The organism is Paenibacillus sp. FSL H7-0703 (assembly GCF_038003485.1).
GTDB classification, from domain to species: Bacteria; Bacillota; Bacilli; order Paenibacillales; family Paenibacillaceae; genus Paenibacillus; species Paenibacillus polymyxa_B.
The window spans coordinates 634386-691031 of sequence record NZ_JBBOPF010000001.1 but is presented as its reverse complement, the minus strand read 5'-3'; the positions used below and the strand labels follow the sequence as shown (position 1 = coordinate 691031).

General features: G+C 43.1%; 67 protein-coding genes, 1 tRNA gene and 2 pseudogenes. 53 read left to right on the top strand and 17 right to left on the bottom strand.

Features of this window, described 5'->3' with window-relative positions:
• Window positions 1-260 precede the first annotated feature (260 nt).
• Complete coding sequence (locus MHB46_RS02660) at window positions 261-1010, bottom strand: class I SAM-dependent DNA methyltransferase (RefSeq protein ID WP_254327434.1); 750 nt, start codon at window positions 1008-1010, stop codon at window positions 261-263.
• A gap of 1437 nt (window positions 1011-2447) precedes the next feature.
• Between MHB46_RS02660 and MHB46_RS02655 the strand changes: the two genes are divergently transcribed.
• Both MHB46_RS02655 and MHB46_RS02650 read left to right on the top strand, forming a co-directional pair.
• The gene (locus MHB46_RS02655) at window positions 2448-4343 is read left to right on the top strand and encodes a carbohydrate-binding protein (RefSeq protein ID WP_341161523.1); all 1896 of its coding nucleotides are present in this window, start codon (window positions 2448-2450) and stop codon (window positions 4341-4343) included.
• A 67-nt stretch (window positions 4344-4410) separates the two neighbouring features.
• Window positions 4411-6411 carry a family 43 glycosylhydrolase gene (locus MHB46_RS02650; RefSeq protein WP_341161522.1) on the top strand — a complete coding sequence of 667 codons (2001 nt, stop codon included), beginning with the start codon at window positions 4411-4413 and terminating at the stop codon, window positions 6409-6411.
• A gap of 302 nt (window positions 6412-6713) precedes the next feature.
• Here MHB46_RS02650 and MHB46_RS02645 read toward each other — a convergent pair whose 3' ends face one another.
• Entirely contained in the window at window positions 6714-7826 is a 1113-nt protein-coding gene (locus MHB46_RS02645) for an alpha/beta fold hydrolase (protein ID WP_341161521.1), read from the bottom strand.
• 146 nt (window positions 7827-7972) lie between these two features.
• Between MHB46_RS02645 and MHB46_RS02640 the strand changes: the two genes are divergently transcribed.
• The gene (locus MHB46_RS02640; protein WP_341161520.1) at window positions 7973-8548 is read left to right on the top strand and encodes a TetR/AcrR family transcriptional regulator; all 576 of its coding nucleotides are present in this window, start codon (window positions 7973-7975) and stop codon (window positions 8546-8548) included.
• 170 nt (window positions 8549-8718) lie between these two features.
• Here MHB46_RS02640 and MHB46_RS02635 read toward each other — a convergent pair whose 3' ends face one another.
• From MHB46_RS02635 to clpP, 3 genes are read right to left on the bottom strand one after another with little or no spacing between them, the layout of a single operon-like run.
• Window positions 8719-9384 carry an MBL fold metallo-hydrolase gene (locus MHB46_RS02635; RefSeq protein ID WP_341161519.1) on the bottom strand — a complete coding sequence of 222 codons (666 nt, stop codon included), beginning with the start codon at window positions 9382-9384 and terminating at the stop codon, window positions 8719-8721.
• Window positions 9385-9432: 48 nt separating this feature from the next.
• Window positions 9433-9639, bottom strand: coding sequence for a hypothetical protein (locus MHB46_RS02630; RefSeq protein WP_341161518.1), 207 nt, complete (start codon window positions 9637-9639; stop codon window positions 9433-9435).
• 59 nt (window positions 9640-9698) lie between these two features.
• Window positions 9699-10283, bottom strand: coding sequence for an ATP-dependent Clp endopeptidase proteolytic subunit ClpP (gene clpP, locus MHB46_RS02625; RefSeq protein ID WP_341161517.1), 585 nt, complete (start codon window positions 10281-10283; stop codon window positions 9699-9701).
• Between the two features lie 199 nt (window positions 10284-10482).
• On the opposite strand from clpP, the gene MHB46_RS02620 reads away from it, so the two are divergent.
• Complete coding sequence (locus MHB46_RS02620; protein ID WP_341161516.1) at window positions 10483-11208, top strand: RNA polymerase sigma factor; 726 nt, start codon at window positions 10483-10485, stop codon at window positions 11206-11208.
• 312 nt (window positions 11209-11520) lie between these two features.
• On the opposite strand, the gene MHB46_RS02615 is transcribed toward MHB46_RS02620, so the two are convergent.
• Entirely contained in the window at window positions 11521-12051 is a 531-nt protein-coding gene (locus MHB46_RS02615; RefSeq protein WP_341161515.1) for a DUF4303 domain-containing protein, read from the bottom strand.
• A 298-nt stretch (window positions 12052-12349) separates the two neighbouring features.
• Between MHB46_RS02615 and MHB46_RS02610 the strand changes: the two genes are divergently transcribed.
• Window positions 12350-12640 carry a hypothetical protein gene (locus MHB46_RS02610; protein WP_341161514.1) on the top strand — a complete coding sequence of 97 codons (291 nt, stop codon included), beginning with the start codon at window positions 12350-12352 and terminating at the stop codon, window positions 12638-12640.
• Window positions 12641-12849: 209 nt separating this feature from the next.
• Here the strand turns inward: MHB46_RS02610 and map are convergent, their stop codons facing one another.
• Together map and MHB46_RS02600 are read right to left on the bottom strand one after the other, a co-directional pair.
• Window positions 12850-13596 carry a type I methionyl aminopeptidase gene (gene map, locus MHB46_RS02605; RefSeq protein WP_254327420.1) on the bottom strand — a complete coding sequence of 249 codons (747 nt, stop codon included), beginning with the start codon at window positions 13594-13596 and terminating at the stop codon, window positions 12850-12852.
• 26 nt (window positions 13597-13622) lie between these two features.
• Window positions 13623-14345, bottom strand: coding sequence for a TetR/AcrR family transcriptional regulator (locus MHB46_RS02600; protein WP_341161513.1), 723 nt, complete (start codon window positions 14343-14345; stop codon window positions 13623-13625).
• Window positions 14346-14746: 401 nt separating this feature from the next.
• Here MHB46_RS02600 and MHB46_RS02595 point away from each other — a divergent pair, with 401 nt between their 5' ends.
• From MHB46_RS02595 to MHB46_RS02585, 3 genes and pseudogenes are all read left to right on the top strand, one after another.
• Window positions 14747-15019 carry a CD3324 family protein gene (locus tag MHB46_RS02595; protein WP_341161512.1) on the top strand — a complete coding sequence of 91 codons (273 nt, stop codon included), beginning with the start codon at window positions 14747-14749 and terminating at the stop codon, window positions 15017-15019.
• Between the two features lie 422 nt (window positions 15020-15441).
• Window positions 15442-16446 carry an alpha/beta hydrolase gene (locus MHB46_RS02590; RefSeq protein WP_341161511.1) on the top strand — a complete coding sequence of 335 codons (1005 nt, stop codon included), beginning with the start codon at window positions 15442-15444 and terminating at the stop codon, window positions 16444-16446.
• 128 nt (window positions 16447-16574) lie between these two features.
• Window positions 16575-16754, top strand: a pseudogene (locus MHB46_RS02585) (DUF255 domain-containing protein); the annotation flags it as partial.
• Between the two features lie 40 nt (window positions 16755-16794).
• Here the strand turns inward: MHB46_RS02585 and MHB46_RS02580 are convergent.
• Complete coding sequence (locus tag MHB46_RS02580) at window positions 16795-18309, bottom strand: recombinase family protein (RefSeq protein WP_341161509.1); 1515 nt, start codon at window positions 18307-18309, stop codon at window positions 16795-16797.
• Between the two features lie 864 nt (window positions 18310-19173).
• Here MHB46_RS02580 and MHB46_RS02575 point away from each other — a divergent pair.
• From MHB46_RS02575 to MHB46_RS02560, 4 genes are all read left to right on the top strand, one after another.
• On the top strand, window positions 19174-19680 hold the full coding sequence (locus MHB46_RS02575; protein ID WP_341161508.1) for a hypothetical protein: 507 nt from the start codon (window positions 19174-19176) through the stop codon (window positions 19678-19680).
• An 82-nt stretch (window positions 19681-19762) separates the two neighbouring features.
• Window positions 19763-19844: transfer RNA gene (locus tag MHB46_RS02570), tRNA-OTHER, on the top strand.
• Between the two features lie 82 nt (window positions 19845-19926).
• A complete protein-coding gene (locus MHB46_RS02565) occupies window positions 19927-20211 on the top strand; it encodes a hypothetical protein (protein ID WP_341161507.1) in 285 nt (94 codons plus the stop codon).
• Between the two features lie 102 nt (window positions 20212-20313).
• On the top strand, window positions 20314-20742 hold the full coding sequence (locus MHB46_RS02560) for a hypothetical protein (protein ID WP_341161506.1): 429 nt from the start codon (window positions 20314-20316) through the stop codon (window positions 20740-20742).
• Window positions 20743-20839: 97 nt separating this feature from the next.
• Here MHB46_RS02560 and MHB46_RS02555 read toward each other — a convergent pair whose 3' ends face one another.
• Both MHB46_RS02555 and MHB46_RS02550 read right to left on the bottom strand, forming a co-directional pair.
• Complete coding sequence (locus MHB46_RS02555; RefSeq protein ID WP_341161505.1) at window positions 20840-21172, bottom strand: hypothetical protein; 333 nt, start codon at window positions 21170-21172, stop codon at window positions 20840-20842.
• Window positions 21173-21184: 12 nt separating this feature from the next.
• Window positions 21185-21313, bottom strand: coding sequence for a hypothetical protein (locus MHB46_RS02550; protein WP_016822398.1), 129 nt, complete (start codon window positions 21311-21313; stop codon window positions 21185-21187).
• Between the two features lie 89 nt (window positions 21314-21402).
• Between MHB46_RS02550 and MHB46_RS02545 the strand changes: the two genes are divergently transcribed.
• From MHB46_RS02545 to MHB46_RS02380, 34 genes are all read left to right on the top strand, one after another.
• Window positions 21403-21648, top strand: coding sequence for a hypothetical protein (locus MHB46_RS02545; protein WP_341161504.1), 246 nt, complete (start codon window positions 21403-21405; stop codon window positions 21646-21648).
• Between the two features lie 100 nt (window positions 21649-21748).
• Window positions 21749-22018, top strand: a complete 270-nt coding sequence (locus tag MHB46_RS02540; protein ID WP_341161503.1) for a hypothetical protein — start codon at window positions 21749-21751, stop codon at window positions 22016-22018.
• Between the two features lie 58 nt (window positions 22019-22076).
• Window positions 22077-22862 (top strand): head fiber protein, encoded by a 786-nt coding sequence (locus MHB46_RS02535; RefSeq protein ID WP_341161502.1) that lies wholly within the window; start codon window positions 22077-22079, stop codon window positions 22860-22862.
• Between the two features lie 303 nt (window positions 22863-23165).
• A complete protein-coding gene (locus MHB46_RS02530) occupies window positions 23166-23396 on the top strand; it encodes a hypothetical protein (RefSeq protein WP_341161501.1) in 231 nt (76 codons plus the stop codon).
• A 356-nt stretch (window positions 23397-23752) separates the two neighbouring features.
• Entirely contained in the window at window positions 23753-24241 is a 489-nt protein-coding gene (locus MHB46_RS02525) for a hypothetical protein (protein ID WP_341063760.1), read from the top strand.
• A complete protein-coding gene (locus MHB46_RS02520; protein ID WP_341161500.1) occupies window positions 24238-26100 on the top strand; it encodes a phage terminase large subunit family protein in 1863 nt (620 codons plus the stop codon). The genes MHB46_RS02525 and MHB46_RS02520 overlap by 4 nt, the downstream gene beginning before the upstream one ends.
• Window positions 26101-26127: 27 nt before the next feature.
• Entirely contained in the window at window positions 26128-26361 is a 234-nt protein-coding gene (locus tag MHB46_RS02515; protein WP_322175121.1) for a DUF6148 family protein, read from the top strand.
• The gene (locus MHB46_RS02510) at window positions 26358-28055 is read left to right on the top strand and encodes a phage portal protein (protein ID WP_322175117.1); all 1698 of its coding nucleotides are present in this window, start codon (window positions 26358-26360) and stop codon (window positions 28053-28055) included. The genes MHB46_RS02515 and MHB46_RS02510 overlap by 4 nt, the downstream gene beginning before the upstream one ends.
• On the top strand, window positions 28033-29262 hold the full coding sequence (locus MHB46_RS02505) for a head maturation protease, ClpP-related (RefSeq protein ID WP_341161499.1): 1230 nt from the start codon (window positions 28033-28035) through the stop codon (window positions 29260-29262). The genes MHB46_RS02510 and MHB46_RS02505 overlap by 23 nt, the downstream gene beginning before the upstream one ends.
• The gene (locus MHB46_RS02500) at window positions 29262-29654 is read left to right on the top strand and encodes a head decoration protein (RefSeq protein WP_322175113.1); all 393 of its coding nucleotides are present in this window, start codon (window positions 29262-29264) and stop codon (window positions 29652-29654) included. Before MHB46_RS02505 ends, MHB46_RS02500 begins: the two co-directional genes overlap by 1 nt.
• Window positions 29655-29670: 16 nt before the next feature.
• Entirely contained in the window at window positions 29671-30705 is a 1035-nt protein-coding gene (locus tag MHB46_RS02495; protein WP_341161498.1) for a major capsid protein, read from the top strand.
• Between the two features lie 17 nt (window positions 30706-30722).
• Window positions 30723-30881 carry a hypothetical protein gene (locus MHB46_RS02490; protein ID WP_341161497.1) on the top strand — a complete coding sequence of 53 codons (159 nt, stop codon included), beginning with the start codon at window positions 30723-30725 and terminating at the stop codon, window positions 30879-30881.
• 18 nt (window positions 30882-30899) lie between these two features.
• Window positions 30900-31313, top strand: a complete 414-nt coding sequence (locus MHB46_RS02485; protein WP_341161496.1) for a hypothetical protein — start codon at window positions 30900-30902, stop codon at window positions 31311-31313.
• Window positions 31310-31858 carry a phage tail protein gene (locus MHB46_RS02480; protein ID WP_341161495.1) on the top strand — a complete coding sequence of 183 codons (549 nt, stop codon included), beginning with the start codon at window positions 31310-31312 and terminating at the stop codon, window positions 31856-31858. Before MHB46_RS02485 ends, MHB46_RS02480 begins: the two co-directional genes overlap by 4 nt.
• On the top strand, window positions 31855-32325 hold the full coding sequence (locus MHB46_RS02475) for a hypothetical protein (protein WP_341161494.1): 471 nt from the start codon (window positions 31855-31857) through the stop codon (window positions 32323-32325). The genes MHB46_RS02480 and MHB46_RS02475 overlap by 4 nt, the downstream gene beginning before the upstream one ends.
• Window positions 32315-32671, top strand: a complete 357-nt coding sequence (locus MHB46_RS02470; protein ID WP_341161493.1) for a hypothetical protein — start codon at window positions 32315-32317, stop codon at window positions 32669-32671. The genes MHB46_RS02475 and MHB46_RS02470 overlap by 11 nt, the downstream gene beginning before the upstream one ends.
• Complete coding sequence (locus MHB46_RS02465) at window positions 32672-34120, top strand: phage tail sheath family protein (protein WP_341161492.1); 1449 nt, start codon at window positions 32672-32674, stop codon at window positions 34118-34120.
• Window positions 34121-34134: 14 nt separating this feature from the next.
• Window positions 34135-34659 (top strand): phage major tail tube protein, encoded by a 525-nt coding sequence (locus MHB46_RS02460; protein ID WP_341161491.1) that lies wholly within the window; start codon window positions 34135-34137, stop codon window positions 34657-34659.
• Window positions 34660-34704: 45 nt separating this feature from the next.
• Window positions 34705-35061, top strand: a complete 357-nt coding sequence (locus MHB46_RS02455) for a hypothetical protein (protein ID WP_341161490.1) — start codon at window positions 34705-34707, stop codon at window positions 35059-35061.
• A 189-nt stretch (window positions 35062-35250) separates the two neighbouring features.
• On the top strand, window positions 35251-36648 hold the full coding sequence (locus MHB46_RS02450; RefSeq protein WP_341161489.1) for a phage tail tape measure protein: 1398 nt from the start codon (window positions 35251-35253) through the stop codon (window positions 36646-36648).
• Between the two features lie 303 nt (window positions 36649-36951).
• Entirely contained in the window at window positions 36952-38802 is a 1851-nt protein-coding gene (locus MHB46_RS02445; protein ID WP_341161488.1) for a phage tail protein, read from the top strand.
• On the top strand, window positions 38799-39005 hold the full coding sequence (locus tag MHB46_RS02440) for a tail protein X (RefSeq protein ID WP_064963706.1): 207 nt from the start codon (window positions 38799-38801) through the stop codon (window positions 39003-39005). Before MHB46_RS02445 ends, MHB46_RS02440 begins: the two co-directional genes overlap by 4 nt.
• Window positions 39006-39007: 2 nt before the next feature.
• A complete protein-coding gene (locus MHB46_RS02435; RefSeq protein WP_341163678.1) occupies window positions 39008-40138 on the top strand; it encodes a phage late control D family protein in 1131 nt (376 codons plus the stop codon).
• A 1-nt stretch (window position 40139) separates the two neighbouring features.
• Window positions 40140-40709: a phage baseplate assembly protein V gene (locus MHB46_RS02430; RefSeq protein WP_341161487.1), complete on the top strand. Its 570-nt coding sequence runs from the start codon at window positions 40140-40142 to the stop codon at window positions 40707-40709.
• A gap of 2 nt (window positions 40710-40711) precedes the next feature.
• On the top strand, window positions 40712-41113 hold the full coding sequence (locus MHB46_RS02425; RefSeq protein ID WP_341161486.1) for a phage tail protein: 402 nt from the start codon (window positions 40712-40714) through the stop codon (window positions 41111-41113).
• The gene (locus MHB46_RS02420; RefSeq protein WP_341161485.1) at window positions 41110-41448 is read left to right on the top strand and encodes a GPW/gp25 family protein; all 339 of its coding nucleotides are present in this window, start codon (window positions 41110-41112) and stop codon (window positions 41446-41448) included. Before MHB46_RS02425 ends, MHB46_RS02420 begins: the two co-directional genes overlap by 4 nt.
• Complete coding sequence (locus MHB46_RS02415) at window positions 41445-42575, top strand: baseplate assembly protein (RefSeq protein ID WP_341161484.1); 1131 nt, start codon at window positions 41445-41447, stop codon at window positions 42573-42575. Before MHB46_RS02420 ends, MHB46_RS02415 begins: the two co-directional genes overlap by 4 nt.
• Window positions 42568-43128, top strand: coding sequence for a phage tail protein I (locus MHB46_RS02410; protein WP_341161483.1), 561 nt, complete (start codon window positions 42568-42570; stop codon window positions 43126-43128). Before MHB46_RS02415 ends, MHB46_RS02410 begins: the two co-directional genes overlap by 8 nt.
• Window positions 43129-44796 (top strand): phage tail-collar fiber domain-containing protein, encoded by a 1668-nt coding sequence (locus tag MHB46_RS02405; protein ID WP_341161482.1) that lies wholly within the window; start codon window positions 43129-43131, stop codon window positions 44794-44796.
• 20 nt (window positions 44797-44816) lie between these two features.
• On the top strand, window positions 44817-45203 hold the full coding sequence (locus MHB46_RS02400) for a hypothetical protein (RefSeq protein ID WP_341161481.1): 387 nt from the start codon (window positions 44817-44819) through the stop codon (window positions 45201-45203).
• Window positions 45204-45463: 260 nt separating this feature from the next.
• Window positions 45464-45766, top strand: coding sequence for a hemolysin XhlA family protein (locus tag MHB46_RS02395; RefSeq protein WP_341161480.1), 303 nt, complete (start codon window positions 45464-45466; stop codon window positions 45764-45766).
• Between the two features lies 1 nt (window position 45767).
• Window positions 45768-46037: a phage holin family protein gene (locus MHB46_RS02390; RefSeq protein ID WP_341161479.1), complete on the top strand. Its 270-nt coding sequence runs from the start codon at window positions 45768-45770 to the stop codon at window positions 46035-46037.
• Window positions 46034-46792 carry a M15 family metallopeptidase gene (locus tag MHB46_RS02385; RefSeq protein WP_341161478.1) on the top strand — a complete coding sequence of 253 codons (759 nt, stop codon included), beginning with the start codon at window positions 46034-46036 and terminating at the stop codon, window positions 46790-46792. The genes MHB46_RS02390 and MHB46_RS02385 overlap by 4 nt, the downstream gene beginning before the upstream one ends.
• A gap of 220 nt (window positions 46793-47012) precedes the next feature.
• Window positions 47013-47408 (top strand): hypothetical protein, encoded by a 396-nt coding sequence (locus tag MHB46_RS02380; protein WP_341161477.1) that lies wholly within the window; start codon window positions 47013-47015, stop codon window positions 47406-47408.
• Between the two features lie 153 nt (window positions 47409-47561).
• On the opposite strand, the gene MHB46_RS02375 is transcribed toward MHB46_RS02380, so the two are convergent.
• Entirely contained in the window at window positions 47562-48053 is a 492-nt protein-coding gene (locus MHB46_RS02375; RefSeq protein WP_341161476.1) for a hypothetical protein, read from the bottom strand.
• Window positions 48054-48261: 208 nt separating this feature from the next.
• Here MHB46_RS02375 and MHB46_RS02370 point away from each other — a divergent pair.
• Together MHB46_RS02370 and MHB46_RS02365 are read left to right on the top strand one after the other, a co-directional pair.
• Window positions 48262-48689, top strand: a pseudogene (locus MHB46_RS02370) (NucA/NucB deoxyribonuclease domain-containing protein).
• A 170-nt stretch (window positions 48690-48859) separates the two neighbouring features.
• Window positions 48860-49663, top strand: a complete 804-nt coding sequence (locus MHB46_RS02365; protein WP_341161475.1) for a discoidin domain-containing protein — start codon at window positions 48860-48862, stop codon at window positions 49661-49663.
• A gap of 42 nt (window positions 49664-49705) precedes the next feature.
• Here MHB46_RS02365 and MHB46_RS02360 read toward each other — a convergent pair whose 3' ends face one another.
• From MHB46_RS02360 to MHB46_RS02350, 3 genes are all read right to left on the bottom strand, one after another.
• Complete coding sequence (locus MHB46_RS02360; RefSeq protein WP_341161474.1) at window positions 49706-50566, bottom strand: ATP-dependent DNA ligase; 861 nt, start codon at window positions 50564-50566, stop codon at window positions 49706-49708.
• Between the two features lie 408 nt (window positions 50567-50974).
• Window positions 50975-51379: a type II toxin-antitoxin system HicB family antitoxin gene (locus MHB46_RS02355; RefSeq protein ID WP_341161473.1), complete on the bottom strand. Its 405-nt coding sequence runs from the start codon at window positions 51377-51379 to the stop codon at window positions 50975-50977.
• Between the two features lie 80 nt (window positions 51380-51459).
• The gene (locus tag MHB46_RS02350; RefSeq protein WP_061829289.1) at window positions 51460-51654 is read right to left on the bottom strand and encodes a type II toxin-antitoxin system HicA family toxin; all 195 of its coding nucleotides are present in this window, start codon (window positions 51652-51654) and stop codon (window positions 51460-51462) included.
• A 207-nt stretch (window positions 51655-51861) separates the two neighbouring features.
• Here MHB46_RS02350 and MHB46_RS02345 point away from each other — a divergent pair, with 207 nt between their 5' ends.
• The gene (locus MHB46_RS02345; RefSeq protein WP_341161472.1) at window positions 51862-52068 is read left to right on the top strand and encodes a hypothetical protein; all 207 of its coding nucleotides are present in this window, start codon (window positions 51862-51864) and stop codon (window positions 52066-52068) included.
• Between the two features lie 31 nt (window positions 52069-52099).
• On the opposite strand, the gene MHB46_RS02340 is transcribed toward MHB46_RS02345, so the two are convergent.
• Window positions 52100-52720, bottom strand: coding sequence for a DUF4352 domain-containing protein (locus MHB46_RS02340; RefSeq protein WP_341161471.1), 621 nt, complete (start codon window positions 52718-52720; stop codon window positions 52100-52102).
• A gap of 184 nt (window positions 52721-52904) precedes the next feature.
• Here MHB46_RS02340 and MHB46_RS02335 point away from each other — a divergent pair, with 184 nt between their 5' ends.
• Window positions 52905-53756, top strand: coding sequence for an AbiJ-NTD4 domain-containing protein (locus MHB46_RS02335; RefSeq protein WP_341161470.1), 852 nt, complete (start codon window positions 52905-52907; stop codon window positions 53754-53756).
• Window positions 53757-54420: 664 nt separating this feature from the next.
• Here MHB46_RS02335 and MHB46_RS02330 read toward each other — a convergent pair.
• A complete protein-coding gene (locus MHB46_RS02330; protein ID WP_341161469.1) occupies window positions 54421-55158 on the bottom strand; it encodes a helix-turn-helix domain-containing protein in 738 nt (245 codons plus the stop codon).
• Between the two features lie 218 nt (window positions 55159-55376).
• Between MHB46_RS02330 and MHB46_RS02325 the strand changes: the two genes are divergently transcribed.
• From MHB46_RS02325 to MHB46_RS02315, 3 genes are read left to right on the top strand one after another with little or no spacing between them, the layout of a single operon-like run.
• Window positions 55377-55610: a helix-turn-helix domain-containing protein gene (locus tag MHB46_RS02325; RefSeq protein WP_341161468.1), complete on the top strand. Its 234-nt coding sequence runs from the start codon at window positions 55377-55379 to the stop codon at window positions 55608-55610.
• A gap of 35 nt (window positions 55611-55645) precedes the next feature.
• Window positions 55646-56023 carry a hypothetical protein gene (locus MHB46_RS02320; protein ID WP_341161467.1) on the top strand — a complete coding sequence of 126 codons (378 nt, stop codon included), beginning with the start codon at window positions 55646-55648 and terminating at the stop codon, window positions 56021-56023.
• Entirely contained in the window at window positions 56007-56633 is a 627-nt protein-coding gene (locus MHB46_RS02315; RefSeq protein ID WP_341161466.1) for a BRO-N domain-containing protein, read from the top strand. Before MHB46_RS02320 ends, MHB46_RS02315 begins: the two co-directional genes overlap by 17 nt.
• The last annotated feature ends 13 nt before the right edge of the window (window positions 56634-56646 follow it).

Here is a 56646-nt window from a genome sequence, read left to right as displayed (position 1 = left end):
GCAAAAAAAGACTTGAATGTACACGCTAATTTATCGTAGTGAGTCGCCAGACGACGATAAATTCTTTACTTTATTAAAGAAGCATTCCACCAAATAACGTTTTTTTGTAAACGTCCTGATCATATTTTAGGGTGACTCGGCGATTTTTCTTTCCGGGAATCACTGAATAGCCTGTTGTTCCTTCAAAAACATGCGAATGACATGGATATCTTACGCGCGGTCGTCAAAAACTTGGGATGAACATTCCGGGATTATTGGTTTTAGGTTCCATGTTTTTTTCGACAAACAGTAATGATGGAAGGAGATAAAGGAGTGAACGGTGTTTTATCCCAGTCCGAATATTGATTTTCAATACAAAAGCCGCGGCTCGTTAATAAACGCTGAAGCGTGTCATTATCAGTAAAGCGACATGCAATTCGAGAAATTGTTTTCTCCGATCCCCAATCACGGAACGTGACCCAGTGCATGATCTGGTTACTTGAATCATACGACTGTGTCCCAGATATCTTGACTTTAATCCCATCTTTATCGATAAAATTTCCCCAGATGCTTTCCTCTTGGTTGGATAAATCGGTTCCCAAGGGGTTTCGTGTTTCAAAAACAAATATCCCATTTGATTCTAGGTGCTTGTAGACGGTTTCGAGTAAGGCTCGTTGATCCTCATCGCTCAAAAATGCCTGGAATGCATTTCCTGTCAAATAAATCATGGAAAAACGCTTTTCGGAATCGAATGTACGAGCATCAGCTTCAATAAAATCCACAGGCAAACCTTGAGCTTTAACCCGCGCATATTCAAGCATCGATGAAGAAATATCAACACCTGTTATATGTATCCCCGATTTTGATAAATGAATGGTTGTCAATCCTGTACCACATGCAAGTTCCAGAACCTCGCCTGGGTTCAATCTAGCCATATCAAGATAGAAATTGTATTTATTAGTCTCGCCGCCAAATTCAAGATCATAATTAATCGGGTCTCGATACTCTTCAAGATTATCGTGATTTATCAATATGAATCATCCCTCCACTACACTACAGATTTCTTTAAATCATCCTTCATTATACCATCCATTCTCGGTTTTGCGATATATGGAAACCATGTTGATGTTTTATAAAAAAAGGACTGACGTGCCAGCACTTTTAAAACAAAAAAGCCGCTAATTTAGCGGATCTGATGAGGCAATATCTTTTTACTGGACGAGAGCGTGTCTTTAAACCTAATTTAACATCTTGAAAATTACACTACTAAGGGATGCCATAACCCGTTTAAAAAATGCTGATTTACGTATACGTGATGTTTAGGGAGAACTTTATATTGAAGAATGATAAAGGGGGCAACGTTTAAAATGGGAAAAAATAATGGATGTTAGTTTAACTTTTGAGTCAAAAGATGAAGGTACAATTATAGTAGGGACAAACAAAGGATTAGATCATTTAACCTACCCAGAAATAAAAAAATTATAGGTGATAAAATTCTTATTAAAAATGCAGATCAAGATGAGACAGTATTAAGCGTTAGCTCTGTTCAAATTTCAACTTCAATGGCTGAAAGGAAAAATATTGGAATATGCGTTGGTAAGTTAGCATCTCCTGATCTAGTTCAAGTGGGGGCAAGTATTTAAAGTTTGGAACATTAATTAATATCTGTTTAAAGGAGGAATAAAATGAATATAGTAAAAAAAAATTGAAGATGGAAAATGTTCAATAGATGAGTTAGAAAATTTGCTAGAAGAAAAGAACCCTATAGTTTTATATCATGCAACTAGTCGCATAAAATGAAATGAATATAAGCTTCGCAACAGCCTGGAATTATTAGCATACTCCACAAGTTGCAAAGCTGTCGCACTTGTTCCAAAGTGGCGTTTATGGTATTATATTCCTGGATATCATTTCCCCGACTGCGTAGCCTAAAACTCGCTTCCACGCTTACTAACGACATAATATTCCTTTGTAATTATGTAAAAGCTTTCAAGTTCAACTCTAAAGTTAAAGTTTTCAATCGGTACGTGAAATGATAAAGAAGGGAGGGGAATTTGGGGATTGACATTTGAGCACAAACAGCTCGAATGCACCATCTTGCATGAAGACGACTGTTATGGCTTGCCATCGGTGAATTAAGGCGCTGATATCCAAAAGAATGCCTGGAACCCGTGCAACGCAGTTTGCTGTATGTACCGTAACCAAGGTAATTATAAAAAGCCATTAACTGAAATTTATTGGGCGAAAATAAAATGATGAACTAATTCGGTTTGATTCGAATTCCCACCCAAAAATGAAAGCGGTTACAAATTTAGGAGGGAGGCTATAACATCTGCTGAAAATGTTACAAGTCCGAGTTTCGGAGCACTAACCTTCAAATAGGATACAAAATTACTAATTAAATCTATGCATAGGCAATTTGTAAACTTTTAATAGACATGATATATAGAAATGGAGGTAATATGTTTATGATTAAAAAATTTTCGGTGTTTTTATTAGCTTTTACATTATTGCTGAGTTGTTTACCAATGGTACCTGTACATGCTGCTAACAATGCAATTGCAAAGCTTCCAGGGAATTCAAATCCTCTTATGGACCATAAATTGGGGGCGGATCCCTATGCGTTGGTCTATGATGGAAGGGTTTATATCTATATGTCGAGTGATGCATATGTATATAACAGTAATGGAACGGTGAAAGAGAATGATTTTAGTGAACTAAATAAAATATTCGTCATATCTTCTGCTGACATGGTGAACTGGACAGACCACGGTGCAATTCCGGTCGCAGGATACAATAACAAAAATAATGGAAAAGGTATTGCAAAATGGGCATCACTCTCATGGGCACCGGCCGTTGCACATAAAAAAATAAATGGTAAGGATAAATTCTTCCTTTATTTTGCAAATGGTGCCTCAGGTATTGGTGTACTAACTGCAGACACTCCGATAGGACCATGGACAGACCCACTCGGAAAGGCTCTTGTTACACACGGTACAACTGGAATGTCTGGAGTTACATGGCTTTTTGACCCGGCAGTATTGGTAGATGATGATGGTACAGGATATCTGTATGTTGGTGGAGGTATACCCAATACTTCGGACCCAGCTTCAATTGCAAATCCTAAAACAGCCAGAGTTTTAAAACTGGGCGCTGATATGACCAGTATTATTGGAAGTGCAGTAACCATTGATGCTCCTTACATGTTTGAAGACTCAGGAATTCATAAGTATAACGGCAAATATTATTACTCTTATTGTATCAATTTCTCCGGTACACACCCGTCAAATTACCCAGCAGGTGAAATAGGCTACATGGTGAGCAGCAGTCCTATGGGACCCTTTACTTATACTGGACATTTCCTGAAAAATCCACAAGCATTTTTCGGAGTTGGTGGAAATAACCATCATTCGGTGTTTAACTTTAATAACCAATGGTATGTAGTGTACCATTCCCAAACTGTCAGCAAGGCTCTGTTGGGAGAAGGGAAAGGATATCGTTCTCCTAATATTAACAAGCTTATCCATAATACAAATGTAACGATACAAGAGGTTCAGGGAAATATGGCAGGCGTGCCTCAGATAGCCAATCTTAATCCATACAATAGGATTGAGGCTGAAACAATCGGGTGGAATGCAGGGGTTACAACCGAGGCGAGTCAAGCATCAGGCGGACCGACAAATAATCTTAATGTGACAAACGTACACAATGGAGATTGGATCGCTGTAGGAAATGCCGACTTTGGTAGCGGTGGAGCCAAGACGTTTAAAGCAAACATAGCATCCAATGCAGGCGGTAAAATAGAAATACGTCTGGACAGTGCAACGGGTCCTCTGGTTGGAACTCTTAATGTCAGTTCTACTGGAGGAACACAGACCTGGAAGGAAGTCGAAACCACTGTAAGCAATGCAACAGGAGTCCACAAGGTTTTCTTAGTGTTTACCGGAACAGGGACTGGTAACTTATTTAATATTGATTACTGGCAGTTTACACCCAATACTACTGGAACAAGGGTTGAAGCTGAGGATATGACTCTCGGTGGTACTTACGCTGGGAAGATCAGTTCTCCTTTCAATGGGGTGGCTTTATACGCCAATGATAATTATAGTGCATACACTCAGTATTTTGCCAACTCTACTCATAGTATTTCAGTCAGGGGTGCTTCGAATAACTCCAGTACCGCCAGAGTAGACTTACAAATAGGAGGAACCACAGTTGGTTCCTTTTATTTTACTGGAACTACGCCGACGGTCCAAACCTTGTCTAATATCACCCATGTAACCGGAAATCAAGAGGTCAGACTGATCGTAACCACCGATAACGGGACTTGGGATGCCTATGTGGATTATTTACAATTTAATTAACTAAAACTAAAAGCTTTTAAACCTATCAAAGATTAGGGGCGATTCTAATATGTATAGGAGGATAAGTGTGCTTTTATTAGTTTTACCATTATTCATGAGTATGATGTCCAATACTTCTGTATTTGCAGCTACTACTTTTACAAATCCGTTTATAAATGCTGATTCTCCAGACAACGATGTTATCAGGGTAGGTAATACTTTTTATATGACTAGCACGACCATGCACATGAATCATGGAGTTCCGATCATGAAATCTTATGATCTCGTCAATTGGGAAATCGTAAATTATGTTTATGATACGTATGCCAACAATGACGCACAAAATCTTAAAAACGGGCAGAACGAATATGGAAAAGGCTCGTGGGCAAGCAGCCTTAGATATTATAACGGCATCTACTATGTGTCCTTTGGCTCCAATTCTACCGGCAAAACATACATCTATCAAACCAGCAATATAGAAACTGGTCCATGGACATCATCAGTGCTTGGCAACTATTATCATGACGCATCGCTGCTGTTTGATAATGGACGTGTATTCTTGGTTTATGGCAGTGATAATATCAGCATTATTGAGCTTACTGCAGATGCAAAGGCTATCAAGCCAGGGGGACTTAATCAGGTGATTATTTCCGCTGCCAGTAATATTGCCGGTTCTAGCTTCATAGTCAAGGCTGAAGGCGCGCACATACAAAAGATCAAGGGAATGTACTATATATTTCTTATATGCTGGCCATCGGGAGGCAACCGCACACAATTAACCTATCGTGCAAGTAGCTTGACAGGACCCTATACAGGTCAGGTGTCATTGAATGATTCAGGTATTGCACAGGGGGGAATTGTTGATACTCCTTCTGGCTCCTGGTATGCTATGCTGTTTAAAGACAGCGGAGCAATTGGACGTATGCCGTATCTTGTTCCGGTTACATGGTCAAATAATTGGCCGGTATTCGGTGTTAACGGTAAGGTTCCTCTTACGATGGATGTTCCTGTTGAAGGTTATCCCGAAAAGAAGGTCTATGCGTCTGATGAGTTTTCATCTTCTCAAGCCTCCAGTCAGCTTATTGCAAACGGTGGATTTGAAAATGCCACCATAAGCCCGTGGACCAATAATAACACTGCAATTGTTGCAGCAACCACTACAGACTATTACATCGGCTCAAAAAGCTTGTTTGTCAGCGGTAGACAACAAACAGCTGCTGGTCCAAAACAAGTAATTACCGGAAAAGTAACAGCAGGCGGAATGTATAATTTTTCTGCAAAGGTTAAATACACTGAAGGTCGTGCCACTAAGCAATTTAATTTTGGTATTCAGAATGGTCCAAGTTACACAGGTATATCGATTCTTGGGTCCACCACGCTAACCAAGGGCCAATGGGGCACAATTCAAGGAACATATACACTTCCGGCAGGTGCCGACCTCTCACAAACGTTTATTTTCATTGAGACACCCTACAGTTCAACCCCAGACCCAACAAATGATTTGATGAATTTCTATGTGGACGATGTTTCGTTTACAGGAACCTCGTCTTCTGAAGCGACTCTTAAAAAGGAGTGGCAATGGAACCACAATCCTGACAATATTCATTGGTCCCTTACACAGCGTCCTGGATTTATGAGAATGACTACAGGGAAAGTGAGTAAAAGTATTCTGGATGCCAGAAATACGCTTACCCAAAGGACATTTGGACCGAAAAGTACAGGAATCATTGCAATGGAAACAAGCGGGATGAAGGACGGAGACTATTCCGGTCTTGCAGCTTTTCAGGCTAATTATGGATTTGTAGGCATAAAGATGATCGGGACCTCCAAATCCATTGTTATGGTGAATGCCAGCTCTGGAGCAATGACTGAAGTGGCCAGTGTCCCTTTCACCCAGAACAGAGTATATCTTAAGCTTATATGTGATTTTACAAATCAGATGGATAAAGCATATTTCTACTACAGTCTTGACGGCACAAATTGGACGGCTATAGGCAACACACTTCAGATGTCATATACAATCCCTCACTTTATGGGATACCGTTTTGCTTTGTTCAATTATGCTACTAAATCAACGGGTGGTTCTTGATTTTGATTATTTAAACTTGCAGTGACAAACAAGAGGGTTTGAAGCTGTGGATCTAAGTTCGTTTCTTGCGCTCCTTCAAGGTTCTTCGGTTCGAAAATCTAACCATGCTAGGCCGCATGAATTGAAAAGCTCAGAGGAAATTACGGACTTCTCCATTGAGATAATAGGGGAAAATGAATGGACTAAACCGACTCCATAATTGGAGTCGGTTTTTACTTGCCAATTGAATAACAACGATTGAAGCTATGGAACTACGATTTTGATGGGCATGTTGCGCATAAAAAAATATATATTTACAGTTGTTATAGGAACTTCTTCATTTCATTAAATGCTAACTCTCTGTGACCTGCTTGGCAATGTTGCTCACCGCCCGTTTCTTTAGTAAATACTTTGGTTGTAATGGACGCAGCATTGATTAATTCTTGTTGGATTTGAGCGAGTCGGCTAATAGGTACGTATTGATCATCTTCTCCAGCTAGTAAAAGAACATCTTGATTAATGAATGCCCCAATGCCGTGCATCGTGTGCTTTTCGAAATTTTTAATGAGATCAAAAGGCGTTGCTTCACCGGTGTTTTCCATCCCTTTGGTAATCTTCCAATGCAAATCAATATTGTGAGTCATCATCTGTTCGAATAATAAATTTACTTGGTCTACTTCATTACGATCGACTAGCTGCACTATGCTCTGGTAAGTTTCTTCTGGCATTCCCATTTTTAAGGCATCTAAACCACAATAGAAAATGTTAAAAGCAACTACTTTATCGATTCTCTTTTCGAAGGCTGCTGCACGCATAGCTAAATACCCTCCCCAAGAAGCACCTACGAGACTTACACGATCTAGTTTGAAATAATCAATCATCGTTGATATGGGCTTTTCCCAGTTGTGAATGAATTTTAGACCGTTTTTTAATGCAGTTCCTTGGCCTGGACCATCAAATACAATAATATTGTAATGAATTCCCTTCATGAATTTCATCATTTTAAGCATCTCTTCCATGTAAGAATCATACCCACCAAAGACAAGTAATGTCTTCGTAGCTCCGTGCGCCAACAATTTTACTGCAGGAAGATAGGAGTCTTCATAGGGAATCTTGTAGGATTCATAATCAAAATCATGAAAGCCTTTATAGAATGTTTCTCTATATTTCTGATACATTTTTTCTTTATTGGGGTCTGTGGTTGCAAGATAAAATTCTGCTGCTTGATAGTAGACTGAGGCTAAGTCATAGTCCTTGCTATCTTCGCGTTCCCTTGCAAAATTGAGCCAAGCTTCATACCAGCTATGGGTGTCTTTTAATTTCGGAATCATTTTTTCTAAGTCAGCTTGTGCTCGATCATCTTCTTGAAAATAATCATTGATAAAACGATTAATTTGAAGATTGAACTGTTCGTTATTGACATAGCATTTAAACATATATTGTCCTCCTTCAATTTGGGTATGTGCTTACTATAGAGTATAGTTACTACATAAAAAATAATTAGTATCGCATAATCTGTAAGATATCTTACACGGTATATATGAAGTGTTCGAAAACTTACACATAAGGAGCAAGTGGTTAAATGAATGAAGATATCAGAATTTATAAAACAAAAATAGCTATTGAGCGAGCTTTCATTGAATTACTCCAACAACATGATTTTAAAGATATTACGATCAAAAAAATCTGTGATCAATCCCTTATCGGACGTTCTACTTTTTATAGTCATTATTTGGATAAGTACGACTTGCTAGAAAAATTAGTTAAACAGTATGCTTCTGATTTTAAAGTTGAAATTGAGCAGCGTTTTGATTCCATGAAAGATGGCAAGGTGGCCAATGCCATAGAACTTGTAACCGATAATATGATTAAAAATAAGCTGGAAATTTCAACATTGTTAACCGTTCATGAAGTATCAGCTGATTTACGTAAAGAATTTGAACAAATTTTGTTTAGGACTTGCTTAGATTATTTAAAGCAACAGAATTCTTCAACTTCGATCGCATTGGAGTATTTAGCAGAACTATATGCTGCTAACTCAATGATGTCTATTCAGTGGGTTTTGAAAAATGGTAAAGATACTAACATCATTCTTCTTTTAGATCAAATGCAAGAATATATTTTTTCTCAGTTAAAGTCTGATCTATATACAAGTTAGCACGCGTGGAGTGAGGTTTTTATGACTGATATATCATCAGATGGGTTGCAGGAATAAGCTTTAAAGAAGGGGTCGAAGGGAGGAAACAGTAGAAGAATTGAAGCACTGGTTCAATTCTTCTACGCTAACAACATCGTTTCACCAAAAGGCAGCTTGCTGGAACTTTAACTTTATAATCCTTGGGTAAGTCCTAATATCTGATCATTCACATGTACATTACTTAATCCCCCGTGATAACAAACTACAGATGCAATGTCGAGATCTAAATACTTTTTCAATGAGAGATGAGCTGCATCCATATCCGGTGTGGTCGGGACATGAATTCCCCCGAGAATCCCGTTAACACTGTACATCGAATCCCCGGCAATAAGAGTCTTACTTTGCATTAAATAAAGGCTGATATGGCCAGGAGTATGCCCAGGCGTATGGATGACTCGAATTCTGCCGCAAAACGGCAGTTCCTGACCATCTATTAGGGTATCGTCCACTTTGCCCTTCGGGGGATTCTCAAGGTGACTATCTTTTAAAAGTGGGATATCCCCCTGAATATACGGCTTATCTAGTTCGTGTGCATAGACTTTAATATGATCGCCACACTCCTGCAAAATCTCAGGAAGACTTCCTATATGATCCACATCCTGATGCGTCAAAATCACAGCTTTTAGTTGGTCGAACGACACGCCAACCTTTTCCATAGCCACGCGTAAATCTTCCATTTGTCCGGGGAATCCTGTGTCTATTAAAACAACCGTTTCTTGATCCCACAAAAGAATGGGGTGAATCATATTCCCATGAAAATCTAGCTGAAGCATTTCTACTCCCTGTGAAATTTCCATAATATCGGGCCTCCGTACAATGTAATTGCCACCCATGCTAAAATAGGTTCATGGGGCGAATCCAACTCTGTAGCGTTGCCGTTCCTTAATGTCAATGGATACGGTGCGAATGGATGTAATAGGAATAACAAGCGTCTGATATTGCGTAAGGTATTTAACGAACTTGTCGTCAATCTGATCCAGTACCCCGTCGCATACATGGGTCCCATCTATAAAATGAATAGTTACTTCCTTTCCTTGTAAGCTTGTTAACATGATATCACCTCGTATTATTTCTTGAAGTTTCTTGCAGATCATTAGGTTTTGAGCATACTCTACAAAGAAGTTATCACTTGATCAATAACCCCATATTCCAGTGCTTCCTGAGCGGACATGTAAAAATCCCGCTCCATATCTTTTTCGACTTTTTCAAAAGATTGTCCGGTTCGTTCAGCTGTGATACGAGTTGCCTTTTCACGAGTCCATAAAATTCGTTTCGCGCTAATCGCAATATCGCTGGCTTGCCCTTGTGCGCCTCCGTGCGGCTGATGGATCATGATTTCACTGTTCGGCAACGCCGAACGTTTCCCTTTGGCGCCCGCCAGCAACAAGATCGCGCCAAACGAAGCAGCGAATCCCGTACATATCGTGTGTACATTGGGTTTGATGTACTGCATCGTATCATAAATGGCAAATCCTGCGGAAGTAGAGCCACCCGGGCTGTTGATATACATGTAAATTTCTTTTTCCGGATCTTCAGCCGCCAGGAACAATAATTGAGCAATAATACTGTTAGCCAAATGATCATCGATGGCTGCCCCGACAAACACAATACGATCCTTTAAGAGTCTGGAATAGATATCGTACGATCTTTCACCTTGAGCGGTTTGCTCAACAACATAAGGAACATAAACACTCATTTTTATACCCCCAATTTCTTGTTTTCAGTTGATTTCTCCTTGTAAACGAACCGAGGCCGTAAAAAGATACGGAGGTTTCAATGGGAAAACGATTTACGTAAATGGTGTAACTTTTACAACCACTTGTTCGTTTACATTGGAGGTAGCAAATGGCTTTGCTCTAGGAAAGGGCAGAATAAGACCGTGGAGGAGAGGACCTATGCGCATAGATGATTCTATACAAATGACAGATAATACAATAAACATCGAGAACTTGAAGGAATTACAGGCGGTCCTGAAACGTTACTGTCTGTCGCTTACGAAATCAAATTGGGATGCGGAAGAACTGGCTCAGGACACTTGGATAAAAGCATTAGGTAAGTTAAATAGCTTCGAGCATAAAAATCCCAAAGCGCTTTTGCTACGAATTGCTAAGAACATCTGGATTGATGATATACGGAGAAAAGCAGTCTACACTCGAATATTGAATAGGGAACAAGCGAAAGTAACTGTACCGGATCATGGATCTTTTGAAATCGAGATAGCGTTGCAGTCCTTAATGAAACATTTATCTCCGCTTCAGAGAACTGTTTTTTTGCTGCGAGATGTGTTTGGATATTCGATTAGTGAGACATCCGACATGCTCGAAACAACGGAGGGAGCGGTAAAAGTTGCACTCCACCGGGCACGAAAATCGCTTGAAGCAGTCAAGAAGGATCTCCTCAAAGGAGAGTTATCCTTACCGGAAAGTGAAAACTCGAAGACTTTTCTAAGGGCGTTGACGGCGGCATATCAGAAGGGAGATATTGCAGCTATGGTTATGCTCTCCCATCAGGATGAAATGGAGCCGGACGTGGTGATCGGAATCGTCAATCATAAGCTGCAGCGGAGTCTCGCTTTAGTAAAACAAACGGATTCCCATACCATGAGTATGATAGCGGCGTAGTTTGCGAAGAGAAATGCGGGGCTGATCATAGTGGTTGTTTCTGATGAAACAAGTTCCCGGTCATACCAATTTACAGCTCTTAGCTGGGAATAAAATGAAGTATATTAAAGAAGATAGCGGAAGGGGAATGTTCAAATAAGTGAATTAGAAAATTTGCTAGAAGATAGGAACCCCGGGGGTAGTGTCAGCTTCGCTAGTACTACCCCGTGTAGATCAAGAGGGTACTAGCGATGAATAGGACAAGCACATTGCGAATTTGTCTAGCAAAGCAACCTACCTAAACGAAATGAGTGTAATATTCCAAACGCACTTCTATTGATAACGATGCAAGAAGTCATCAATTAATTTGGCGTTTGTCATCTGAATTACGGACTGATTTTCCAGTTCCTCGGCCATATCATCATCCGTCATGGACACGAAAAAAATAATATCTTCTTTGGATTGGCCGAATTGATTAAAAAGTACATCGTCTGTTTCCTTAACTACCTTGGCCATAATTTTTATCATTTCATCTTTATAGTCAAAAACATTTTCGGTTGCATACAGAAATTTGCTAATATGATTCAAGTGTGTTGTATCGCCATATTGATATTCGCAAAATCCCCATCTATAATAATTTTCATCTTCCTTGCTGTTGCACAGGCCTTGGGCTTTCATGTTTGTGATATGTCTAACAAGTGATTCCTCCGTATTAACAGCAAGAAACAAAGTGACAAAATCGCTGTCTGTCCCAAAAGCACAACTGTAAACCTTCTCATTCTTCACTTCTTCCAGTATGCTTTTAAGATCATCCAAAAATCCTGCCCTAAATCTTTCCTCAAATTCATTCAGAAAATTGTTCATCGGGTTCATATACTCCTTTATGAGTTTTATGCTTGATTATATTTTACATTATTAGCACGACCGTGTAGCCTACCGTTTATTCTCTTGCTACTCTTGTCTTGTACTGACAATCCAAGGATCGTCACAGTTAACGAATGTCACCTTGATAAACTTAGAAAACCCTTTTATTTGTTTAAAAAAAGTTGTTATAATTGTTAGATCAGTGTGTAGAGATATTGGTACTAGTTTTAATGACCAAAAATATATGTCGCATGATACGTCTACCCTCTGAAATATTTTTATTTCGGAGGGAAACAATATGTATAAGGAAGAAAGACTGCCTCAAAACGCAAAAGAAGGTATATTATTTTTATTGATTATTTCAATTATTTCAGTAAACACGATCGCCCCCATTATTATGGGATTGGAACGAGGCTTTAGTAAAGAAAACTATTTAGAAACGCTAAAGATTATTCCGTTTATGTGGATTATCGTTGTTTTATTAGTAAGATTTTGGATTGAGCTATTGGTTGCTCAGCCAATAGCAAGATTTGCAATGAAAAAAATACACGCAAGACAGGCTAGCAAAGCAGAGAGTGTAAATCCGTAACACGATACCAAAGGCATAATAAAAAAACCGTATAACAACGTGGTTTTTCGTAAATCGGTAAAGTTACAAACCATATAAAAAAAGCGCTGGTCCCAAGCTGGAACCAGCGCTTTTTCGCGTTTCGGATTACGAACTTTCGTCAGGCCAAGGAGGGCGGGTTGGCGACTTATTTCCTAAAATGACGCATTGCCGTCCGTTCTCCTCTATTCTTACTGGGCCGTTAAAATCAGTGGTCCGTCCGCAGTAACTGCGATCGTATGCTCATATTGCGCCGACAACTTGCCGTCGGCCGTTCTCGCCGTCCACTGATCGTCGTCGATCGTGATACGGAACGTACCTTCGTTGAGCATCGGTTCAATCGTAAACACCATGCCTTCCTTTAACCGAATGCCTTTGCCGGCTACGCCGATATGCTCGTAGCTCGGCTCCTCGTGCAGGCTCCGCCCGATCCCATGCGCCAGCAGATCGCGCACGACTGAATACCCGTTCGCTTCCGCATGTTGTTGAATCGCCGACGTTATGTCGCCGAGCCGGCCCCCCGGGAGTGCCCGGGCGATCCCCATATCCAAGCATTCCTTTGTCACCTTCATTAATTTTTGCGCTTCCGGCCGGATATTGCCCACCGCATAGCACCAGCACGAATCGCCAAACCATCCACCATATTCCACGACGATGTCGAGCTTCAGCAAGTCGCCGTCCATAAGCGCCCGGTTCGAAGGAATGCCGTGGGCCACCACATCGTTGACCGAAATGCAGGTTTCGGCGGGGAAACCGTTGTACCCTTTCGTAAACTGCTTGCCACCCAGCTTGGTGATGTGTCTGGCAACAAAGTCATTGATTTCCCGGGTGGTGATCCCAGGCTCGATCAGTTTGGCCACCTCGCGGTAGCAGTCCGCAACGATTTGGCTCGCCGGCTTCATCTCTTCGATTTCCCTAGGTGATTTTAGAATGATCATCTTTGTGTATTCGCTCCTTATCAATTCTATAATTTTAAAAACCGGACGATATCTTTGGCCTCCTCGTGCAGCTTTCCGCGACGAAGCGAAAGCGACGCGCAGCCGACCAAGGCGGCCAGCAGCATTTCCGCGCGCTGTAGCCGATACGGCGGCTCCGCCGCGTTTACGCCGGAAGCGGTAGCCCCGTCCGCCGCACGACCGGTTTCCAGCAGCGAGGCAAGCGGCGCGAGCACCTCCCGGCGAAAGGCGTCCGAGAGCGGGGCAGAGCGCGCTTCAGGCAGCGAGGCAAAGCCCTCACCGGCCAGCTTATGCAGCAGGTACAAGGCGTGGTCCTCCGCCCAAAGCTGCAGCAGCCGAATGCCGGCGGCGGCGACGGAGCCAAGCTCTGTGGAAGCGGCCGTTTCGCGGCTGCTGCTTTGGGAATCCGCGGCAGCCGAGTTCCCGGTGTCCGCCGCAGCAGCCAAGCCGAAATGCCCGCCCGCTGGCGCCTCCCCCGAAGCCGAAGCGCGCGGGGCCTCCAGCCATCCCCCGGCCCGCTCCAACGCGTCCCACAGCAGATCGTGGAGCAAATTGCCCTTATTGCTGTAATAATGGTATACCGTGCCATAGCCGAGTCCCGCCTGCACGGCCACATCGCGGATTTCCAGTAAAGGCCCTTTATTCAAAAACACATCGGCAGCGGCTTTTCGGATTTGCGCCAGACGCCGCAGCCGGATCTCTTCGTTTTGTTCCTTCGTACGTGGAGACATCTCGTCCGTTCACCTCTTTTATTTTTGACCTACTCTTATGTCAATATAAAACATCGGCTTGCGAATAACAAGAGTCGGGCAAACAAAAGTCCCGGCAACACCTCATAAACGAATGAAGATCAGTTATTTATTAGCTCAATTTTAATGGTTTGATTGTACTGATATCATTTAGCTGGTCTCAGGTGAGCAGAAGTTATGCTATACTTGCGAAGTAAAAGGGGGTGCCTACTGATGGAGAATCTATTGGGATTGTCTGTGACTTCTTACACTCATGCAAAGCCAATTATTAGGAAAGCGTTACTTTGTATGGGGCGAAACCATTTTTAACGCTGAACAAGCTTTTTTAATATTTTTGGCTTTGCACCTTATTTTAAAATAATCAAAATAAGGGGCGAGCAAAATTGAGATATACGAATGCTACAAAAGTTTTACCTCAAAAACTAATTATGGAAATCCAAAAATATGTTCAAGGAGAGACTCTGTATATTCCTAAGCCAAAAACGGAATATATGGATTGGGGAAGTTTGAGTGGCGGGAGAATGTTGCTTGAACAGCGAAATGCTGCAATCAGAAATGCTTTTCAAAATAGCAGCAGTATCGAGCAATTAGCTAAGGAATTTTTCCTCTCTACCGAAACCATTAAGAAAATTGTGTATTCACATAAAAATACCTAGTTTGCAAAGTGGCGTGGTGCTATACTCGCGTCAATGAATTTAATTTTGGCCTCATAACATGGTGAGCTTAGGGCGTGACCGGATGATCGTGGTGAAAAATCAATCCGGTCACGTCTTTTTGTTTGGCAAAAGGTTTGATGTGTGTTCGCATTTCATTTTCTCTCTTGAGCTTTTTTACATACCGTTCTTGATCCCAAAATTCCGTTCACCCTCCCCGATGATCCAACAGACCCATTCTATTTCAAAGGCTGTACTTCATTTTTTCATTATTGTTTTTATGCCAAAAATGATTCTAAATCGTTGTTTTCATTTATTAAGCTTATTTTAATCTTTAAAATATGAATATAAACAACAGCAACAATTAAAGGGAAAAATGTATTGATTCATTGTCTTTAAAATAAGAAAGTGAGGAAACAATTACTATGGGAGAGCAAAAAAGTAGAAGTAGACATCTGATTGATCCGGAAATTATCAGTGCAGTTGATTTAATACCAACAACCGATCTTACCGAATCTACACTAATGGAAGCACGTAAAAATCAATCTCAAATGATGCAACAAATAGATGTAACGCAGATGTTCCCTATTACATTAGAAAAAAAGGTTGTGCCAAGTTACTTTAGTGGTCCAGATATTCAAATAGAAATCATTAAGCCCAAACATTCAAAGCATCATAAGATGCCTCTATATTATTCGATACACGGAGGCGGGATGGTCTTAGGAAGTCCAGTCGTGGATCGTCCTGCTAATGCATCTCTTGCTGCACAACATGGTTTCTGTTGTGTATCCGTGTACTATCGCCTAGCACCAGAGCATGTGCAGCCAAGTCAGTTACAGGATTGTTATTCGGGCCTAAAATGGTGTATTGAACATGCGGAAGAGTTAGGGATAGATACTCAGAAAGTTGCCGTAGGGGGCAGCAGCGCTGGCGGCGGTTTGGCGGCTGGCCTAGCCTTGTACATTCGTGATCAGAAGGAATTCGAAATCCATCATCTAAGATTGATGAGGCCAATGCTAGACGATCGGACAAGTACCGCACCAGAGCATCCATACGCAGGAGAGTTTATTTGGACAAAACAAAGTAATTATTTTGGCTGGAAATCTGTATTGGGGGAAGAACCGGGTCAAGAGGAGGTAAATGAGTATTATGCGCCGGCCCGTGCTAAGTCATTGGCGGGGTTACCACCGACTTATATAAATATAGGTACCCTTGATTTATTCATTGATGAAGCCTTGGTTTTTGCAAAACAACTGGCTTTTGATGGAGTCTTAGTGGAATTACATGTCTATCCCGGGTACCATCATATGTCTCCTGCGTTTCCGGATGCACATTTTTCAAAAGAAGGAGCCAGAACAAGTGAATACGCCTTACTGAAAGCGCTGGAGATCTTTGATATAAATTCTAATGAGTATAATGCTAAACTCTAATAAGCTCCGACTGCAGTTATTAATTCTAATCTGATATCATCTTTTTTTCACCTTTTCCGACTTTTACCACCCATTTAGGGTAAAATAGTACCAAGCATAAAATCCAACTACGGAAGTGGTGATGTCCCATGACAACGAGCAGCAAACCGAATAGACTATCCAAGGAAAAATCACCGTATTTGCTACAGCATGCTCACAATCCGGTAAATTGGTTCCCTTGGTCAGATGAGGCTTTTGAAATTGCTAAACGTGATAACAAGCCTATTTTCCTATCTGTTGGCTATTCCACTTGCCATTGGTGTCACGTTTTCTTAAGCCTCAAAATAAAAACCCTTACTCAGTAAGGGTTTAGTTAAATTGAATAGATATATTCAGATTGTTCGTACCTTTATCATATATATACTCTATTCTGGAGATAATCATTTTTGCAATCATATTCTTATCATGCCCAGTTGCAGATTCAGAAGACCAAATGTCTTTAAATGACTTTATTAATTTCATCCGTTCTTTATTCTTTTCTCTGCTGTCGTAGTTTATCTCATAACGATGGACCGCTAATTCGGATTCGAGAGCAGATATTTCTTGTTGCCGTTTAACTTTACGCTCCTCATACTCTTCTCGTGTATATTCCTCCATTTCATACATTTCCTTTATCTTAGACAGCGCTCTGTTGAGCTTGGTTAACTGAGTTTCTTTTTCACGAATGATCCGCTCTAATTTTTCGATTACATCAGTGTTGATGTAATTATCACTATCAATAATTCTCTGTTCGTAATCAGCTATCTCCCGATCTATAAAGTCAGTAAGGATACTAACCTTCACGCCACTGTTGCTACAATAGTTGCCAAAGTGGTCGTATTTATTACATGCCTTAATTGAGTTAGTGCTATAACCATCAGAGCGAACATTATAACGCATCATTTTCTTGCATTTCCCACAAAACACTAGGCCAGACAGGGCATATGTTCCTGCCTTTGCGCGATTCGGTACAATTTGACCTTTCTCTAACATGGCTAATAATTTCATGTGTTCTTCCTCAGTTTTTACAGCGGCATGACAGTTTTCTACAATGACCCATTCTTCTCGTGGATTGATAACCAGTGGCTGAGCTTTCTTTTTTTTGTGACCGGAGCCTTTTGTTTTGTTCGAAATTATTTTCCCTAAATGAACTTCGCTAATCACTATTCTTCGCATCGTATTTGAGTGCCATAATCCATTTTTAGGTCCGGGACCGGGAATACCACGTCTATTAAAGTCCCAGCCAATTGATTCTAAGCTTTCACCTCCAAAAATCCTGGATTTCATTTCTTGGTAGACAACATTTTTTTCAGGAACGACCTCGATCCCTTTTATTGCTGCTACATAAACATAAGGAAAAGGAGCCGGTCCATTTGTCCATTTGCCAAGCCTTGCTCCAATTTTCTTTCCGCGTTGCAAATTTTTTGTAGTTGTCTTATATTCCTGACGAGCAAGTAGTCCTCTTACATCCACAAGCAAATCGTCCGTATCATCAACGAGGTTATATATTTTTTCGGGTGTGACTATGTACGTCTCACTATCACGGAAGATACGTTTTATCTTTCCTTGATCCTCAAGTTCCCCTCTGCCAAGACGCTGGTAATCCACCACAAGCACCGCATCATAAATACCTTCCTCAACGTCAGATAGCAAACTCTTAAATTTTGGTCTGTACTCTATTGTTTCAGAACTCGCTATTTCAACGTATTCAACATACTTCCATCCATGCTTCACACATATCTCTCTCAGGATGTAGCGGTGTTTTTCAAGATCGGTATCCTCTTCTCCACGGCTTTTCCGAAGATAAAGAGCGACGTATTTTATTATGTATGAAGTATTATCCATAACAAGACACCTTTCCAAATGTAATGACACAAATATACAACGATTAGAAAAATAATCAATAATTTTTTGTTAATTATTTGAAATAACTATAAATCATTAGGTTTTCTATAGTGTATTCTTATAACATGGAAAACAAAGAGAGAGCAGCACCCGACACAATCACACACCTGTTTGACGGTGGTAGGCGTAAGACGAGCGGCACCAGTTAGCCCCTTGCTATAAGACCTACAGAGAGCCGCAAGGGTAGGACAAGCGGGCATGCTGGTCTTTCTGTTTGTTCCTAGTAACTCCACTCTTGCTAATGTGCGCCTGACGAGCGCATTCCTCATGCATGGTGATCCTAGCCGCTAAAGAATGGATCAGGAGCGCAGGCCGGACGCGTAAGCAAGCACCGGATTCCAACAAAGCTTATATCATGATGTGGTGGCGGAAGAGAGACGCAGATAATCCCATTACGCAGTCAAAGGGAGTAAATAGCAAAGGCTGTATGCAAGGGTGAAAGTCCCTTGTCCACATCTATTATCATAACCGCAACGGGGTATATCCACGAAGGTTCGATTCCTTCTCGCGAAAAAGAATGGGTGGGTGTATCGGTGGTTCGAATCCGCCAGCGGTTTCATGCAGAATGCGAGGTGCGCTGCGGGGGTCAATTCCCCACAGTCCTGGTTCAAATCCGGGCTTCTGCTAACATGGAATCAAAACCCATTTTTTTGTTGAATAATTACAATAAAAGACTTATAATGTAAATGTTAATAGATACCTGTAAAAACTTTATCAATCTTGAACACTCTAATAGTTTCTATACATATTGGTTGGTTGATAAAGTACACAGGATAAAAAATCAAAGAAAGTGGGCTTATGAGTATGAAGAACATTAAAAAGGCTTCTGTAGTATCTGTTTTGTCTCTAGCTCTTGCAATTCCGTTATCTGCTTCTGCAGCAGCCACGGATGTTGCACCAGCTACAACTGACTCAACAGCAGTTTCCCAATCTGCAAACACATCGACCGATGTGAATACACCAAAAGCGGGAGATCATGTTATTACTCCTTATGCCACTAAATCGGTGGTTGATAGAACTCTCCGCAACACAGAACTAACAGAAAATTTCGATATACCCTCAGGTTATGGCTATGTTAAGGTATGGATACGTAATGACGGTAAGCAGCCAATTAAATTTTCGGTGAACAGAGGCTCAGAAACAGGTTCGCAAATGATGTCTGGAACTGTAGAACCTGGTCGCACTTACAGTGAAATTAGTTCAAGCGCTTGGCCTGGTGCTAATAAGTATTATGTATCTCTTTCCTCGGGTAAAGCATATATGGAGGGCGAGCTTTCAGTTCGTATAGGCACTTCACGAGGAGAACTGTAATAATCACATTATAGTTATTTAAATGCAGTGAGGAGGTCGGCTATCGTGCCGACCTTTTTAGTTTCTTCAATATCACTATTATGCACGGTTAGCTCAGTGGTAGAGCACAGGCGGGCCCGAGTAAAACAGACCTAAAGGCGTGGGTTCAATTCCCACACCGTGCACCTAATTAAAAGACCTAATGAGAGTGGCGTATATGCGCTGCTCTTTTTGTTTTCACAATAATAGAAAAGGAAGTGTTTTGTATTGAGTACAGAAGCAAGCGCAGTACGTAATGGTGGTTATGGGTATCTTGGTTCGGATAATATCTTCAAGGTGGTAAATACCGAGGCTGAGGCCCGTAAATATAGCCCCACTGGTAGAGTAGTAAGCTTTGCAGGTCCACACGCATATGGCAACCCTGTTGTCCCTACAGGCACGGGTGAGTACGACCAACTGGCTATTAAACTGCATGCGGATGGTTCATTGACGGAAAGCGAAGGTTTCACGATTCCTGCCCATATCGCCAAGGTAGTCAAAGAGTTGCAGTAATGATGTGTAAAGCGAGGGAGTGAAAGAATTTTATTCTCGACCTAATAGCTCAAAAAAGATAGAATCTTGGTGATAAATAAATTACATCAAGGGGATGGCTTCATGTTTATTAGGCAACGAGATATTTTAACTCCTGAAGAAGTGCTATCAATTGATAAAGAAATATTAGACCCATTATTTGAAAAGACGTGGTTTGATTATAAGCCCGGTGATCAGTTTTTCATTATAGAACAACCAGAAACCCCATACGTGATTGAGAGCACCATGCTTGATGAAGATTATCACTACATTCTTATATATGGGAATGGGCAAAAAATCATCTATTCAGATGCATACCCACTCTTTACAACCGGAATGTTGATTGAGTGTTTATCTCTTCATCATGCTTTTATTCTTCATTCGTTTGGTAATGGATGGATTGTTTTGTGGGACAGCATGATTTCCATTGAAAGCCAAAAAGGTGAACTGCTTGTATCGTTCTTGTGGAGAGCATTAATAGAGATTGAGCAATCGGGGACATTTTTTTGGTAGTTAGCGAGTTGCAATATTGTTTATCCCCGGAGCTGATCCGGGGACTTCACAGCACCTAAAGGAAGTGTGCGGTTCGATTCCGCAAGGTGCCATTTATTTAAATGAATCTTGTATTGCTGATCAAGAGACTAAATCCTTCATTAATCGGATCTTCATATTCTACAGTTCCAAGTATTTCTAAAGGGACTTTGTAGTCTATCAGTAAATTCTTCGCATGTTCGTTCAACAGAATAAACTGGTAGTATTCGCCGAAACGCGATTCTAAGTCTTTTTTACCAGGAGTGCTGCTCCGAGTAATTGCAAACATTAAAAGTTCAAGTTCCTGAGTGTACGGATGTGGAGTTTTCAACTCATTATTTGACAACTCCATGAGCTTTGTTTGCAGTTCACTGGTAAATTGCTTTGTACCAGTAACGTAGTATGTTGTCATAGTTATTCTCCCTTATGAAAAATAGTAGGATACGGCTGTTAAAAGTGTTAGGGCAATGGCTACCGCAGCGACGTTCTGTAAAAGGGGCTTAACTATTCGTTCGTAGACACCGTCCCAGATATCTTCAAGTATATGCAACATAAACACCTCCTTTCGTACTATTACTTTCGGCGCATAAAAAGGAATATCCTTCCTATGTGTCGAATTGTTTTGTCGAAGGAGGTGGGATAATGCAGAAGCATGAGCGTGAACAATTATTAGTTGATTTATATGAACATCAGATTTCTCAAGGCCATATAAATGGCGGAGGTCTAAAAAAAGATAATTCTAATCCTGAGGATTATATTACAAAGCGAGCTATTGTGAAGTTTTGGGAAGAGCAGGGAGTCATCGAAAAGACAGCTGAGGCCATCGGATTTATTAATTTCAAGTTGACAGCTTACGGAATAGAGTATGTTGAACAAAACCTGAAGTAATCTTAATTCGAATATTCACAAGGTATATACGCAAATTTTTTTAAAACCATCTATATTAGGGTTAATGCCTTCCGGTGTATGGTAATTGGAGGTGATGAAAATGAGTTCCTATTCAGAAATGACGCGAGAACAACTGGAAAGTTTTGAAAAAGAGTTACTAGCGATGGATAAGAGACGCTCCAAAGCTTATGCGGATTTCCTTGTATTATTAAAGAAATACAAGGAAAACGAGAGTAATTACTCGGAGAAAGAAGTTTCTTTTTTCATTGATAGTATTTCAAAAGCGATAAAAAAAGCACAGAATGTTGACGAGGAATTACAAGAGGAAATTAGACTTGCTGGGCACGAAAAAAAGTTGAAAACAACATAGGATTATAGAGCACCCTAACCGGTGCTTTTTTCTTTGCCCTAATTCGACCAGGAAGGAGGTGTTAACAATAGAAGAGAGCATATTAATTTACATTGGCCCGCCGATCCCATCGCGCGGGTTATTTCAGTTTGGCAGTTTTGTCGGAGACATACCGGAGTTTCTTGAACCACTCATGCAAGTGGAAGAGATCCGGGAATTGGTGGTTGATGTGAATCATTTGGTTGAGGCCAAGAAGGAAATGAACACGATAGGAACTGAAAAGAACAAAGCATTTCAGTATCTATCAAATCCCAATAACATAGAAGCGGAGTTGAGCAAATTGGATTATAAAAGCTTTTTAGGCAAGGGCATTTACATTGAAGGAGAGAACGGCGAGCTGTCGCTTGTGGGCAAGAATAATCCGTTGCCTGTGGCTGGCCTATCTGGTGGTGGCGGTGGTTCTGTAACAGTTGACAGCATTACGGACGCGAGTGACGTTGGTAAGAATCTCCTAAAAGTAGCTGATGCTTCTGCGGCCCGTACAGCCATCGGTGCAGGTACATCAAACCTCAAGGTCGGTACAACAGCTACAGATGCCAAGGCAGGCAACTATGCTCCGAAGGTGACGGATATCAGTGACGCAGGCGCGATGGGTAAGCAAATCATGGCTGCTGCAGATGCCGCTGCTGCTCGTACACTTATCGGTGCAGGAACACCTGTCAGTGCAGCAACGACAGCAGCAAACGGCACAGTGAAGCAAGCAGCAGCACAGGCCAATAGCGCGGCTACGGATGTGGCTGGCCTAGTTGCAGACTTTAATTCCTTGCTTGGTAAGCTACGAACTGCGGGTGTCTTGGCGCCATAATAATATTGAATATTTATACGCAATATACAATAAATCATGCATATTAGCGGTGGACGATTGTCCCCCCCTAACATAATTCTACTGGTGGACGATTGCACCCCTCTAAATATTCTAGGGGGGTATGATTGTCCACCGCTAGAGGGGGGTAATTGTCCCCCCAAGAAAGAAAGAAAGAAATATAAATAATAATATATATAATATATAGCTCATTTAGAGTTACTAGATACATACATCGTTCTATGCATTATGCATAAAAGGACGGTGTATTTGTTGTTCATACATAAAACAGAAAGGATGATAACGATGATGATGGAACATGAAGAGAATTACCACTGTCAGATGAATCTATTGGAGAACAGAGAAATGAGAGTCGCCGTTCAACTAAAGAAGGACATGCCTCAGGATCAATTAAAACGTGAAATAGCAGATAAGGTTGAACAGTATGCCAAAGATAACAAGGTGGATATACAGTCAATTAAAATACTCGTGCATCAACCACCGTCTTTCATACACATAGACGTAAGCTATGCCTAACCCTTTATACCAAGGTCTTAAAGATTAAAGAATAAAAGAAGGAGGCGCGCGCGTGAAATGATTATGAAAAATAATCTTAAAAGCTTTCTTTTTCTCCAGAAAAAATAAATTTGGGTCCTTCTGGAGCTTAAAAATAGGTACGGGTGCGCATGAGCCCGAAAAACGTACAGATTTTAATTTTGAAAAACACTTTCCTTTTTCAGCCCCGCAGGCTTCGTGTAATCCCTGCTGAGGGCTTTTTATATTGTGCTTGGATAATTTATCCCTTCTATTAATACGCCGCTAAAAAGGTGCTTAAAATGCGTCTGATAGCGTGCCGTGATTTTGATGAATAAATGGAAAGTAGGTGGTCAGTTATGGGGAAAGGAGAGAACAGGGCGGAGGTCATTGTCGGAACCAGTGAATTTGCGGCGATTGTTGGCAAAACCAAGCAATGGATCGGGCAATTAACCCGTGACGGTGTGCTTACGCAGGTAAGTCGGGGGAAATATGAGCTTGCTGCAACCGTCCAGGCATACATCCGGCATGTGACTGGGGCAACCGAGGAGGGCAAGATTAGTTTTGCAGACGAAAAGGCACAGCATGAGCAGATTAAAAAGGAAATTGCCTCGTTGGAACTGGAGGAAAAGCGAAAGAATCTACACACTACCGCTGATGTGCAAGACGCATGGGGAACACTGCTGGTGAATTTCCGCGAGAGATTAACTGGCCTGCCTCCGAAACTGGCAAATCAACTGGCGTATCTAAGCGACGAAAAGGCAATTCGCATCTTGTTGGAGGATCGCATAAACGAGGCACTAAACCTGCTGTCTAAGTATGACCCAATGGCAGATGATGAGTCATGAATGCGCAACGTAAAAGGACATTCCGCCTGCTTGCTGACACTTTAAGCCTTGTCGCGCCTCCTGAGCCAATCAGTGTATCTGAATGGGCTGACAGACACAGGGTGTTGTCTCCAGAAGCTTCGGCTGAACCTGGTCCATGGAAAACAGAGCGGGCACCTTATCAAAGGGTTCCCATGGAAGCTATATCTGACAGAAATGTTGAGTCGGTTGTGCTCATGTGGGCCTCACAGCTTGGCAAAACGGACCTGCAGCTTAATACGATTGGTTATTTTACTGGGCATGACCCAGCTCCGATCATGGTTATACAGCCGGATTTGATGGTTGCACGTGACTTTTCTAATGACCGTTTGACCCCGATGTACCGGGATTCTCCACAATTATCACCACTGGTGGTCAAGGATAAGAGCCGTGATAGCCGGAATACCATTTTGTATAAGACATTTCCAGGTGGACGGATCAACATCGCAGGCGCGAATTCGCCTGCTTCTTTGGCTTCCAAGCCGATCAGGGTGGTTATTGGGGATGAAATTGACCGTTTCCCGGTATCGGCAGGCAAGGAAGGTGACCCTGTATCACTGGTAACAGCTAGAACCAAGACGTTTTACAACAAAAAAATGGTGTGGGTATCCACTCCGACCATCAAAGGTGCTTCCCGTATCGAGGCTCTTTACGAGGACAGCACACAGGAAGAATTACACTTCCCTTGTCCGTCCTGTGATGAACTGCAGCCCTTAACATGGAGGCAGATCGACTTCGACTACGACGAAGAAACGCGGGCTTGTACACGGGTCGATCATGTGTGCAAGCATTGTGGTGCGCTGAATGGTGAACATGAATGGAAAAAGGATTATGCCAAGCGAGTGGTTTGGGTTGCTGGGAAGGAACACTCCAAAACTCGCGGGTTTAAGCTGAGTAGCCTTGCAGCAACGATAAATTACACATGGAAAGATGCTGTCAATGAATTCAAGGCTGCCAAACGTGGCGGCCCAGCGCTTCTCAAGACCTTCTTCAACACCGTTATGGCGGAGTCATGGGAGGAAGAAGGCGAGAAGGTAGAACATGAATTGCTCCTGAATCGCCGTGAGATGTACATGCATCGGGTTCCAGAGGGTGTGAAATTCCTCACTGCGGCGGTGGACACGCAGGACAATCGGTTCGAAATTGACGTCATTGGCTGGGGAAAAGATTATTCTAGCTGGAGAATACAGTATCACCGGGTATATGGTGACCTGAAATTGCAGGACGTTTGGGATGATCTAGACGAATTTCTGTCCCGGACATGGCAGGACGCAGCGGGCAGGAAGTTTCGCATACGTCGAACATTGATGGACTCAGGGGGACACTTCACTCGCGAGGTGTACAAGTGGTGCAAGCCTCGTGCCTCACGCGGAATATATGCGATTAAAGGTGAGGACAGCGGCGACGGTACACACACACCTCTTTTAAACGGCACCACAGACAACAACGTCCACCGTGCTACGGTTATCCGGCTTGGGGTAGCCGAAGGTAAGGCTAAGGTATTTTCGTCGCTTACAATTGAACCTGGAAAGCCTGGGTCATGTCGGTTTCCACTTCCGAATCCAGATAACCCGGACCCGTTCGTATATGACGAAGAATATTTCAAACAGTTGACGGCAGAGCAATTGGTCACCCGCTACAAAAACGGGATTCCTTATACCGTTTGGGTTCAGACCAGGGCGCGGAATGAAGCCCTTGACCTTGCTGTTTATAACCGTGCAGCAATTGAAATGATGAATCCGAACTTTGACCTGCCGTTACCTGAGCCGGGAAGCGTGGTTTCGGGTCCGGTAAGGCCGCAGCAGCGGAAAAAGAAAAGGAATGTTTCTAGCAGCTTGTAAATTATGTGAAGGAGGTGAACAGGGGATATGCCAAAAATGACTTTAGCTGAGGCTCAAATGATGTACAAGCTTTGGTGCGACGCTGAGGCGGCACTCGCTACAGGAAAATCATACACCATCGCTGGTCGGTCTATGACACGGACAGACATGAATGTGGTACTGGAGCGCAAGAGATATTATGGTCGCATCGTTGACGACTTGGAAAATCCGGGAGTGAAACGGAGAAGCAAAGTAAGAGGAATCACCCCGTTTGACCGATGAACTGGCTGGACAAGACTCTAAACTTTGTGGCTCCGGGTATTGCGGCTAAAAGAGAGGCGTCCCGCCTGGATGTTGCAAGGCATGAAGCAGCTAAGACAGTTATTAATAGTTACAAAGAGTCATTTGGCGGTAAAGGATATGGCAGGCATGGAGCCAGCCGTACAAAATCGTCTATGGTCATGTGGCAAACGCCAGTTGGTGACGCTGATGCAGATATTCATGAGAATATTAACGAGCTTAGAGCCCGGGCCAGAGACTTACACATGGGATCTGACGTTGTTGCAGCAGCTCACAAGGGTTTGCGAACGAACATCGTGGGTACTGGCTTACGCCTCAACCCAGCCTTTGATTCCAAATTCCTAAACCTCAGCGATCAGGAAAGCGAAGACTTGAGGGCGAGCATACACAGGGAATGGGCATTATGGGCTGAAACAAGCAAATGCGATGCGGCAGGGCTCAATGATTTTTACGAGTTACAAGCCTTAGCTTTCTTGTCAACCCTCATGAGCGGGGACGTATTCGCTTTGTTGCCAATGCTGCCAAGAGATCATGCGGTTTATGACTTACGTATCAATCTTGTGGAGGCTGACCGTTGTGATACGCCCTTTAATGTGCAACTGGAAAATATGGATCTGGTCCAATCTGGAGTTGAGGTTGATGCAGACGGTATGGTGGTTGCGTACCATTTCAGCAACCGACATCCGGGCAGTAGCAAGTTTGATCTGACTGGGGAGAGAGATTGGGTCCGGGTTGAGAAGTACGGCAAGCAGACGGGGCGATTGAATGTAATCCATCTTTTTGAAGCAGAGCGACCGGGACAACGCAGGGGCATACCGATTATTGCGCCTATTATTGAATCTTTAAAACTCCTCAATCAGTATACAGAGGCGGAATTGATGGCTGCTGTTATAACGTCAATGTACACCGTGTTTGTAAAAACTCCAGGAGACGATGGGCAAGATCCGTATGGTATGAATGAACCGGAAACTGACAATCAGTATCAAGAACCTATACCGGGAACAGGGGGCGACAATATAAAAATGGGTCGCGGTGCAATTGTTTATCTGGACCCTGGTGAGGACGTTGAGTTCGCTGACCCATCAAGGCCGAATCCGAACTACGAGGCTTTCGTCAGGGCGCTGCTGAAACAGATTGCAGCAGCTCTTGAACTGCCATATGAAATACTGACCAAGCAATTCACATCTTCATACTCAGCGAGCCGTGGAGCACTATTGGAAGCTTGGAAAATGTACCGCATGCGCCGTTCCTGGCTGGCTAAAACGCTCTGCCAGCCTATTTATGAAGAATGGTTTGTTGAGGCTGTAACCAAAGGTAGAATAAACGCGCCTGGCATCTTTGATGACCCGGCTATTTTTGCTGCCTACACACGGGCAGAATGGCACGGGCCGAGCCAGGGTTTACTTGATCCGACTAAGGAGGTAGGCGCGGCTGTTACCCGGATTGAGAACAATTTAAGTACAGCCACAAAGGAAACGGTCGAGCTAAACGGCGGATCATGGGAACAAAACATTCAACAACGTGCGTATGAGAAAGCACGACTAAAGGAACTGGGACTGACCGAAGGAGCTGCACCAATTCCAGTTATGCCATCTGAACCGTCTTATGAGGGCAAAGAAGACAACGATGATGAGGAAGGGGGTGAAAACACAAATGCCAAAGAAGATCAAGGCTAACGGGCCGATAATCGGGGATGCAAACGCATGGGTTTATCAATGGTTTGGTATTCCGGCTGTGAGTCCGGGGATGATCTCCAAGGAACTTGATGCAGCAAACGGAGACGAGATCGAATTGTACGTAAATTCTCTCGGCGGTTCCGCCTTTGATGGTGCTGAGATTTACACTTTACTAAAAGATTACCCCGGGAAGATCACGGCGAAAGTAACGGGTGTAGCGGCTTCTGCTGCCTCGGTTATGCTCATGGGTGCTGACGTTATCAAGATATCGCCGCCGGGGCAGATCATGATTCACAACGCTGCAACGGGTACGGATGGCGACAAGAATGCCCATGACCGCTCTTCTGCCCTGCTGAAAAGCACGGACGAGGCAATCACCAATGCTTATTCACTCCGAACAGGCAAGACAAGGGATGAACTACTTGATCTCATGAACATTACAACTTGGATGAATGCTCAGAAGGCTGTCGAACTTGGATTTGCGGACGAAATAATGTTCAGTGAAGGCGCCACAAAAGTTACCAACAGCGCTTTTGATATGCTCGGCAGTGACGGAGTTTTGCCTGAGGCGGTCATAAACAAGGTTCGCAACGAGCTTCTTAAAAGCGGAGGATTCACAAATCAGCCTCCAGCGCTTGGCGACAGCGGACTGGAAAGGATAACCCCCTTGCAAAGCATTCCAAATCTGCAATTTGCTTCGACAGCCAAACAGCCTGTAGCTGCTGTTAACACAAATAAAGGCGGTACTCCGCAAGCCGGAGACACATTCGAGGGACTAAAAAATCAGATCAACTCTATGAAAGGGGAAAACAAACCAATGGATTTAAACCAACTGAAAAACGATCACCCAGACTTGTACAACGAGGTGGTCAGTCTGGCTACTACAGCCGAACGCAGCCGTATTAGCGCACTGACAAATATGGAGGGCGCCCCTGGAGCCAAGCCTTTTATTAAAGATGCCATCACAAATGGCGAAACCGCCGGTGATGTGGCTATGAAAATCGTTCAAGCATCAATTACGCGTGTGGGCCAAGAGGGGACGCAACGCCAACAAGATTCGGACGACAGCGGTGTGAAAAATGTATCCCCGGAAGCGCCTGTAATCACTGTCGGTGCATCAAATGATGACGCTGAAAACGAACAAGCCGTAAACAACATGATTGAGTATGCAAAACAGCTTCAAAACAAAAAGGGAGGTCGTAAATAATGCCAGCTTATGAAAGCCAGCCGTATGACAATCTGTACGCAGGTGGAGTCGAACCGAAAACAGTCATTGCAATTATCGTCAAAGCGGGGGCTGGAGTGGTTAAACGTGGAACTGTCTTGGGCAGAGAAAGCCAACTCGCTGAAACAGATCTTTACGCAGGAACACCCATCACTGTGCCAGTAGATTCGAGTAAGACGGGCGGTATTGAGAATCCATACTGCATCTTGGCAGACGAAGAGGTCGACGCTACAACCAAGGATGCTCGGGCCGTGGCTTACACATCCGGTGAGTTTAACCGTGATGCGCTCAAGTTCGGCGGCAATGACAAGGTTGAAAAGCACGAAGTAGCAATGCGCAACATCGGTCTTATCACAAAACGAGTAGTTAAATAGGGAGGATTAATAGATTATGGCAAAAGATATTTACGCATTCCCGCAGTTATTCCGTGTAGTTGAATCATTTCCGACAGACTCCTATTACCTACTGGACACATATGCGTCCGAAGGAGAAACCTTCGATTCCGATGAAATTGAAATCCAGACCAAAAAAGGTCACCGTCCACTGGCTCCTTATGTCAATGAATTGATGCCAGGTAAGGTTGTACTGCGCACTGGATTTACTGCCAAGCAGTACAAGCCTGCGTTAGTTAAGCCTATGCGTGTCATTACTCGGAACGATCTTAAGGTAAGACGTGCTGGAGAGACTTTGTATAACCCGGATTCCCCGGATGTACGAGCTCAAAAACTCCTGATTGAAGACACAGCAGAATTGTTAAGCACAATCGACCGCCGAAAGATTCAACAGTTGTCCGAAACCATGTTCACAGGCAAGACAACGCAAATCGGTGAGGGTGTTAATCAGGAGTTGGACTGGGATTTTACCAACAAGGAAGTTCTCTCCGGTAAAGACTTATCCGACCCAACTTTTGATGTTGTTGCTTATCTCACAGAAAAGAAAATGGAGGTTATGCGCAAAAGCGGCTTGACCATGCGCAGAGTATTAACCACATTTGAAGTCGGTTCTGCAATCACTCGTCATCCTACTTTGCTTGCACTAATCAAAGCTGAAAAAGAGACCTTGGATGTTGGAAATCTGAATACAGAACTCTTACCAGAGGGGGTTGTCTATCACGGTTATTTGCGTCAGGCTGCTATTCATATCTGGTCCTACACGAATTCATACACCGACGAAGAAGGTAAAGAACAGGATTACATTCCTGCTGGAACACTTGCGTTACTGCCAGACGGAAAACCATTTGAATTCAATTATGGTGCAATCTTGATCATGGGCGAAAATGGACAATTCCAATTTGTTCGTGCCAAGGTAACACCGCAATCATGGACGACTAGAGAACCTGCAGCTCGTTACTTGCAAATGTTGGCCCGTCCTATCGTCGTTCCGCAAAATGTGGACGGATGGTATGTAGCTAAGGTTCTTAACTAAAGAGGAGGAAAACAGAGATGGCATATATAGCAACGTGGAATATCCGTCACAACGATAAGAATTACAAAATTGGTGAAGAGGTCCCTGTTAGTATTGGCAAAGAGGCGATTCAACGACTGATTGATCTTGGAATGGTAGAGGATGACAAGAAGAATACCGCCAAGCCTGCGGAATAAGGGGTTAGGAGGCGCGTCATGAGCGATATTCAAACTGAATTGATAAAACCGTTCAGTTTTAAGGATCAGATCGAGCGGGATGTGAAGTCCGTTTTCTTGAATGAACGTGAGTTTGCCGACTGGCATGAAATCGCCTTTATGAGTCCGCCGAAAAACGGACTGCCTGTCACACCTGAACCGCCTGTCAAAATGTTGGTTATTGTTGATGATGATGAACTGAGAAATCGGAAAAGTAGCGCCTCGAATCCAACAGATGGCGTTTACGATGCCGATCTTTTGTTTTATGCTCAGCGTGCCGACTTCCTGCTGAACTTTGGCAGGCTTCCGGCCCTGCAAAGCAAAATTAGGTTCGACGAACGCACCTATACGGTGACAGATATCCAAGATGACGAGAATATGGTTACCGTCACGTTGGGGCGTAAAGGATCATGATTCGCATCGATGCCAAAGAGCTGGGAACCATGAAAAAGCGCTATGAGAAAGTCAAAGTTCAGGCTAAAGTGGTTGTGTCCCGAGCGATGAACCGTGTTGCATCTAATGCACGGACCAATGTAAAAAAAGAAATCGCTAAGGAATATGTGATCAAATCAGGCGATGTAAACAAAACATTGTCAACCACCAAGGCCAGCGCTTCATCTACTTCAAGCGTGGTGCGTTCGACCAGCCGGGGAACTGGACTGGATAAATACAAGTTCAACCCTAAACGAGCAACGGGAAAGCGACCTAAAGTTTTGAAGGCGGCTGTTAAAAAAGAGGGAGCGGTAAAGGGGATAAAGGGCGCGTTTGTGGCAGACAAAAACGGAGTAAAGATTTTCGCCCGTGAAGGAAAAAAGAGGCTGCCTATTCGCCGCCTGTATGGTCCCCCAGCTCCAGAAATGTTCAATCAGCAAAAGGTGCGTACTCCTGTTGAGCAGAAAGCCCGAGAAACATTTGAAGAACGTATTATGCACGAACTGGATAGGGAGTTGAAACCATGACCCCATTTATGCTTAGAGACGCTTTGGTCAAAGAACTGGAGCGTCTTTTTGCTGACTCAGCATACCTGAATGCACGTGGTGAGTTGTCCAAACTAAACATTTATGCGCAAAACCTGCCTGCAAAAAGCCAAGAAGATGATGACGATCATTACCCGTTCATTCTTGTTCGTGTGGGTGATGTTGTCGATGTTTCGGACACCGAAAACTCAACGTGCGCCATTATGTTGAGCGTTGGAATTATTGATGAAGGGCTGGACATGCGCGGTGAAGATACTGTCCTTAATATCACACAGCGTATCAGACAGCACTTTCTTACCAGCCGAACGTTGGACAGACAATTTATTTTGGAACCCCAATTGACGTGTTCCTTATTCGAGGAAGAGGATATGTATCCTTACTTTTTCGGCTATGTGGACATGAGTTGGATCATTCCTGCTATAAGAGAGGGTGTTCAGATTGACTACTGAAAAAACAGAAACTCAAGACGTTAAACAGGCGGAAAAGCCGCCTGTAAAAGATAAGAAAGACGTTTCGCCTGTGGTACCTGCTCAGCCATCCCAAGCAGCCGAACGGGAACAACTTATTTACATTGGCCCTAATCTTCCGGGCGGAAGACTGGCGAAGTATTTTATTTCACTGGGCGGGTTCCCAGCATATCTGAGCGATATTTCAGATAAAGTCCCTGCAATCACTGAACTGTTTGTTCCAGTTACTGACCTGTCAGCCGCTAAAGTGGCGATGGAGCAGCCGGGAACTACTCATAACATCGCTTATGCCGCCGTGGTGGATGCGATCCAAAAAGGAGGAATTTAAGTGGCTGAACGTCATGGTGTATTTATCACTGAGCAGCCCGCATCTGTCATTACCCCTGTGCGGCTCAACGTCACATTACCAGTTGTATTCGGTACAGCTCCGATCAATCTTAGTACGCTTGATGCTGCACCAGTGAATAAGCCGATTCTGTGTGAATCGTGGGCCGACGCAGTTTCTGCGTTCGGATATTCGGACAACTGGGATGATTTTACCCTTGCTGAATTCATGCATTTCCATTTTAAAATTTCGAAACAATCACCAGTCGTTTTTATTAACGTTCTGGACCCTGTGAAGCATGCAACCTCAGTCACGGCGGCTTCTTATACGTTGGTTAATGGCACGCTTACGGTTGCGGTGCAGGGGATCATTAAAACTTCTGTGCTGGTCACATCTGATGATGGTGCGACCACATATATACTAGGCACCGATTACGCTCTTTCCTTTAACGATGCTGGGCATTTGGTGGTATCTCGTATCGCTTCCGGCGCGCTGGCATCTGGTGCAAAGGTCAAAGTTGGTTACAGCAAACTGGACCAAAGCAAAGTCACCCCTGCGGATATTATCGGCGGTATGGATGTAGATACTGGCATTGCTACAGGGCTGGAATTGCTGGATCAAATTTTCCCACTGTTCCGAATTGTCCCCGGCCTAATTGCTGCACCGGGGTTTTCACATAATCCTGTGGTCGGTGCGATTATGGTTGCAAAAGCAAATTCCTTGAATGGTGGTCATTTCAAAGCAACTGCGCTGACTGACATGCCATCCAACGTTGTATATACCGAGATTGCAAAGTGGAAGAAGGACAATGCCTATACGGACCCACAACAGATTAACACCTATCCGCTAGCTACCAAGGACGGTTTGAAATATCACATGTCTACGGTTGTGGCAGCGGCGACGGTCAAATCAGACGTTGAAAATCAGGGTATCCCGTCTACATCACCGTCCAATACTGCGGCCAATATAGATGGCACCGCGTTGGATGATCGTGATTTTTTACTTGGTCCACAGCAAGCACAGTATCTTAATGCGCAAGGGATCGTAACAGCACTCAATTTTGTTGAGGGATTTGTGGTTTGGGGCAACCGGACAGGTGTTTACCCGGATGCTAAAGACCCGCAATCTAGCTTTATCCCGGTACGCCGTATGTTCAACTGGGTTGGTAATACGTTGACTCTAACCTACTGGAAGTACCTTGATGATCCAACCAATAAAAAGATGATCGAGGCAATCACTGATTCAGTGAACGTCTGGATCAATGGTCTGGTAGCTGCTGGTTACTTGCTGGGTGGACGTGTTGAATTTAACGCTTCGGAAAACCCAATAGAAAATCTGATTGATGGCAAAATGAAATTTCATGTGTACATCACCCCGCCGTCTCCGGGTCAGGATATTGATTTTGTACTGGAATACGATGCTTCTTACTTTGCATCGTTATTCGCAGCTTAAAGGAGGTTTGAACATTGGCTAAAGAGCAGATCAGTCAACGGACGATACAATATGAGGCTTACCGTAATGGTTCGGAGTATTTGGGGACTACAACCGTAGACCTTCCCGAAATCACATTACTAGCTGAGGACGTGACGGGCGGGGGTATTAACGGTACTGTCAATACTCCGACTATGGCCCAATTTGATGCCATGTCTACTACCCTGAATTTCAGGACTCACGAAGAAAGTTATTATTCCCTTTTTGCTCAAGAAATCCACGCTATAGATCTGCGGGCAGCTATCCAGATCCAGAACCGTTTAACCGGGCAGTTGGATGTTGTGCCATACAAGGTGTCATTTCGCGGTAATCCCAAAACAATGTCTTTGGGCAGCTTGGAACCAGGGGCGACCAGTGATAATTCCGTGGAATTTGAAGTGACCTATATCAAGATCACGCTTAATGGAGCGGTCAAGGTGGAAATTGATAAATACAACTCTGTTTGTGTTATCAACGGTGTCGATTACTACGCAAAAATCCGTCAGGCGCTTGGAAATTAATCATTTCCGGGCGTTTGCCCGGTTTAAATTATGGAGGGATCTAACATGTCAGTAGATACAACAAAAGGAAACGAAAAGAAAACAGTGGAAGCAGTAGTAGAGGACCCATCACAATATACGCTTAAATTTGATAAACCTTGGAGCTTTGAAGGCGAACCATACACGGAATTGAAATTCGACTTTAATAAAATCAATGGTCGTAAGTTGATTGCACTTACTAAAAGACTTGATCTTGAGGATATGAAGACTCCAGTTAAAGCAATGTCGATGGAATTCCAAGCTGCTGTGTGTGCAGAAGCGGCAAGCGTTCCTATGGATTTAATACTTGAACTACCTGGAAACTATTTTTCTAAAGCAGCTGTTATGGCACAAGGTTTTTTGCTTCAATCGCTTCAAGCCTAGACGTTGCATCTTATATTAGGGAAATGGTTCTGTCTCTTTCTCTTGAAACTCGAAACAGCATTGACTTTTGGTTAGATCAACCTATAAGCGATCTATCTAAATGGCAAGATGCTCTTGCCTCATATTCAATAAAAAAAGAAAAGGCGATAGAAGAAGCCGAAAAGGCCCGGAAGAAAGGGCGGTGATACAGTGGGACGCGAATATGATGTGGCGATGAAGCTCGCGGCTAATTTGGACCAGAGCTTTTTTGGCGCGTTTGATAAGGCAATTCAAAAGGTGACCAATCTGGAGAACAGCTTTAAGGAATTGAAAAACCTCCAAATGCCTACCGGAGCGATCAACAATCTACAGCAAGAAGTCGGACAGCTGAATACTAAGCTGCAAAGCGTTAATGCCAACCGGGTGGGGGAAAACGTCTTTAAGCCCCTAAAGGACGACATTAGGGACGTAAAGACGGAGCTTACCCGGCTCCAGTCCATGCGCTTGTCGGGAGATATAACCCGTGCGCTGGAGGTTAATGTTCAGGGGCTTGAACACAAGCTTAAAGCCCTTGGGCATTTGAGGATCGGCGCGAAAGTATTCGAACCGATGATGGCGGCTGCTAAAGCGGTTGAGGCGCAAATACGAGTCATTCAATCTATGCGGATTACAGGTGATATCGTCAAAGATATCCGAGAAGATCTTAAAAAGCTGGAAAATGAATTTAAAGATATCAAGCGCATAAATGGCCCAAAAGACGTTTTCCAAAACATGATTAGCGAATTGAAAATTGTTATTCCGGATCTGCGAGAAATGAAGAAGCTTCTGGCAGACATAGCCCGCATTCGCATGCCTTCAAATCAGTTCGGTAATGATATCGAAGCGTATGTAAGGCAGATTAAAGAATTAGAGAAGCGAATGAGAGAAATCCAGCGAATTCATGGTCCTTCGGGCGGTGGCGGTGGTGGATCTGGCGGAGATGATTCAGGAGGCGGCGGTACATTGCTTGCCGCTGGTGGAGCTGGGATGATGGCGGGAGCTGCCGTGGCTGCGGGCGGCTTTTTTGCGTTTAAATATGCGGACGAATACCAGAAGGCCATGCTTCAAATCCAAGCCAGTACAGGGCAGACAGAAGCGCAGATGAAGGGCATGAAAGACATTGCCAAGAATCTGTACAATCAGAAGCTAGGCGAGGACTGGAACGATTTGGCGCTTGTCGTCGGTAAGGCGAAAAACGTCCTGAAACAGACTGGTCCAGAACTTGAAAAATCAGCACGAGGCGCGATTGTCCTTCGAGACACCTTCGAAAATCTGGACGTTGATGAATCTATCAAAACCGTCGATACCATGATGAAAAACTTTGGTATCACATCGGAACAGGCGTATAACCTGCTTGCCCAAGGTGCACAGAAGGGGCTGGACAAGTCTGGCGAATTACTGGACAGCGCCAATGAATATTCAGCCTACTTTGCAAAATTAGGATTCAGCGCAGAGGGCATGTTCGATATTTTTTCTGCAGGCCTGGATGCAGGGGCCTTCAACCTTTTTATTAGGGCTTTATGGCGGCGACGCCATACCGAAACCTCTCTAATTCATGGGAAACCCTAACGTTGAGACGAGGGAAATCATGAGCGAAGCCTGTATTATACAAGAACGTGCAACGACTATCGGTGAGAAGCCGAGTACACGCAAGCGCGTGGAAATGGGAGGGGACTCTTAGGAGTTCTTGATATAGTCTGATCTGCATGGAAACATGCAGCTGCCTTTAGTGGCGGGTAAGGGAGTAGCGAACCTTACTGAACATAATGTGATAAAGTCGGGGATGGAATTAAAGAATTTGGTATCCGTACAAAAGACGGTTCCAAAAGCTCACTAGAAGCCTATAAATCCATAGGGCTCGGCGGTAAAGAAATGACGGCAGCATTCGCAAAAGGCGGGAAGACAGCACAGCAAGCATTCCTGAAAACCGTGAAGGCTATCGAAGCTGTGAAGGACCCGGTTTTGAAGAATGCTGTTTCTGTGCAGTTATTCGGTACCCAAGCCGAAGATTTGGAAGCTCGCGTAATCAAGTCATACGGGAACGTCAAAAAGCAGTTCGATAAGACCAAGAACAGCATTGACGAGATGGCGAAAATAAAATACAGCAGCATGGGGGATGCCTTCAAGGGCATTGGTCGGCAGTTGTTAACGTCGATCATTATTCCTGTTTCTAACCTGCTGTTGCCAGCCTTCAATAAATTTAGTAACTGGTTTAATCAAACAGGGCCGATGATTAACAAATTCTTTTCAAGCGTAGGAACTAGTTTGAGTTGGGTTAGTAAAATCATTATGAAGACTGGACAGTTACTTCAAAATACATGGGATAGCACAGGATATTATACTGCTGCGGTCGGAATAAGCAATATCGGTAAGGAAATAGGACTGAGTGAGGAGAATGCCTACAAGCTATCCGGTGCTATTACTGATATAACTGATCGACTGTCCGGATTAAAGCCCTATGTTGATATTCTTAAAGGATTAGGCGATGTAGCTTACAACGTCACAATTGGCACTGGTGATATATCAGGAGTACAACAAATCAATAAAGGTTTGCAGTCCATTGGATTCAGCCCGGATCAGGCTATTCAAATATCGAATAGTGCAGTTGATATATTCGATAATATACGAGGCAAGGCGGAAGTATTTGTTGCAAGTCTCAAGCCGATCATGGGCGATATTAAAGGATATTTTAAAGAGGCCTTCACATTTGGGACTGATTTGGATTTTAGAGAGATTGTAGACAGTGTGAGTGATCTTCGCAAATCTATCACGCCTGTAATAGAATCTATTGCCTCTGGGATCGGCCCAGCATTGCATTCTGTCACTTCTCTGCTTGTTCCACTTATGAAGGTTGGAAAGCAAGCGTTCAATGCGATAATCCCTTTGGTTATGAAACTATCATCTTCTATTTCTTCCAAGCTTGGACCTGTGTTTACGTCAGTTTTTGGATATTTGACGAAAACTTTGTTGCCTCAGGTCAGTTCTGTACTGGCTGCATGGTTGCCTAAGATCGGAGCGCTGTTTAGCAAGGTCGGTGGGCTGATTATGGCAATATACAACACAGGTATTGCGCCTGTAATTGATAGTTTGGTCGGTATATTCAAATGGGCATGGCCTGTTATCACTGCGGCTGTGACAGGTGCAATTAATATACTCAAGCCTGTTATCGGCGGAATTATTGATGTACTGGGCGGTGTAATTGACTTTTTGACAGGGGTTTTCACAGGGAATTGGGATCTGGCATGGCAGGGTATAAAAGAGGTTGCTGTCGGTATATGGGATAGTATCACAGGTGCTGTGAAAGCGGCATTTAACAATGTCATCGCAATTATCAATTCAGCCATCCAGAAAGTAAACAGCTTTAGTTTCACTATGCCCGATTTACTCGGAGGCGAGACAATAGGAAGTTTAGGAATACCTGAAATTCCAATGCTTGCAGACGGAGATATTACCAACCGTCCGTCCATCATGGGTGAGGCGGGCTGGGAAGCCGCCATTCCTATTAACAATAAGCCTAGATCCATGAATCTACTGGAAAAAACAAATAGACTTATGGGCTACAATCCAAGCAGTGGCGGCGATAACTTGAACCTTAACTTTAATATTGTAATCCAAGGAAATGCGGATAAAGAAGTAGTGACGCAGGCGGTCAAAGCTGCAGAACCTTCTTTCCGTCAGCAGTATAAGCAAATGAAACGGCAAGATGCGAGGACAAGCCTATGACGAAATATACCACGATCCAGGGCGATACCTGGGACATGATTGCCTATAAAGTGTTTGGTGATGAAACGTTGATGATCCAGATTATGAATCTTAATTTGGACTACATCGACGTTTCTGTTTTTTCTGCCGGGACAGTTCTGCAACTGCCGGACGTTTCTGTGGTTGAAGAAACCGCCTCTGACTTGCCTCCGTGGAAGGTGTGAGCATGGACGATATCATTAACGCAAGACGTGCCCAAGTTGTTGTTAACTACAACGGCAAGGACATCACCAAAGAGTTGTCCGATTACTTATTGGATTTTACTTATACCGATGCAGAGCCGGGCACGTTGGACGATTTGCAAATTAACCTTGAAGATAAGGCGCGTAAATGGTCAGGCCCTTGGTCGCCAAGCGCGGGAGATAGGATAGTTGCCTATATAAAGACGATCGGGTGGGATAAGCCTGGGGAAATTAAGCGGCTTAATTGTGGCACGTTCGAGGTGGACTCGATTGACTTTGCCGGGCCGCCTGATACGGTCAGTATTAAAGCAGTATCTCTTCCTGTCACAACAAATGTACGTCAAGAGAAGAAAACGAAGGCTTGGGAGTCTGTGACGCTCAAGTCTATTGCTGCTGAAATCGCCAAGCGTGCGGGTTTCACGTTGATGTACGAGGCTCATGGGAACCCGAAGTATGACCGCCAGGATCAAACGGATGTGTCTGATTTGGCGTTCCTCAACGATTTGTGTAAGCAGGAAGGTATTGCCTTAAAGGTAACGGGCAAAAAGCTTGTCCTGTTCGATGAGTACGTTTATGAGCAAAAACCGTCTGCGCTGACAATTGAGCGTGGGGTTTCAGATATTATCAGCTATGGTTTTACATTCTCTACTCAGGACGTGGCATATGCAGGTTGCGAGGTCAGTTATCAGCCTGCCGCAAAAAAGAGCACGTCTAAGAAAAAAGATGATAAGAGTACAACAAAAGCTGTTGCTGAATCAACTTCTAAGGATTCAAAAAAGAAGAAAGAGAAATCGAAGCAGCCAAAGCCGATTAAGGTTATTTATCGTCCGCCGGATGCTCCAAAAGATGGCCCAATACTAAAGGTGTCTCAAAGTGTAGGCTCGCAGGCTGAGGCGATTAACGCCGCCCGTAAGAGTCTGCGGGAGAAGAATAAAGATGCTGGTAAAGCTACTTTGTCTCTTATGGGTAATGTCGGCCTTGCAGCCGGGATGACCATCACTATAAAAGGGTTTGGTAGGTTTGACGGTAAGTACATTATCGTTTCTGCCACTCATGCGGTCGGCAGCTCTGGCTATACGACTAACCTGGAAATTAGAAAAGTTTTGGGGTGGTGACATGGCAAATGAAAATTTAAATAGAATCGGGGTTGTCTCCAGTGTAGACACCGAGACGGGAAAGGTGCGAGTAATCTTCCCTGATATGGACGATATGGTTTCCCCAGAGCTACCACTTTTAACAACTGGGACTGGCTGGGGTCTTTCGAATGCTATGCCAGAGCCGGGCGACAATGTGGTGTGTATTTTTCTCGGGAATGGGAAACCAGATGGAGTTTGTCTTGGCGCACTATATGACGGTAGCTATGATATGCCTGCCGATCAGTCCCAACGTGGTATCTACTTCGAGGATGGCAGCTATGCATATTTCGATAGAAATACAGGCTCCATAGTGGTCAATGCGGTCGGAGCTGTGAACGTACAGGCGAAGGCCGTAAACATTAAAGCGGAGTCTGTACAAATAAATGGGGAATCTGTGACTATACAGGCCAAGACTGTGAGTGTTAACGCCGAAACCGTGCAAATAAGCGGTAAATCATTCACTGTCGATTCACCAAAGGTTCGTATGAACAGCAATGTAACAGTTGTAGGCAAGCTTGAGGTACTTAACCAGGAGATCGGAGGGAGTTGATTATGGCAGCTAAAATAGGCAGTTTTGGGGACATTCCTTTTGTAGTTACACCGAAGGTTATACGTACATTCCGTGAGCTTACCCGGTCCAGTGCAAGCCGATGGGCGGATCATGAAATTATGCTCAGGAAACCAAAATCTCAGTTTCTTGGTCCCGGTTTGGATACCGTGACATTTACCATGTATTTCGCTGTTTGGCACGGCACCAACCCTCGAAAAGAAATGGAAAAGCTGGTGGAATGGGACCGCAAGGGCAAGGCTGGAGCGTTGACAATAGGCGGTAAAAAGTTGGGCGTTGGTCTGTGGGTTGTTACGGGTCTGGAGCAGGCTTGGAGTTACGTAGACAACCGAGGGAACCTGTTAGCTGGGACCATTAACATTACGCTGAAGGAGTACGTCAAATGAGCGAGTACAATCTTACGTTATCCGGTGCTCGCCCGATTGATTTTGCACCAGCTACCAAAGAGGCAGAATTGCGACAGAACCTGTTTACTCTGCTTACATCATGGCGCGGATCTGTTGTTTTGAATCGACAATTTGGATTTGATCCTGCTGCTTTGGACGAGCCGACAGAGGTCTCCAAGGCACTTATCACGTCACAAATTTATGAGTTGGTCGGTGAATATGAACCAAGGATTTTAATTCAGGAGATACAGTTTGTTAATCCGCAGGACGACCCTGACAACGGGCGGTTAATCCCGGTCATTTACTTCGAGGAACAGGAGGTGAGCGACGAATGACCACATTGGCTGAGCTACCTGATATTGATTTTGTCCAGGCGGATGTTAAGGCAATGCAGGATTCTCTTATTTCTCTGTACGAATCAATCGCAAAACGACAACTTGCTCCAGCCGATCCGCTGCGTATTTTCATAAATGCAATAGCATACAAAATGGTTCAGCAAGAAGTTAAGCTGAATCAGGTCGCCAAAGGGCAACTACTCCGGTATGCACGTGGCACTGTGCTAGATCATCTAGGGGCCTTTGTAGAAACACCGCGTTTAGGTGCCGATTATGCCATTACCCTAATTCAGTTCACGCTGTCCACGCCACTCACGAATGTCCAGATTATCCCCGCAGGGACCCGTATAGGTCCGACTGAGGGGGACGGGACCATATATTTTTCTACCAAGGAGGCCGTTTCGGTGCCGATCGGTGATGTTGTGGTCACGGCTGCAGCCGAATGTAATGTGTCTGGCACAGAAGGTAATGGATACATTGCAGGCCAGCTCACGACACTGATTGACCCACTCCCTTATGTAGCATCTGTAACCAATCTGACCGAAACATCGGGCGGAGCTGCCGTAGAAGACAATGACCCATACCGCGAGCGGATTCACATTGCCCCGGAATCGTTTAGTGTAGCGGGTCCAGATGGCGCGTATGAATATTGGGCCAAAACTGCCAGTGCATCAATAGCAGACGTACATGTGGATTCTCCGAGTCCTATGCAGGTGGTGGTTACCGTGTTGCTTGCTGGTGGGGTCATCCCCACACAAACCGTTCTTGACGAGGTGTTTGCGGTGTTGGATGACAGAAAGCGGCGACCTCTAACGGACAAGGTTACCGTTCAGGCTCCTACAGAGGTCGGTTATGATGTTGATTTGACCTACTATATCCGCAAATCGAGGGCGACGGACGTAACGAGTATTCAAAAGGCTGTAGAGGCCGCTTCATCTGAATACAAGCTGTGGCAAAAGTCAAAATTAGGGCGCGACATAAACCCATCTCAGCTAACGCATATGTTTGTTGCAGCCGGAGCTTCACGACTTGAAATTCGATCACCTGTATTCTTGGAGCTTAATTCAAGTCAGGTAGCCAAGGAAGGGACTACGACGGTGGTATTTGGAGGGCTGGTCGATGATTAAACTGTCTGAATTAAGCCTGTTGGACCTATTACCCGATAACTTGCGGACAGATAAGCAGGTGTGTGACGCAGCTATGGCCCTGGATGTGAAAATGGACGAGCTAACCGCAAAAATCCAGAAGGTTAATTTGTTTGGTCGCACTGATTGGACAGACGAAGAAACCGACGAGCTGGCGTGGCAGTTCCACGTAGATTACTATGACTCCACATTGCCGCTTGAGCAGCGCAGGGAGCTTGTCAAGCAATCAATACCCCTACACCGTCGCAAGGGCACACCGAGTGCTGTAGAGGACCTAGTGACGACTATATTCGGCTATGGCAAGGTAGAGGAATGGTGGGAGTATGGCGACGATCCTGGGTATTTCCAAGTTGTTGTCTCCAACCCGAAGGCTACCGAAGAACAGGCGCAGCAGTTCATTGAGGTTGTCGAGTCTGTGAAACGAAAGAGCGCCCACCTGCGCCGCGTTGTTGTCTTGGATTCCGCAAAGGGGACGCACTATTACGGGGTAGGTACACAACAAGTGGATATTATTACTTTAAGGCAGGTGAATTAAATGGCGTTTGATGGAATCGAAATTACTAATCGCGGTCGGAACCTGCTTGCAAAAGCAGAAGCTGGGATGACTAAGATTACGTATACAAAATTTTCAATAGGGGACGGAAAACTTTCTGGACAATTGCCGGTTATGCTTAAAGCTCTAATCAACGAGAAAGTTTCTTTTCCAGTAAGTCGTTTGAAAATACAGTCAGAAAATGTAGTCGTACCTGGATTCGATTTTGGTAACCAAGGCATTCCCAACGGCTTTTTCTTCCGTGAAGTAGGGCTATGGGCGACCGATCCAGACCTAGGCGAGATCCTATACGCTTATGCAAATTCCGGTGAGGGGGCCGAGTACATTGATGCTCAGAACACTTCCGCTGTATTAAAGAAGCTATTCAATTTTGAACTGACTGTAAGCAACACTGCACAGGTGACGGTGGTTGTTGACGACACCATCATTTATGCTACCCCGCAGGATGTAGCCGACGCATTGAAAAATGCCAAGGACTACACCGACACGCAGATTGCTAATGTAAAAGTGCCGGACGCAACGACTACGGTTAAGGGTATCGTCAGACTCAGCGAAAATTTCAAGGATACAAGGCCCACAACCGTTCCGAATAGCAAAGCTCTTTCGGACTTATATACTGCTTCTATGGCGGATAAAGGCAAGGTTTTTATGGATGATTTTAATTTTTTGCTGTCTCCGGGTGCGTGGCGGGTTGACAGGTCTTCTTTTACTCCTGCCACGGACCATAGCCCACCGGGAGCATATCCTAAAGGTGTCCTTTTTGTCGCAATATCAAATGTGACGGAAGGGCTAGCGGTTGTCCACGTGTACGTAGACGATACAGGTGGTATTTTTAAACGAGTAAGGACAGTTGCTGGAGTTTGGACAACTTGGAGCGAACTAGCCAACAAGACATACGCCCAAAGGAATTTGAGACTAGAAAGAGCCGTCGAATTTGGCGCAGATGTTACAGGGGCTGGCCCTGCTTTCTTCGACTTCCATACGAGCGGAAACAACATTGATTATGACAGCCGGATTATAGCCGAAGGCGGAAGCACTTCTTCGGCGGGTGGCTCTCTTCGATTGGAAGCTTCTAACATAAGGCTACAGGCTCCAGTGGTGGAATTCAGAAACTCTGACGGTAACTATGAGGTGTTGAGTACAGCAATATCAAATTTAAAGCAATCTGTCGTTGATGGAAAAGGTGTCGTTGCTGGCGCCATTAACGGCAAAGGTGGTAACGTATCAGCCAGCAGCACTCACGCAGAACTAGCGGCAGCAATCACCAATCTACCCGTCAAACGTTTTGCGTCTGGTACATTCAACGGACAGAGCGTCCAAGCGCCTAGCTCGGGGATGAGTGTAGAAATGACCGTAGCTGTCGCTTTACCTTTTACCGTGCGTCGAGTTTTTGTGAGGGCCGTTCTTTCGGACGTCTCTAGTGGAGCTGGAACATACCCGAATCAGGTAGACGCGTTTGTGATGACTTCCAACGTATTTAATGATAACCGAGGCGCAAAAGGCTGGAGAAACAACGCCATAAGCATTGGTTATATAGAACCTCCGATGCAAGGATTTAATGTAAAGCTGTACGGCAGCAGAATAGACGCGTACGCTGGCGGTTCTCCAATCGCCAAAATATCCGCCTATGAATGGTGGGCGTTCGAATAAAAAAGAGAGGAAGATTAAAAATGAAAATCGGACCAAAGGTATACTATAGAAAAACGACAGGTGAAGTTATTTACATCACATCCCAAGTCGAATCACCTTGGGCGGTTGAGACAACCAAAGAGGAAGACATGAATTTTTATCAACAGCTAAAAGGATATGACCCGGAGCAGCTTGACGTGTTGAAGCTGGAGTTTGATAAATACACGGAGGATTTTAGAATAGCCAAAAGCTATTGGATTAATCCTGAAACAAAACAAATAGAGTTCGTTTATCCGCCAAAGGATGGAGACGATCCCGATCCAGTTCCGCAAAAGCCTCTGACTGATCAAGTAAGCGAACTCAAGACGCGCCAGGACAGCACAGAGGCCGCTATGCTTGCTCTTATGGATGTTACAACTAAATCATAAGATTAACGGAGGGAGGTGAAGCCTTGTGTATGGTTTCCTGCTGAACATGTGGACTATGAAAAAGGTCGATGAACAACGCCTAATTTCATACACTCCAAAATTTATTAGTGAGGAAGAACAAAAGGCGATATTAGCAACACCGCAAAATGTCTAACCAGCGTATCCAATCGGATGCGCTATTTTTATGCCCTCAGAGTGGTCGGGGGCTTTTATATTCAGGTCAGGAAAATTGTCCTGGCCTATAGAGATGGGGGAAACGTGTGGAAGATACAACTTTAAGCGAGGTGAACGCTGTTGTGGAGGAAACGACTAAGGCGCTTGTTGGAATACAGATACAATTGGCCCGAATGGAAAAAACGCTTGAGGGAGTGCCAGCTATGGCGGCTACTTTGGAAGCTACCCGGGATTTGGCGCGGGAAGCAATGCAATCTTCTAAGTCAGCGCATCACCGACTGGACAAGATTGAGGATGGTCAAAAGTGGTTATGGCGCACAATCAGTGGGTCGGCTATTGCTATAGTGATCGGCGCAATCGTCGCCGTACTTAAAATGGGAGGCGTATAAAATGGATTGGAATACTGTATGGTCGTTAATTGACCCTAAATTGTTAATCGTTGTGGCAGTGTGTTGGGTTATCGGTATCGGAATTAAGCAAACACCTAAAGTGCCGGACTGGAGCATTGTATATATCGTCACTGCGGTTGCTGTGCTGCTTACGGTATGGATGCAAGGATGGGTGCCGCAGGCAGTTATCCAAGGTGTGCTGGCTGGTGCTTTTGCTGTTTATGGTAATCAGGTTGTGAAGCAGGCGAAGAAGGGAGCAGACGTAGAATGATCCTTACTCTCGAATATGTAAAAAGTAAATCCGCCGCACGTATTCAAGGTCTTTTACCAGTCGTGCGTACAGCCACGGAGCGCCTTATAGAGCGCTCCTTTGCTTTAGGTATACCTATAGTAATCACTCAGGGATTGCGGACCATAGCAGAGCAAAATGAGCTTTACGCACAGGGCCGGACAAAGCCGGGGTCGAAGGTAACGAACGCCAAGGGTGGGACCAGCTACCACAATTTTGGTGTGGCCGTGGACTTTGCCTTGCTACTTCCTGACGGCATGTCGGTAAGTTGGGATACAGTCAGAGATGGCAATGGTGACCGTAAGGCTGACTGGATGCAAGTCACTGAAATCGGTAAAGCTTTGGGCTTTGAATGGGGTGGGGACTGGACGAGCTTTAAGGATATGCCCCACTTCCAAATGACATTTGGCCTGACGACTGCACAATATCGTGCTGATAGACGGCCTACGGAACCGCAAATTCAAGCTATGTTTAAAAGATTAGGGATCAGGGAGGAAAAGCCAGTGACGAATGAACGAGATATTAATAAGGTGAGTAATTGGGCAGTGAAAGACTGGACTGAAGCACAGGAAAACGGATATTTTGATGGCAACCGTCCAGGCGCGACAATTACTCGTGAGGAAACGGCCATCGTGGTCAATAAACTGCGGCGAAATTTCTTGGCGTTGATTGACAAGGTGAAAGTGAATGTGAAGGATTTGGAAGAAAGCTTGAAAGGGATTGAAGCAGAAGGATGATTGTGGTGATTTAGGGACAAATCCGAGGGCAACGGTAAAAGGCCTCACTGATATTACGCTGGTGGAGCCTTTTTGACTTTTTAAGTTGGTAGGTTTGACACAAAATATCCAAATATAACTTTGAAAACGGATGTAAAAATATTGATTTATATATACATATTTTCCTGCTACAAGTATACTAACAGTGTAATATTGTTCCAAAAAAAAGGAGATGATTTTTGTGTTGAAAAAGTCTAAATTTTTATTTATTTTCAGTCTAATTTTTATCTTATCTTTTTCCGCCGCTTCAACAATATTCGCCGCTTCCTCAGCAAATATTGTTGTCGAAAAGTGGACATCAAATGTTACTGTTCCGGTGGATGGTCAAGGACAGTATGGCAGAGTAACTGTAGCTTCTTATTCTGGCTCAGGATCAGTACGCATACAAATAAAGGAGCCGGATTCAACTACCTGGAGAAGTCCTACTGTTAATGACGCTGACTTTCTCTTTCTTTCGACTCCTGATAATGGGGGAACTGTTACAGCAAATTATTGGATGAGCAGGGGTTACCAATACAGACTCAGTGTTTGGGGAGATAACGCTATTACAGCAGGTTACATTTATAACTATCAGTGATTAATTGGCAAAGTATTGTGTAAAAGAGCCCTGCTAACATTAATTGGTCGGCAGAGCTTTTTTCGTTGATCAGTTTGAATTTAGAGTAGATGTGAAAAAGGACTCCGCTGGTATGTAACCAGTATGGAGTCCTTTGTTATTATTGTAATTCTACTAGCGGTATAAACGGCCATCACCAAAAACATTACTAGCTCCACCATAATTAGTGATTACTATTTTATATGTTCCTTCTGGCACATTGGTAAACGTCCTGATTGTATTTGTATTTGTGAATGTTCCGTTTATAAAAATGCTTTGTGAGTAATCACTTGATTGTAATGTGTATTGAATTACAGGACTATATTTTGAATCAGCGGTTCTTTGGTGGACGGATATGTTGACGTCGCCTGATCCATTAATTTGGAATGGTGCACTAGCAACCTCATTAGCCAAGTTTGTAAATGTGAATGTTTTTATGATGCCTGTAGCACTTAAGGTTTTCTGGGTTGCATCATTAGAGAATTGTAAACTCGCTTGAGGCACTACTTGATTAGATGAAATCGTGCTTTCTTGCTGAGTTATTTCTGCAGATCCGGCTGATACACTAGGCGCTAAAGCTCCGAATAACAAGCCAACAGAAAGAATAGTAGGCAATGATTTTCTCATAATAAAACCTCCTATTTTTTTATTTCAATTTACATATTCTACTTAGTTTTATCATTATCCTTTTGTATAACTGTGATTGTTATGTGAACTCAAACGTATAGAACGGCAGTTTGTAATATAGTTATTTATTATGCGACAACATGCACGATACTTCGACATAACTCTTCATTTAGTATAGAGAAGATTCAAATTACTATGGAGGTGTCATATGATCAGCGGAATCGCGCGAGGATTAATTGTATTTTTGTTGGCAGCTATCTTTTCCGTACAAGGTGTTTATGCAGAACCAGTTTCAAGAAGTGTACAAGCAGCAACTGGGTATACGTTGGAGTTCCCAAGTTCAGCTATCCCGAAACCGGAGCACACATTAGAGATGCAATAGCAGCCGGACATTCTGCTGTTTGCACGATTGACAGAGACGGAGCCGAAGAAAACAGAAAGGAGTCACTCAAGGGCTATCCAACTAAAAAAGGATATGACCGCGATGAATGGCCGATGGCTATGTGTGCAGAAGGTGGCGGAGGTGCTGATATCAGATACATAACCCCTAGTGATAACCGGGGAGCAGGATCATGGGTAAGTCATCAGTTAGAAAAATATGCGGATGGCACAAAGGTGAGGTTTATTGTGAAATAAAAACAAGGACTCAACCAGTATAGAAGCTGGAATGAGTCCTTTTTAATACCCATTAAAAAATAATTATGCAAATATTTAGATTATATTTATAGATTAGCAAGTTTATGTTTAGACATAATTCCTTAACTAAATTAATCTTAGTTCTATCAAACATATTGGAGGATCATTTAATGAAGAAAGCATGTATAACGATTTTATTTTTAGTTCTTTTATCTCTCCCCTTATCGAATGTCTTTGCAGCTGAAGCAGAGTATTCAGAAAATCTGGTTCCACATATGACAACTAACATTTTGCCATCTGGAGTAGCAAGCGCAAGTAATGAATATTCATACGCATATGAGGCGTTTAACAAGGAATTTGCTACTATTGCTAGTGCGTGGACATCAAGTACAACTTCTGCTTGGCTAAGATATGACTTTCCTAAAGCCGAAGTTATTGAGCAATATGTGATATATCCACAGACAACGGCAACTGACCGTGCCCCTAAAGATTGGACTTTCGAAGGCTCAAATGATGGGGTTACTTGGAACGTGCTAGACACACAGTCAAATATCACTGGATGGATAGATAGCACTCCCAAAAAATTCACTTTCTCTAATTCCAATTCATACAAGGATTATAGAATTAATATTACAGGAAATAATGGAAGCCAGTATCTAGCTCTTAGCGAATTAGAGATGATGTCTAAAGTATCAAGTTCCACTCCTAATCCAGGAACAGAGGAACCAACTCCAAACGGGGATCGTGCAATTCTAGTAGTCACCATGACAACTGGCTTAGAGAAGGAATTTGATTTAAGTATGAAAGAGGTCAATGACTTTATTGCTTGGTACGAAAGCAAGCAGGCTGGTTCAGGTTCGGCTTCGTATGCAATCAACAAGCACGATAACAATAAAGGACCATTCAGCAGCCGTAAGGACTATATGCTGTATGATCGTATCCTAACGTTTGAAGTAAGTGAATATTCTAAATAAAGCAATCCCCGCCGACCAATAGAGGTTAGCGGGGATTTTCTATTAGACAATAAACTCAGTAAATACCGGACTCCGCAGCAGACCCGCCTTAGTCCAGTTGCGCATTTTAACACGGGCTCTTATACGCGGCTCCACGTAAACATACTCTTGATCTTCGCCAGTTATCAACGCTTTAGACACACCAGAAAACGCCTTTTTATGAGTTGGACTGGCGCCAAACTCGATAATACCAGCAGGACGTATCTTATCACCACTTGACGTTGGAACGCCTGCGAGCCATCCGAACTCAGTTTTACGATAACCCGTTATAAATACATCAGCATACGTCCAATTAATTATCTTCTGCCAGGACGCTGACCGACGGCTTACATACACACTATCTTTTCGTTTAGCTACTACGCCTTCCATTTTCCGCGCTTGAATCTGCTCAAATAAAGCTACGCCAGCTTCTTCAACATACGGAACCACCCCGAATGAACTGGACGGAAGTTGAAGTTTAAATAGCAGTTCCTTACGCTCCATTAGAGGCCGTTTACGCATGTCTATGCCTTTATACTGTAAGACATCAAATATGGCGTAATAAACAGGGAGTGAAACTGTTAGACGCTGTATTTTATCTGATCGCTTGGCCTGAAACCTGGACATTATTGATTCAAAATCGGATATACCTGTCACCGGGTCAACGCAGGTAATCTCACCGTCTAGGATGATGTCATCCTCAAATGGTAGCTGAAGCTCTGGATATTGTCGGGTACAGTCATTGTTGTGTCTTGTATATAAACGGATCGTGCCATTTTGCTGCGAAAATATAAGCCGGTGTCCATCAATCTTTGGCTCAAAGATATAGCGGCGATCTGAAAATGCTGTATCTGATGTTGCAAGTAACATTGGAGAAATAAACAAATAGACCACCTCAGATTAATTATAACGCTCATTTATACAGTAGTGAGGCGGTAAGTATTGGAGAGGAAAAGCTCTGCTAACCTTAATTGGTCGGCAGAGCTTTTGAATTACATATAACGTTCTTATATTCATGACGTCAAAGAGGTGGGTTGTCTCCTGAAATTCTCTTCGAACTTCTTCTCTCAGACCGAGGCCCGCAGCGTGATTAATTTGTTATATGATGTTAAATAGCTTCGGAGGATACACTACAAAAAATTTTCTATGGTTATGCGTATTTCGAATTGTATTGCAAAGTCACTGAGCTTTTTAAAAGAGTTACTCTATAGAATTTCAATTCATGCACTCACATGAGTGCAACTAATTTTAATTGGTCGTGTTTTTTTTATTTTATTTCACTCTTGTAACTATTTAATTTATGTCGCTCTTTATTTTCCTTTCCGCTAATTCTTCTCTTAAGGATTTCTGCAATATCTGTGAAAAATTTAATCCTGCTGCCTCTGCATCTACATTCAAATCATGAGGTAAACTTAATGTTTTTTTTATATATTTTATTTTTTCTTTTAATGAGCATGTTGCAAGTATTGTACGTTGATTTTGTTCTAAAGGAATCTTATCTAAAGGTGTTGGGGTTGGTATTTCTTCTTTATCTTCTATACGGCTTTCTATAGTTAACTTTAAAACCTCATTCGCTCTTCTAATAGCTTGCTCAATCGAATCTGCCTGAGATAGAGCTTCTTCCAAATCAGGAAATGTTATTGCTATATGCTTATCTGAGAAATCTAATATAGCTACATACTGAAATTCATTTTTCAAATTAGTTCATTCCTTTCTGTTTACGTATTGAACTTTCCTTTAATGAACAAACGTTATGTGAAAAGGCGAGAAGGGTGGGGCTAAAATTTCAGCCCCGACTTCTTCTCGATATCCTTTAGGATATGTATTGCCACGTCTTTTTCAGGATGCACTATTGTAACCTTTGCCCTAATTGTTGGGTGTTTATACTGCCAGTGATCACCAACTGTTTTTACCCAATACCAATCGTTATCCTTTAATAATTTTATGATTTCTCTCGAAGAATAACTCCTCAAATGAACTCACCTCCTACATATATTATAATACGTATCACTACGTATTGCAATTGTTTCACAAAACTAAATATGATAATTATTTGTTGAATAACGAACGCCTGTTTGCATATAATATTTGCAGAGGTGATCAGCATGTTACCAGACATCGAACGAAAACTACTGCGGATATTGTTCAATTTTTTTCGCCAAAAAAGAAGAATGCCAACAATGCCAGAATTGGAGATAAAGACAGGTAGGAGTGTAGAGGACATCAGAACCGGGCTGCTGGCTTTGGAGAAGGGTAACTATATTACTTGGGAAGACAAGTCAGACACGCGGGATATCGTCATTATAGAGGGCTGGGAGCGTGATCAGAAGATTTCTACACCGCCAACTTCTCCAGGTGCGGCGAATAGGTATTTCACAGAATATTAAAGCCCCGGAGCATATTGCCCGGGGCTCTTTGTTATTTACCGATATCAATTAATTCGCTTTTACCAGCTTCCCAGCCAATTCCACTGTCTGCTTTAAGTTTGAAGTTCTTACTGTCCTTTGGAACCTCAAATACGACATTAGCTGTCTTGGTCAATCCTGGGTTGATCTTAGCCAAGAACAACATGTTTCCTGAATCGTTTACGTACAGATCGGCGTCACTCATTGGCTCATATTCAAGACCTGCAGCGTCGATAAGTTTGAACATGCTTGCATCAAGTGTGCGTGCCTCTTTGTCCAGGTTTTTAATGGAGAGGTTGACCACAATGTATTTATCAGAAGTCTTCTTCTGCAAATATTCATTCTGTCCAATGGTGGTTTTAGAACTGGCTTTGTTGGCCTGAACAGCAAGATTTCCTACCTGTACAGCTTCGCCTATTTTAGCCATTTTCGGAGCTTCTTCTTTTTTAGGTTCAGCCTTAGGCTCTGCCTTCTTCTCAGGTGTCACTGCTGGCGCTGTTGTAGTTTTAGTAACTGCATCTGTACTATTAGTTGAGGCTTGTTGTGTCTCTTTACCTTTTGAATTCAATCCTCCAATAATAAATAGCACAACAATTACCCAGAACCACCACTTCTTATAAAACGGCTTCTTCAAAACGATATCCTCCTATTTAACCAATAATTTTATAGAATTAGTATATATGACCTAGGAAAATATTTCTACGTATATTTACAAAATAGACCAATTCATTTAGAATTACAGGGCGTTGGTAACAGTACTTTGATATTATTCGGTTCTAATGGGCTATGATGATTATCTACATATTGGAGGAATTTCATTGAAGTTTTCTGAAAGGATAGGAAAAAAACCTGTTAAGGTTGATATACAAATTGAATCAATGGACGATGATCTGAGAAAAGGATTGTGGAATTGTTTTTATCAATCATATCTTAGCCCTATTAGGCCTTTTCCCACATCAGGAACTAAATTATCTCTTTTTTTTGAATCTCTCTGGACAGATTTTTTTAAAGAAACCATTGATAAGTTGCCCGACGAATATTATGAGACTGAGGAATATTTGAAGGGGAAGTTTTTTCGAATGGAGTGGTATGAGGTCTATGACTGTTTAGAGTTTGTTTTAAAAACAAAAACTTCACTAGAAAGATTGCCTCGAATTTTTTTCAATAGTTGTAATAAGGTATTAGAAAAAGAACTGTCTGCGTACAGAATTGTTGGCACAGAAATCACCCAGATGACAGATAAAAATGAAATTCAAGAAATTGAGGAGAGCTTAGTTAATTCGGCGGTACCTCACTTAAAATCCGTCTATGTCCATTTGAGCACGGCTCTTTCTCTGCTTTCAGATAGAAAGTCTCCAGACTATAGAAATTCAATTAAAGAGTCTATTTCGGCAGTTGAATCCATATCTAAAATTATTGCAGGAGATCGTAAAGCTGAGCTTGGAAAAGCGTTAAAAGTCCTATCCGATAAAATTGGATTGCATAATGGTTTAAAGGCTGGGTTTTCTTCAATTTACGGTTACACAAGTGATGAAGGTGGTATCCGTCATGCGATGTCAGATGAAAAAGAAATATACTTTGAAGATGCGAAATACATGCTCGTTGCCTGCTCTGCTTTTGTAAACTATTTGATCATGAAAGCAGAAAGGGCTGGAATCATTTGGGGATAAAAGAATCCTTATGCAAAGTTAATTGGAAAAGTTTGCAGTCTAATGAGGATTGTGATATATTGATTCCATTACGATTTTATTAATTATCTCTGCTGACATGCGTCGGGGCGGAGAACAGTCTATTGAATGCGGCATATTTCCCTATTGGGTTATAGCTGTCTAATAGCGGTACTATAATGGCCGCTACATGTGTGATTTTTTGTTTTTAAAAAAAACTTCGACAAATCATAGCACAGAAGGTGCGTATGAGAAGTTTTTTAAAAAACATTTATCGCCTATGTAGCGGCCTTTTTGCGTTCTTATATTCTATTAAAGGAGATGATTTGGATGGAATTACAAAGTAGTTAAACGCATTAACGAGGCTGAATAATGTGTGAAAGAATGGTGGCCCGTATGAGTAAAATTCCAGTTGTAGAGGAGTAGGAAATCTACTCGGGCCTTGTTACTATCAGCCTCTCGTACATATATTTAATAACGTGTTCGCATTTTGTTCGCATTTTTGTTCTAGTTTGTAAAATACTGTGTTATACTCGACTTAACCTCTCAAACGGAAATTATTACATCTAGGAGTGATGACCTATTCAGAAAAAAGTAATCGATTTATATGAGCTGGCCGCTTATATGAAGAAAACACCAGAACACTACCTTAAGTTTATTTCGGATACTACTTGTCAAACTCTCGATCCAAACGAACCTGTGCAATTATCTTTTGAATCTGTTTCTCGGAAAGGTTTTTCCCGTCAACCGCTATCGTAAATTGTTCCAAAAGCTCCTCGTCAGTCAGATCAATTTTAGAAACAAACTCCTTCACATCGGAAGATGGGAGGGGGTTTGTTATATTGTGTTTTTCTATAACTTTTTTGAGTTCTTTAATAAATCGTTCTTGAGTGTCCTCACCATTCTGCTCAAAAGCCGCCATAATTGTTCTAAGTTCGTAGGCTTTATTGAACTCCTCTACAAATTCAACCTCCTCACTATTTGAATGGTTTTCTTCAGAGTTGAAATATTCATTAAAAAACCTTTCGTACTCATCACCCTTAGATGCTTGGTGATATGCAGGGGACATATATAGCCCTGAATTAATTATAGCTAAGAATATATCTTCACGTAGTTCTTCATAAAAAAATCCACCATTATCAGTGAGCACCTTTAGGATACTAGGAAGTTCTCTCGCCGCTTTGTAACGTTCTGTTGAGATTGTGACATCTTCATCATCTGTAATAACAGAAATTGAAACGCCTAGCGCGTCAGCAATAGAACGCAAAGTTTCAAGACTGGGATTGTACCGATTACCTTCGACATCCGCAAGGTAAGACCTAGACATATTTGCCTTCTTAGCTAATTCAACTTGAGTTAGCTTTTTTTGTTTTCTAAGCGTCTTAATGTTTTGACCAATAGACATGTCCGGACTCCTTCACAATAGATTCACTTTATTCTACCTTTCGTATGTCGGTAATACAAGTTGTGAAATGACGGAAATACAAGTAAATAAGAGTAAAATGACGGCTTTACAAGTATTTTATTCGTTTTATCTCCATAATGCTTGAATATGCCCTAATTCGGAGTTAGACAGAAAGGACGGAAATACAATACAATTTGCTCATCGGAGGTGAACGACTAATGGACAAACGACTTATAGCTGCGGCCATAAAGGAAAAACGCAAGGAAATGAAAAAGCGCCAAAATGAAGTGGCTGTAGAAACTGGACTATCCCGGAATTATATTTCTGATATCGAAAATGGAAGATATATGCCGAGTGTAGGAACCTTAGTTAAGATAGCTTCGTGTCTGGAAATAGATTTAAACACGCTTCTAATGACGGAAATACAAGATAAAAACAGTGTAACCCAATAAAATGATTTTTATTCTTAAGAGAGGAAAGACCACAAATGAACCCTAATGCAATCGTGATGACTCCTGAACAGTTTGCTGATTTGAAGGAAAGTCTTATTCGCGAACTTGAGCCAAAAATCAAATCTCAAGTAGAGGAAGAAAGCCGAAAACAATCAGCTTCGGTAAGCCTCAGTATATGGCCCCCTATAAGAGACGAAGCATTGCACCGTCTCAGACACTTGGTAACATACAATCGGTATCAAGTCGTCAATGCACTATCAACAATCGTTCGTAACTCATTGGGTGTCAGTAATGTACAAGGACTGACGACAGACCAAGCACAGGCAGCCAGAGAAATTGTCGATGCTGTTGTCTCCACAATGCTAAAGTACAGCAAACTAAAGGCTGGTGAACAGGGTGAACATACGAACTGAAAGATGGCTCGGTCATGAAATCCGCTTTGTCGAGAAGATGCCGGGTGAATGGTGGGCGGTAGCGGCAGATGTGGCGAAGGCGCTGGCATATAAGCATACGCCCCATATGACTCGTATGGTGGATGAAGATGAAAAAGATACTGTCCGTTTAGTGGACAGAAATACACTTCGAGGTAATCCGAACGTTGCAGTTATTTCTGAGACTGGTATTTACGAAGCTACTTTTAATAGCAAGCGTCCAGAAGCGAAGGAATTCAAGAAATGGGTCAAGGGCTTGCTCAAGCAGCTTCGCCAATCAACTGGACTCGAAGGCTTTCAGATCTTCCGCATGTTGGACAAGGACCACCAGAAGGAGGCCATGCAGAAACTGCGCTCCGGCCTAAAACAGCCTGTTCGGGTGGACTTCATCAAAGCCAACACGATAGCAAACAAAGCTGTTTCAAGTAAATACGGTCACCCCAAGATGATTAAGAAAGACCAAATGACGCCGGACATGCTGGTGAGTCGACAGGAGATTCTTGAGGATACGGTTGATCTTATGGGCACCAAAGAACGGTTTGGGCTGGACATAGCAGTGAGCCAAACGATTTACGACAAACACATTCATTAACGAAAGGGTGGTA

Coding starts and splice junctions, on each gene's coding strand:
- MHB46_RS02320 (WP_341161467.1), top strand. CDS start 55,646: ATGAACCCTAATGCAATCGTGATGACTCCTGAACAGTTTGCTGATTTG.
- MHB46_RS02505 (WP_341161499.1), top strand. CDS start 28,033: ATGCCAAAGAAGATCAAGGCTAACGGGCCGATAATCGGGGATGCAAAC.
- MHB46_RS02490 (WP_341161497.1), top strand. CDS start 30,723: ATGGCATATATAGCAACGTGGAATATCCGTCACAACGATAAGAATTAC.
- MHB46_RS02575 (WP_341161508.1), top strand. CDS start 19,174: ATGAAGAACATTAAAAAGGCTTCTGTAGTATCTGTTTTGTCTCTAGCT.
- MHB46_RS02630 (WP_341161518.1), bottom strand. CDS start 9,639: ATGTTAACAAGCTTACAAGGAAAGGAAGTAACTATTCATTTTATAGAT.
- MHB46_RS02410 (WP_341161483.1), top strand. CDS start 42,568: ATGATTAAACTGTCTGAATTAAGCCTGTTGGACCTATTACCCGATAAC.
- MHB46_RS02430 (WP_341161487.1), top strand. CDS start 40,140: ATGGCAAATGAAAATTTAAATAGAATCGGGGTTGTCTCCAGTGTAGAC.
- MHB46_RS02345 (WP_341161472.1), top strand. CDS start 51,862: ATGCCAGAATTGGAGATAAAGACAGGTAGGAGTGTAGAGGACATCAGA.
- MHB46_RS02550 (WP_016822398.1), bottom strand. CDS start 21,313: ATGTTGCATATACTTGAAGATATCTGGGACGGTGTCTACGAACGAATA.
- MHB46_RS02590 (WP_341161511.1), top strand. CDS start 15,442: ATGGGAGAGCAAAAAAGTAGAAGTAGACATCTGATTGATCCGGAAATT.
- MHB46_RS02485 (WP_341161496.1), top strand. CDS start 30,900: ATGAGCGATATTCAAACTGAATTGATAAAACCGTTCAGTTTTAAGGAT.
- MHB46_RS02435 (WP_341163678.1), top strand. CDS start 39,008: ATGGACGATATCATTAACGCAAGACGTGCCCAAGTTGTTGTTAACTAC.
- MHB46_RS02480 (WP_341161495.1), top strand. CDS start 31,310: ATGATTCGCATCGATGCCAAAGAGCTGGGAACCATGAAAAAGCGCTAT.
- MHB46_RS02560 (WP_341161506.1), top strand. CDS start 20,314: ATGTTTATTAGGCAACGAGATATTTTAACTCCTGAAGAAGTGCTATCA.
- MHB46_RS02405 (WP_341161482.1), top strand. CDS start 43,129: ATGGCGTTTGATGGAATCGAAATTACTAATCGCGGTCGGAACCTGCTT.
- MHB46_RS02515 (WP_322175121.1), top strand. CDS start 26,128: ATGCCAAAAATGACTTTAGCTGAGGCTCAAATGATGTACAAGCTTTGG.
- MHB46_RS02510 (WP_322175117.1), top strand. CDS start 26,358: ATGAACTGGCTGGACAAGACTCTAAACTTTGTGGCTCCGGGTATTGCG.
- MHB46_RS02390 (WP_341161479.1), top strand. CDS start 45,768: ATGGATTGGAATACTGTATGGTCGTTAATTGACCCTAAATTGTTAATC.
- MHB46_RS02555 (WP_341161505.1), bottom strand. CDS start 21,172: ATGACAACATACTACGTTACTGGTACAAAGCAATTTACCAGTGAACTG.
- MHB46_RS02415 (WP_341161484.1), top strand. CDS start 41,445: ATGACCACATTGGCTGAGCTACCTGATATTGATTTTGTCCAGGCGGAT.
- MHB46_RS02385 (WP_341161478.1), top strand. CDS start 46,034: ATGATCCTTACTCTCGAATATGTAAAAAGTAAATCCGCCGCACGTATT.
- MHB46_RS02645 (WP_341161521.1), bottom strand. CDS start 7,826: ATGTTTAAATGCTATGTCAATAACGAACAGTTCAATCTTCAAATTAAT.
- MHB46_RS02545 (WP_341161504.1), top strand. CDS start 21,403: ATGCAGAAGCATGAGCGTGAACAATTATTAGTTGATTTATATGAACAT.
- MHB46_RS02365 (WP_341161475.1), top strand. CDS start 48,860: ATGAAGAAAGCATGTATAACGATTTTATTTTTAGTTCTTTTATCTCTC.
- MHB46_RS02640 (WP_341161520.1), top strand. CDS start 7,973: ATGAATGAAGATATCAGAATTTATAAAACAAAAATAGCTATTGAGCGA.
- MHB46_RS02610 (WP_341161514.1), top strand. CDS start 12,350: ATGTATAAGGAAGAAAGACTGCCTCAAAACGCAAAAGAAGGTATATTA.
- MHB46_RS02425 (WP_341161486.1), top strand. CDS start 40,712: ATGGCAGCTAAAATAGGCAGTTTTGGGGACATTCCTTTTGTAGTTACA.
- MHB46_RS02440 (WP_064963706.1), top strand. CDS start 38,799: ATGACGAAATATACCACGATCCAGGGCGATACCTGGGACATGATTGCC.
- MHB46_RS02500 (WP_322175113.1), top strand. CDS start 29,262: ATGCCAGCTTATGAAAGCCAGCCGTATGACAATCTGTACGCAGGTGGA.
- MHB46_RS02620 (WP_341161516.1), top strand. CDS start 10,483: ATGCGCATAGATGATTCTATACAAATGACAGATAATACAATAAACATC.
- MHB46_RS02635 (WP_341161519.1), bottom strand. CDS start 9,384: ATGGAAATTTCACAGGGAGTAGAAATGCTTCAGCTAGATTTTCATGGG.
- MHB46_RS02330 (WP_341161469.1), bottom strand. CDS start 55,158: ATGTCTATTGGTCAAAACATTAAGACGCTTAGAAAACAAAAAAAGCTA.
- MHB46_RS02655 (WP_341161523.1), top strand. CDS start 2,448: ATGATTAAAAAATTTTCGGTGTTTTTATTAGCTTTTACATTATTGCTG.
- MHB46_RS02615 (WP_341161515.1), bottom strand. CDS start 12,051: ATGAACAATTTTCTGAATGAATTTGAGGAAAGATTTAGGGCAGGATTT.
- MHB46_RS02600 (WP_341161513.1), bottom strand. CDS start 14,345: ATGTCTCCACGTACGAAGGAACAAAACGAAGAGATCCGGCTGCGGCGT.
- MHB46_RS02455 (WP_341161490.1), top strand. CDS start 34,705: ATGTCAGTAGATACAACAAAAGGAAACGAAAAGAAAACAGTGGAAGCA.
- MHB46_RS02375 (WP_341161476.1), bottom strand. CDS start 48,053: ATGAGAAAATCATTGCCTACTATTCTTTCTGTTGGCTTGTTATTCGGA.
- MHB46_RS02475 (WP_341161494.1), top strand. CDS start 31,855: ATGACCCCATTTATGCTTAGAGACGCTTTGGTCAAAGAACTGGAGCGT.
- MHB46_RS02400 (WP_341161481.1), top strand. CDS start 44,817: ATGAAAATCGGACCAAAGGTATACTATAGAAAAACGACAGGTGAAGTT.
- MHB46_RS02495 (WP_341161498.1), top strand. CDS start 29,671: ATGGCAAAAGATATTTACGCATTCCCGCAGTTATTCCGTGTAGTTGAA.
- MHB46_RS02580 (WP_341161509.1), bottom strand. CDS start 18,309: ATGGATAATACTTCATACATAATAAAATACGTCGCTCTTTATCTTCGG.
- MHB46_RS02325 (WP_341161468.1), top strand. CDS start 55,377: ATGGACAAACGACTTATAGCTGCGGCCATAAAGGAAAAACGCAAGGAA.
- clpP (WP_341161517.1), bottom strand. CDS start 10,283: ATGAGTGTTTATGTTCCTTATGTTGTTGAGCAAACCGCTCAAGGTGAA.
- MHB46_RS02540 (WP_341161503.1), top strand. CDS start 21,749: ATGAGTTCCTATTCAGAAATGACGCGAGAACAACTGGAAAGTTTTGAA.
- MHB46_RS02525 (WP_341063760.1), top strand. CDS start 23,753: ATGGGGAAAGGAGAGAACAGGGCGGAGGTCATTGTCGGAACCAGTGAA.
- MHB46_RS02445 (WP_341161488.1), top strand. CDS start 36,952: ATGACGGCAGCATTCGCAAAAGGCGGGAAGACAGCACAGCAAGCATTC.
- MHB46_RS02420 (WP_341161485.1), top strand. CDS start 41,110: ATGAGCGAGTACAATCTTACGTTATCCGGTGCTCGCCCGATTGATTTT.
- MHB46_RS02520 (WP_341161500.1), top strand. CDS start 24,238: ATGAATGCGCAACGTAAAAGGACATTCCGCCTGCTTGCTGACACTTTA.
- map (WP_254327420.1), bottom strand. CDS start 13,596: ATGATCATTCTAAAATCACCTAGGGAAATCGAAGAGATGAAGCCGGCG.
- MHB46_RS02530 (WP_341161501.1), top strand. CDS start 23,166: ATGATGATGGAACATGAAGAGAATTACCACTGTCAGATGAATCTATTG.